The following is a 57,671-nucleotide window of genomic DNA, read 5'->3' as shown; positions in this document are numbered from 1 at the left end:
ATAAAAGACTGCGGAGAAAGCACAAACCTCAGCATTGTAAACACCGGCTCTGAAGATTCCGCAGGACGAAGCATAAAAACTGGCTCCATGATAGTTTATATACCTCCGATGACAGAACCGGATGAATTCACCGCATCGGATTCCTCAGGTACAGGCAGCGATACTGTGAAGGTAAAATTCAACCAGGATTTGGACGATGATATAGAAAACCAGTACGGGGACGATTTTGTATTTACCGACGTAACTTCAGGCAGGACGCTCACTCCGGTTTCAGCAGGTGTTGACGGAAAAACTGTTGTTTACAGCTTCAGTTCATCTTCTTTTAACGACGGCGATGTGATAAAGGTAACTGCAAATGACAGCAGTTCCACTATTGATATAAGAAGTGAGAAACACGGCAATTACGGCTATACAACTTATTCACCTTCAGGCGATGACCTGGATGGATACACGCTGACTGCAAAATGATCCTGCCGGGAGGTTTTGCCGGGTGTGACTGGGGTGCCTTGAATGTGCCGGTTACGCCGGTTACGCCGGTTATGCCGGGTGGACATGCAACCCCGGAAAATGCCGAGAACAGGCANGACTGCAAAATGATCCTGCCGGGAGGTTTTGCCGGGTGTGACTGGGGTGCCTTGAATGTGCCGGTTACGCCGGTTACGCCGGTTATGCCGGGTGGACATGCAACCCCGGAAAATGCCGAGAACAGGCAGGTGGACATGCAACCCCCGGGGGTCATGAATAAATTGTGAACAAATCCTTCAAACATTCAGCAACTTTTCAGGCCAGGCATCCTTTGCCAAATTGCACCTAAATTCAGGGATTGGCGCCATTTCAAATGCCCGCTGCAGTCCAAGCAAATCCATAAAGTATGAATAAACTGTAAATGGACAAGCGGCTTTTGCGCAATCCACCATCTGTTAAGCAGTTTGAGCAGACAAGCGGCTTTTATGCAATCCACCATCTGTTAAGCAGTTTGAACGGATGAGCAGCCTCTGCGGCCAGTCCACAGCTGTGAAAATTGTGAAAAAAACAAGGTATATATCCAAAGTTCAGAGTTCAGATATCTTTGATATTTGCTCTTTGAACTTTGTTCTTTGTTGATTAATGTTTGTGAATGAAATAATGGGAGACAAATATGTAATTACTAGAATACTAAAGCAATTCATGTTTAATACATAAAGCAGTATAATGTATATACAATATATATACAAAATTAAATAGTTGCTGTATAATATAATAAAAAAGAGGTGATATATATGGCTCAGAAAACACTTAACGTTCGTGTTGATGAAAAATTAAAAGAACAGGCAGAAAGTCTTTTTGAAGATTTTGGTATGAATACAACTACTGCAATTAATATTTTTCTGAAGGCAGTTGTGAGAGAAAGAAGAATACCTTTTGATATTGTTGCCAGTGAACCATTTTACAGTGAATCCAATATGAACCATTTAAAAAAATCTATAAATCAACTTAATGAAGGTAAAGGTAAAATGCACGATATTGTTAAGGTGCAAGATGAATAAACTATGGTCTGATGAAGCTTGGAAAGATTATATTTACTGGCAATTGCAAGATAAAAAAACATTAAAAAGGATAAATAAGCTTATTAAAGATATTGATCGAAATGAAAATCAGGGCATTGGGGATCCTGAACCTTTAAAATATGAACTACAGGGATTCTGGAGCAGAAGAATTGATGGAGTTAACCGTTTGGTATACCGTATTGAAAATAATCAAATTGAAATAGCCCAATGCAAGACACACTATGAAAAATAATATGCATCCTCTTTTTCCGTCTTGGTTGGACATGCAACTTCCAAAGTTTTGCTGTGATTTTGGCAGGTGGACATGCAACCCCGGAAAATGCCGAGAACAGCCGGGTGGACGAGCAACCCCCGGGGGTCATGAATAAATTGTGAATAAATCCTTCAAACATTCAGCAACTTTTCAGGCCAGGCATCCTTTGCCAAATCGCACCTAAGTTCAGGGATTGGCGTCATTTCAAATGCCCGCTGCAGTCCAAGCAAATCCGTAAAGTATGAATAAACTGTAAATGGACAAGCGGCTTTTGCGCAATCCACCATCTGTTAAGCAGTTTGAGCGGACAAGCGGCTTTTGCAATTAATCTATCTGTAGGAATCTTATCCCAGCTGCCGCAGCAATCCGTCAGCCATCAGAGTACTTACCAGTTTCTGAAAATAATTCAGTGAAAGAGCCATTAACAGCGATGGTTCTTTTTGTCGTTAAAATTAACAAATTGTAAAATTTGAGAAGGAAATATGAATTTTTTGTAGAATATTTTAGGAGCAAAAGAAATTTTGACTGCAGTACTATGATTTTACTGTTTTTGAGACTTCAAAAAGTCAAATCAATCTGGAGGGGGAACCTTGCAGCTGAAGCTGCTGAGTTTTTGCAGTAGATTTAAGAATAAATTATATAGGGGTGGTTGATGTGAAATTTTGCACTAAGTGCGGTACTAAATTGCAAAGTGGCAGCAGTGTTTGTCCAAATTGTGGATATGATTCTGTATCACGCAGGTACATAAAGTTGGATGATGGGACAGAGTCCGGGCAGTCTTTGAATAATTCAGACGGGACAGAGGCGGGGAATGATGCAGAAGATGATAGTATAGATGACACTTCTATTATAGATTCCCGTGAAATTAGCAATTCCATTGGCGATTTGAGGAAAAAGAAGATAGTGTTCTGGTCCGCTGTTGCAATTGTGTTGATATGTACATTTGTATTTGCCGGAAAATTTATGAGCAGCCCGGGGAGAACAGTTGCGGCCTTTGAAAATGCTGTCAATAAGAATGATCCGGGGGATTTAAGCAGAGTCATGTATACATATGACGGAAGAATAAAGATGACTTCAGATGCTGTGAAACCTCTTATTCAGTCATTCAAGACAACTCCGTCGGAATTTACGGATATTATAAACAACTTGAATAACCAGGTTCTAAATTTAAAAAACGGGGGAGCTGAAAATAGGACCAATAGCTTGTATATAACTGAGGCCGGCAGGACCATGTTCTTTTTTCCAAAATACAAAATAGCTTTTAACCCGGTGTTTTTAACTATAACATCAAGTGTAAAAGGAGCTGACATTCTGGTAAATGATGAAAAAGTTGCACAGGCTGACAGCGGCAGCTTTTCAAAACAATTTGGGCCGTACGTGCCGGGAATCTACAAGGTGGAGGGAAGAGCCAGCGGGGCTTTCGGAAAAATGGACAAGAGCACGAATGTGGATTTCATAAAAAGCAAGAAGCAAAAGGCCGCTGTAAGTGCCTTAAAGGGGATTTATCTTGATGTGAATTCCGATTATACTAATAATGAAGTTTATATAGACGGGAAAGACACCGGCAGATCTGTAAATTCCGGAGATAAAATGGGACCTGTTGCATCCGGTGCAAGCATTTATGCAATTGTTAATTATAATGGAGAACAGGTTAAAAGCTCCGTGTTTAATCTTTCCGACAATGATACTGCAGTTTATTTTGATTACTCGGGCAGCGGTGGAGATCCGGAGCAGCACAAGAACGACATAAACAATATGATAACGGGTTATGCTTCTTCGCTTGCAAATGCACTTACCTATGGCGATGTCTCTGCCCTGGTGGAGTACATGTATCCCGGAAGTAAAATTTACAAACAGCAGATGAACAATATAAATTCTTATTATAAAGGTAACAATAATTTTTATGAGCAGTACGATTCAGCTGTGGTAAATTCGTATAAGATGAATCCTGACGGCAAATCGGGTATAGTAGATGCAACAGAAATATATGACATAAATGATCACTATTCTGAAGGCGATTCACAGGCCAGCACCAGGACTTTTGAAAATATATATAAATTTAAATATAATGATACTGCCAAAACCTACCAGCTTATAGAAAGGACGAGTGCCGTGGAAAAATAGATCCTTATAATGTTGGAAAGTCCGTAAAAGTCCGTAGGATTGTCGGTGGTGAGCAGAAAGGAAATTTCATGAAAAAGAAAAAATTGATATTGATTTTAGGTACAGTAATTTTGATAGGAATGACAGCAGCGGGACTTAATTTCTGCAGGGTGAATCGGGAAGAAAAAATATCTGCTGCAGTAAACTTGGAAAAACCGCACAAGGTTCAGAATGTCCCCAAAAAGAAGCTTTCAGTTTCAAAACCTGCTGCTGGAATTGAAAAGGCAAGGCAGGAGGCTGAAAAGTATATAGGCTCGAAAGATGTGGGATTATATTGCATCGAGCTCAAAAGCGGTAAAAGTTTTGGAGTAAACCAGGATAAAATTTATTATGCTGCCAGTACTGGAAAACTGCCAGAAATACTGTACACCCAGAAAAAGCTTGACGAGGGATCCATAAGCATGGACACGAAATTTCCCTACCATGATTATGTGAATAATATATCCGGGGCCATGGTGAGGGGCGGTACGGGGGTGTTGAAGGACACTCTGTACGACGGCCAGCTTGTAAGTGTTGGACAGCTGCTTAAGTATGCCTGCAGCTACTCTGATAATCTGGCTTCAAATATGCTCGGCTATTATGTATGCGACAAAAATGACGGCGATTTTAAAGCTTATATATCCAGTGTGCTATCAAAAAATATCCCCGTATTTTCAAAAAATTTCTCGGCAAAAGATACGGCAGTGTTGATGCAGCACATATACGTCCAGGGCAGCCGCGGCGGCGGTCAGTCCATATTGTATCTTCAAAATACAAACTGGGATTCCGTTAAAATTCCAAAATATCTACCGGTAAAAACGGCACATAAAATAGGAATAAATGGATCCTACAATCATGATGTAGCAATTGTTTATTCGCACAATCCATATATTATATCCATCATGACAAATGGAGAAAGCGATGAATTTATTTCCCAACTGTCCAAAAAAATTTACGACGAGTTAAAATAATCTACAGCAAAGGAGAGAAAAATATTATGGCATATTGTTCTAAATGCGGCACCAAAATTGAAGAAGACGATATTTACTGTCCCAACTGCGGGACCAGGAGAATAGATATTGATGATGATTCGAAACCACACCGTCCCAATCCCAATGACCGCAGCGCAGACGCAGGCTTTAAGGAGGCAGCTGTTTTTTTCGTGAATATGTTCCTTAAACCAATTACGACAGCACAAAAATTCATAGGCGGCGGGAAAAAGAATACGGCGATTATACTGACAGTGTCCACTGCAGTAATGCAAGGTTTCCTGGAAATGTGGAAAATGGGACAGCTGGTTTCGAATATAAATAACATTGTGATGCAGCTGACAAATAGCATATTGAAAATCACACAGCTGATTTATCCTTCGGCTTCCCCTGACTCAATAAATGATGCGGACATAAATGAGGCAATGTCTGTAATCAATAGGATTAAATCAAACATAAAAGTACCATATGGCGATATTTTCCTGGAAAATTGTATTCTTGTTTTAGTTTCGATTTTGGCCTCCTTTGCAATAATTTGCCTGGCTAATACTTTATTCTCAAAAAGTAAGCCCCGGATTTTCAAATTCTATAAAACGGCACTTATAGCTGCTGTTCCAATTATATATTTTGAATTTCTCTCAATCCTATTTTCATATTTTTCTATCGGATTGGGAATGGCACTTATGCTGTTCGGATTTATAGATTCTGTAGTATGTTTTGCTGTGGCCACAAACAAATCTCTGGCGGCCTCCCAAAACTGCATTCTGTTTGTAACTTCATTTACGTCTGTTGCTGTTATCTTCATTACATTGGTATTTTTCCAGAGATTCATGCCTTCTATTTTGTCCACCATAGTTTCCTCAATTATGGATAACATAAAAAATTTAAATTTGCAATAGCCCAGCGGCAGACAGATCACTGTCGGGTGGACATGCCACCCCTGCCGGGTCCAGGCAGGTGCCGATTGGACAGGCATCTCTCGGGAACTTTGTCTGTTGGACATGCAGCCTCTGGTGATTTTGCCGGGTGGACATGCCACCCCCGGGGGTCATGAACAAATTGTGAACAAAACTTGCAAGCATTCAGCTGCTTTTCAAGCCAAACCGTAACCCCATAAACCGTTGATGTGGTGGCATTTATCCGAGCAGACATGAACTGAAAAAGGTCAAGTTACTGAGAATATTATGAATAAATCGTGAACTACAGGACAAGCAGCTTTTCCATTTCTACTGATTGACTGGATAGGCCAGACAAGCACCTTTCTCTCAGATGGACAACTCCGAACAAGTACTTTTCAATCTTTTTTCAACATGGGCAAGCAAATCCAGCAGGTTACGTTATGTTGAACGAGATCAATTTAGATACTATTTTTCAATACCAAGTTTAAATCTATGAAAAGGTGTCAAGGATAAACTATATGGGAAAGATCAAAAATATGAAATGAGGATAGAAAATTTATGACTAGCAGGGCAAGAAAATGGTACCCTAACTCAGTATATCACGTGACAGCCAGAGGTAATAGGAAAAGTAATATTTTTAAGGAAGAAGAAGATTTTCGAACATATTTGACTATATTGGAAGACGCAATTGAATATTTTAACGGGCAATATGAAATTATGTGCTATTGTCTTATGGATAATCATGTACATATTCTTTTGAAGACTAAAATAAAGCACATAAAATATTTCATCTCGAGGTTAAATAGTATCTATGCCAAGTTTTTCAACAATAAATATAATTATTTAGGGCACCTTTATCAAAAAAGATATTTTTCGGAGCTTATAAGATCTGATTTGCAGATGCTTGAAACCAGTAGATATATACATCTTAATCCGATAAAAGCCAATATGGTGAAAAAACCGGATGAGTATAAATGGAGTAGTTATTCGATGTATATAGGGAAAGAAAAAGAAAGACTTATAAATTCTCAAAAAATACTTGCTTATTTTAAGAAAGACAACCAACGGGAACTGTACAGAAAATTTGTTGAATCTAGAGTTGAGCAGATATGCAGTCACACAGGCAGTGAATCAAGTAATTCTTAGGTTTAGGTGAAGCTTGATTACTTTTTTCCACCCTGAACCTAACAGTATTCTTAGTGTCTTTAACACTTAGAATACGTTATCCTTTAGGGTAAGAACTTATCCAGGTGCGGAGCAGTGCTTATCTCCCAATTTGAGAAGCTGGGAGTATTAGCAATGGTAGCATTCGGATAAACTGTGAATGGAGTTTTCGAATGTTTAGCTGTTTTACGGCTTAGACGTTGAACCTCAAAGTCCAGAATTCAAATATATATGGTTGATTTCCGGATTTCATCCGGAAATCTTCATTTTTAACACAGATGATGATTAGCATGATAGTCAGTCAATTGGACATACAGCCTTGGTAATTTTGTCGGCTGGACATGCACCCCCCTAAAGTTTCGTTGAGAATTTTACTCAATGTACTGGGTATTAGGTGGACATGCAACCCCGAATTTTGCTGAAAGTTTTGCCGGGTGGACAAGCAACCCCCGGGGGTCATGAACAAATTGTGAACAAAACTTGCAAACATTCAGCTGCTTTTCAAGCCAAGCCATCTGCCAAGATATCCTTGATATCTTGGCAGATACAGGAATTTTCCTGAACTGAAAGGATCAGGCTGCTCTCAAATATAGTGAACAAAATGTAAACGAAAAACAGCACCGGACAAGCAATTTCCAGCCATCTCTAGCTGGACAAGCTATCCATACCATTTATGATCAGCCAGGCAGTAAAAAACAGTGCTGGACAAGCAATTTCTAAGCAATTTCCAAACCATCTCTAATTGACATAATGACTGAAAGTTATTTCTGTTGTATAATTTGAAGCGTATATGGAAATAAAAAAAGGTTTTGAGATAAGCTTTATACTATCGTCAATGGATTGGATGCAGTCCTTGATAGTGAAAGCTCTGGGGAAAATAATCAGTCTATATATTTTTCGAGACATATAGGAAGTTATCTTCATAAGAACTCACTGGCTTTTAGTAACGTGGAGTCTCAGCAATTGCCGGAAAAAGCATTTGTATATTTGAAATGCATGTATATTTTTTATATGGGATAAGTTATGTCCTCCTTACTGAAAATAGCTATCAATTAAACTTGGAATCTGTATTTTTTAGACTTTGACTTTCTTTGACCTTTATTGTATTATAATACTGTAATAAGGATTGCTGATACAGAAAGTAATCGCAGGTTATAAAATCAGGTGATTTTGAGGCTGCCGCAAAAGATTTTTTACATGGATAGAATTGCTGCGGACCAGGGAGTCATCTTGTACAGGTATGGCAGTGCCTGCCTTCCGTTTTAACAATCTGGGAGGGAATATTGATAGATGATAGCTGCTTGAATAAAATCGAATGAAATGTATAAGGAGGTATGTACCATGTTTGATATGGTTCCATTTGAAAGAGGTAATTTCTTAGATCAGGGCGATGCGTTTAAAAATTTCGCAGATTCATTTTTTAACAATGATTTCTTTGCACCAGCTGCAGGCAATTTTGGCAAGGGATTTAAAGTTGATCTTAAGGAAGATGCAGATTCCTATAAACTTGAGGCAGATCTTCCAGGAGTTAAAAAAGATGCTATAGATTTGAGCTTTGACAATAACTATCTGACCGTATCTGCGAAAAGAGGAGATCAGAAGGAAGACAAGGGCGAAGGTTATGTAAGACGTGAGAGAAATTATGGAGAATTAAAGAGAAGTTTTTATATAGATAATGTAGATGATAAGGGCATTACAGCTTCTTTCAACAATGGTGTTCTGGAAGTTGTCCTTCCAAAAATACAAAAAGGTGAGAATAAGAGAGGAAAAATTGACATCCAGTAAACTTCATGGGAAATTGCATTTCGTTTAACAGTGCGGAGTGCAATTTTTTTATTTTGGATAAAACCGTCTACGTTATTTTGATAATATGCGGGATAATGGGGAAATATAAAATGTAGAAAATTTTTATGCCAGGGGGCGATGAAAGTGAATGGGTGTTTTGTGAGAAATTCGACGGCACCTCTTAAGAAAGTGCTCATGTGTCCTCCCATTTATGCATATTTGAAGGAAAATGCAGGCAGAGGCGGTAACGAAACCAAAATAGATAATGAACTCTGCATGAGGGAACATGAGGAATTGGTCCGGGCATACAGGTCAAATGGAGTTGAAGTGGTTCTGATGACACCGGATTCCAGTCTGCATGACCAGGTGTTTGCGAGGGATTTTGGCGCTTGCGTAAGGGAAGGGTACATACTTGGAAATTTTAGAATACACTCCAGAAAAGGCGAGACGGAAGCCTATAGGAAAAAGATGGAGGAACTTGAAATTCCATGTGTTGCGAAATGCAGCAGGGGTCATTTTGAAGGCGGCGATTTTTGGATGCTGGATGACAGGACCATGGCCATAGGTATGCTGGAACGCACCGATGAGGCGGGGGTTGATGAGATAAGGCGGCAGGTGGCCAGGTACGGTTATGAAGTGATACCTGTCGGGTCCTCCGAAAGATGCCTCCACCTGGATATGTGCTTCAATATGGTTGCGGAGAAACTTGCTGTCATATGCAGTGAGGTTCTACCGGAAACTTTTTTGAATATGTTGAGAAGCAGAAAATTCAATCTAATAGAAGTGGGCAGGGAGCATTTGCTTGACTGCTTCTGCAACCTCCAGTCGCTTGGAAACGGCAAGGCGGTGTCTTTTAGAAAAAACACTGAAGTGAACAGTGCCCTCAGGGCTTGTGGAATTGAGGTAATAGAAACCGATATAAGTGAAATGTTTAAGCACGGCGGGGGAATACACTGCATGACTTTTCCCTTGAGCAGGTCCTAGTTTCGAATATAATTTTTTATTGAAATTCAATCATTTTTCAAATTTTCTAGAGGCTGTCATAAAAAACATTATAAATATAGTTTATAATTTAATATAATGCTTATACTAAAATATGTAGCCGTTACTGCCGATGACTTCTGTTTTCAGAATAAAGCTGTATTTTTTAGACTTTGACTTTCTTTGACCTTTTATTGTATTATGTTAACGTAATATGGATTACCGGATGGCAGAACAATTGAAGTATAGATTATAGTTTAGAAGGAGGTTGTGTTTTATGTTTGACATGGTTCCATTTAGAAGGGACAATTCCATGAGCAGGGGCGACGAATTTGAAAGATTTGTGAAATCCTTCTTCAATAACGATTTTTTCCCTGCTGGATTGAATGGCTTTGGTAAGAATTTCAGGGCCGACTTGAGAGAAAATGATGATTCATATATAGTTGAAGCAGATCTTCCGGGAGTAGATAAAAATTCCATAGATTTGAGTTTTGACAATAATTATTTGACTGTATCTGCAAAGAGAAACGATTCTAAGGAAGATAAAAAAGAGAACTTTGTAAGACGTGAAAGAAATTATGGAGAATTTAAAAGAAGTTTTTATATTGACAATGTAGATGATAAAAAGATCAGCGCCTCTTTTAAAGATGGAGTTTTGAAGGTTAATCTTCCCAAATCCGAGAAACGCAAAAACAGCGGCAGAAGAATTGACATCAACTAGGTTTATGGCACTGCGATTAATTTCACAGTGCCATTTTATGTTATAATTATGTACTATATAGTATAGAATTATAGTATATTTTAATTCGCAATTTGTTTTTGCAGCTTTTTATGAAGATATAGGGGGAAGGTTTTATGAGTCAGTGGGAAATGATAGCCAGGTTGATTATTTCAGGAGTTCTGGGAGGTCTTATAGGTTTTGAAAGAAGGAGCCATTTCAAGGAAGCAGGGCTTAGAACACATTTTGTTGTAGCGGTGGGCAGTGCACTTATAATGCTGGTGTCCAAGTATGGGTTTGGAGATATGATCTATGTAAATTCCGTTTCACTCGATCCGAGCAGAATAGCTGCCCAGGTGGTAAGTGGAATTGGATTTCTTGGGGCCGGTACTATAATAGTGGAACATCAATTTGTAAGGGGACTTACTACTGCGGCCGGATTGTGGGCTACCGCCGGAATTGGCATAGCAATTGGTGCAGGTATGTATATTCCCGGCATAAGTGCCACTGTACTCATTCTCGTGGGTCTTGAGATATTCAACAAATTCAAGAAGAATGTATCCTACTCTGTGGGCAAGGCGGATCTTTCTGCAGATGGGGTTAATGCCGCCCTTGACATTTTAAAGAATTCAAAGATAAAGATATCTGCTGTCCAGGTAAAAAGACACTTTGACAAGGAGGAAAATGAGGTGGAGGCGAGGCTTAACTTTAGAGTTTATACCAAGAATAAAAGTGAAATAAAAAAAATCATAGTGGATCTTTTGAAAATACCCTATGTAAAAAACGTGAATATAGAATAGTATAGTAGTAGAATAGAAAGAAAACAGTAATATTTATTAAAACCAGGTGTTGTCAGGTTATACACCGGTTAAACAAAGAAGGTGCGGATATATGATCATCAATTGTGATGAACTGCTGAAACAGCATAAGATGAAGAAGTCGAGAAAATCGGCAAAAAGAGTTAAATTCATAGGAATATTCAATAAAGATGTGTATAATATAACAGCTCCCTTTTTGAACAACGGGAAAGTTGTGGTGGCGGGAAGGGTTGAATCCAAGACAGGCCGGGATTCCATGGTATTGTTTTTTGAAAAATACAGGGATGCCTGGTGCCATATAGTGGAATCACCTGTCATGGAACTGGAAGATCCCTTTTTCACCAAGATAGACGATGAACTGGTAGTGGGAGGTGTGGAAGTGTTCAACAGCATAAACAACCCTTATAACCTCATATGGAGGACCATAATGTACAAGGGAAGGGACATTTTCCACCTCAAGCTTTTTTTTGTGGGACCAGACGGCATGAAGGATTTACGCATAGCCGAGCTTAAGGATGGAAGCATAGGCGTTCTAACCAGACCTCAGGGAGCCAAAGGCGGAAAGGGCAAGATAGGTTTCACGAAAATCAAGAGATTAAATGATTTGAGTATGGGTGTCATAGAGGATGCGCCGATTTTAAATGACTTTTTACATGACGATGAATGGGGCGGAATAAACAGCATATACCCTATTGACGAGAATAACATCGGTTTACTTGGACACATAGCTAAAATGGACGAGGATGGTATGAAACATTACTATTCTATGACTTTTGTGCTTAATATAAATTCTATGAAGTATGAAGATGTAAAGATTATTGCAGCCAGAGAGGATTTCCTTCCGGGGCCTAGTAAAGACGAAACCTTATATGATGTTGTGTTTGGAGGAGGCCTTGAATTCAAAGGCAAAAAGGCTGTCCTGTATGCCGGTATAAGTGATATTGAAGCCCAGACCCTTGAGATAGACAATCCTTTTTATGAGTACGAATATTCTGATAAAAAAGAGGAAGTGTGATGATGAATATAAAAAGGTATGAATTCAATCCCATTATAACCTGTGGGGATGTCAATCCTTCCAGCAGGGATTTTGAAGTTATTGGAACATTCAATCCGGGAGCGGCCAAGTATAAAGATGAAATAATACTTGCAATGAGAGTTGCGGAAAGATTCAAGGAAAATGACAGCGAGCGAATAAAGATTCCCGTTGTGGACGGCCAGAGCGCCTCTTTAAAGTCCGTGGATTTGGACAGGGGAGACGACAGATATGATTTTAGTGACTCCAGGGTGGTCAAGGAAAAGGGCAATCTCTATGAATTCCTGTACCTTACTTCTATGTCCCATGTGCGGCTTGCCAGAAGCAGTGACGGGGTTAACTTCAAAGTGGACGACAAACCTTTTATCTATCCTGAAAATGAATATGAAAGTTTTGGCGTCGAGGATCCCAGAATAACTGAAATAGATGGACGCTATTATATAACTTACAGTTCGGTATCTAAATATGGTGTCGTCACCAGCTTGGCCGTAACTTCTGATTTTAAAAGCTGCAAAAAGCTCGGCAATATTTTTAGCACGGAAAATAAAGATGTGGTGATTTTCCCGGAGAAGATAAACGGCAAGTATTTTGCCTTAAATAGGCCCGTATCCAAGAGCACGGGTGATCCTGTCATATGGATATCTGAATCCTACAATCTCCTGCACTGGGGAAATCACAAGGTTGTGGCACATACCAGAAAAGGTCACTGGGATTCCCAGAAGATAGGTGCCGGCGCACCTCCGATAAAGACAGACAGGGGCTGGCTGGAACTCTATCATGGAGTGGACGACGACGGCCATTACAGCATGGGGGCACTTCTGCTGGACATAGACTGTCCTTCGAAAATTATCGCCCGCAGCGAACAGCCGCTTCTTGCACCTCAAAAAGATTACGAAACTATGGGATTTTTTTCGAATGTGGTTTTTCCCTGCGGTGCTGTGGAGAAGCAGGGAGAATTGTATGTATATTATGGAATATCTGATAATTCCGTCGGACTTGCAACCGCAAACACTGAAGATATCCTGAAAAGTCTTGCATGATTGCTCGGCGGATTGCCCCGCGAACATGCAGCAGACAGACAATGGTGGGGTGGACATGCAGCGGACAAACGTGGACATGTGAAACAGCATAAAGTAGAAGCAAAACAGAAAACGGCGGGAACAGTCGGGTGGACATGCAACCCCCGGGGGTCATGAACAAATTGTGAACAAATCCATCTGAATATCTCAGACAGGCATTTCCCCATAAATCCTAGGCATATCAGTGCATTTACCGATTTTGTGGCAGCATGATTGTTAATAAATCATGAACGAAACGCCTGCCTATTGGTTGTCCATTTGTCCAATTTGTTCAAGCTGTTTCCCTTGTTTTCCCCGGTACTAGTGTGCCGAACAGCCGATTTGAGACAGCTGTGAATTGCAAAAAAATCGCCTAGAACGGCGATTTTTTATTTCTACAGCTCTGCTATGATGTTGCCTGTCTCTTTAAGATCATAGCCCCCTATTCCTGCCAATTCCTGTTTGAATTTTTCTGACTGCAGTATTTCAATTATCAAGTTGAAAGGGGGTTTATTCATGTCATCTCTTTTCAGAACAAGCTCATATCTTTCTTTTTGAATCGGTATGAAATCTATATTTTGAACCTGCAGACTGGTTTTTTCATTTCCAATGCCGACATCTGCCTCTCCTCTCGCTACAGTACTGGCTACCGCCAGGTGAGACAAACATTCTCTGTCGTAACCTGCAATATCCCGGTTTTTAATTTTAAGCAGCCTGAGATGCTCATCCAGAAGTATTCTGGTGCCGCAGCCTTTTTCCCTATTTATCATGTTTATATCCGGCCTTTTAAAATCTTCCCATCCGTGAATATTCTTTGGATTTCCCCTGGAAACATAAAAACCCTGCATACGGCAGGCCAGGTGGATTATAACTGTCGGGATGCCTGGAAGAAGTCTTCTTACAAAAGGTATGTTGTATTTGCCGGAGTCTCCGTCCCATAAGTGGGCAGTGGCCACCTGTACCTTTCCGGTGTAGAGTCCCAAAAGTCCGGTGTAACTTCCAACATAGGAGCGGAATATTCTGGTTCCGGGTGAACGCATGGATATATAACGTGACAGTATGTCTAAGATGGCATCCTGGCCGCAGATTACAAAATCGTCTTTCCTGCTATTTCCCGGGTAAAAAATGTCCGAAGATGAGAGAGCATTTTTCCTGCCGCGGACATTTTTCTTCCTGTTTTTGTATTCTTCCACATCCTTCACGTCTACTCTGATTTTTTTACCTACCTTGTAACCCTTTAACTCTCCTCTTTTTATCAATTCATATACTGTATTCTTGGCTATTTTCAGCATATCTGCAACTTCCTGTGGAGTTAAAGCAGTATTTCCTGTCATCATATTCTCCCTCCTAAATATTCTAATTATAATTTTAGTACATATTTTTTATAAACACAAATTGGGTGTAAAAACGCATCTGCTGTTTTACTGGGAATGAAAGCTGTGATAAAATGAATTATAAAAGTTTTGATTCTTGACGAATATTGTAAGGAGTGAAATGATATGAAAATAGGAATTATTTCTGATATACATGGAAATCTGGAAGCCCTTGAAGAGGCTTTTTCGAATATTAGTGAGCGAAATGTAGATACCATAGTATGCCTTGGAGATTTGACAGGCTATGGTCCGTATCCCAATGAAGTTGTAGAATTCATAAGGGAAAAACATATATTGAACATATTGGGCAATTACGATGCAGCTGTATTGGAAAAAAAGTTCAATTATATAAGAAACAACAAGGTCAACGAATTTTCAATGCCCTGGACGGCAGCCCAACTCAAAGAAGACAATCTGAACTATTTGAAATCACTGCCGCAAAAAATAAGCTTCCGTTTTAAAAATAGGGAAATCTGCTTTGTACACGGAAGTACCCGGCGCATAAATGAATACCTGTATAAAGGTTCCAGTGAAGCAAAAGAGGTCATGGAAGCATTTACGGGTGATGTACTTGTATGCGGTCACACACATATACCATATAAGGAAGAATATGGACCTAAAATACTCATAAACGATGGCAGCATCGGCAAACCCAAGATAGGCAGACCCAATGGAACTTATGTAATCATGAATGTGGATGATGATGAAGTACATGTAAAACTGGTAGAATTCACCTATGGCTATGAAAAAACAGCATCTGCCATGGAGAAAAAGGGAATAGTAAAACCCTGCATTGATACCATAAGGACAGGACTTTGAAAATACCGTCGAAATGGCGTGATGGACAAGGCAACCACGCCATTTGGCCGTGAATTTGTCGGATGAACAGACAAAACGAGCAGAAAATGACGGAGTAGACATGCAAAACAGCGGGGGGACAGTGGAAACAGCAGGATAGACATGTAAAACAGAAGAAAACGGCGTCATGGACATGCAACCCCCGGATTTTATTGGGAATTTTGCCGGATGGACATGCAACCCCCGGGGGTCATAAACAAAGTGTGAACAAATCTATCTAAACATCTCAGCCAATCAATTTCCCGAAAAACCTAGGTATATCAACACTTTTGCCGATTTCATGGCAGCATAATTGTTAATAAATTATGAACAACATGGCCGTTCACTGGCTGTCCATTTGGCTGTCCAAGTAGCTTCTCCTGTTCCCCCATCTCTATTGTAAACAAATGAAGCAGCTGTTCCTCCCTGTTTCCCCATTCCTATTGTAAACAAAATGAAGCAGTTTCCCCCAAACTCTATTCTCTGTTTTTCCAAGTTTACCCAATCTCCAGCATAGACCAAAAAAAGCCCCCATCCTTTTGGTGGATGAAGGCCTTTTTGTTGCCTGTCCCAGACTGTATTTACTCTTGATTTAAATTGTTCAAGGCATCTGTGAGCCTTATATATAAGTCATATATGCCACTGTCACCGTGCTGAATTGAAATATTGTTTATTTCCTGGCTTAAATCCTGTAGTTTCTGGGAGCCTGTCTCTATTTCTTCTTCATTCTTGGTGTTTATTCCGTCCTTGATGGAATTCAGTATGTCTATGCAGTCGTTTGTGTAATCTATAGATTGATTTACAGAGTTTATCTGGGTGGTTATGTTATCCAGATACTGGTTGTTTAAAACTTCCATGCCATCCGGTATGGATAAGCCTGATACCTCGTTTTTAAGTGTTGTCAGATTGTTCTTGTAGGTTGTGAGATAAGAGCTGCCGCTGCTCAGAACTTGTACCATCTGATCCAGGTACTGTAGCATTTCATCCACAGTACTGGCAGAATTGAGTTCTGACATCGTGCTCGAGGCATTGTCATAGGTTTGACTCAGTTCATCTGCGGTGTTGGAAGTCTCATTTTCGTAGTATTCACAGTAATTTTTCAGGCTGTTTACATAGTCCTTTTCGGACTGGGGTACCACTGATGAGTCCTTTAACAGGTATTCCACAGATAGATCTATGGAATTCAGCCCTCCGAGAAGGTATATATTTCTGTAATTTTTAGAGTCTATGAAATCTTTCTGGCTCGATATGTCGGTTCCATCTGTCAAAATTATTGGCGCATTCAATTTGGAAGCCAGTGCACTTCCTGAGAGCGCATCCGGGAAGTTTGTCCCGTTTGCAAGCACTGCTGAATTTGAATTTAAATTGAAGTTTTTACATACGCTCATGGACGTGTCATATCTTGTAGTTCCGCCCAGTCTCTGTATGTCGCTTTCATTTAAATACGGCAGCTGGGATTTCAGCTCGTTTACGGCAGAATCGGACACAGAAGCCTGTCCGCCTATTACGTATACCTTGGACGGTTTTATGGATGAAATTAAATCCTTTGTCTCTGAAGGCAGGCTGTCCGGTTTTATCATGAATATAGGGTAACCGTTTGAAGCGGCTACGCTGGATATACTCAGGGCATCTGCGAAGCCTTCCCCGTTGACTAGAACTATTGGAGTTCCGGTCTTGGCATCTAGAGAGTTGATTATAGATTTATTGGTGTCAAATCTGTTGGAGCCGCCCAGTCTTGTGAATTTGGCATTTCCATAGCCCATTTCCCTGATGTGGTCTAAAATGTCTTCACTTATGGATGAAGTTCCACCCAGGACATAGATGTTTCCGGAAGTGCTCAGATGACTTTTTATATAGTCAAAAGCATTTGAATCGTTGTTTACGTCACTGTCCAGCAGCAGTATGGGGGCATTGTATTTTCTGGATAAAACGCTGCCTCCAAGAGCATCGGGGAAATCTCTCCCGCTTGCAAGTATTATATTGTTCAAGTTTCCACTTTGAAAGCTAGCTGCAATTTTTGCTGATGTCTCGTACCTGTCGGAGCCCGCAAGCCTTGTTACATTATATGTAGTTTTAGCGTAAGCTGGAGCTGCGGTACAGAATAGCATAGTTAAACCTACAGCTAGTCCTACTAATTTTTTCATTATATGTACTTTCCCTCCTTTACTAGTATACATATATAAAGTTTAGCACAAATGTGGAAAAAACCATATAAGAAAAATATGAAATTTACAATCTGTATATATAAAATTGCATTTGAAGGTATGGAAATGTATATGTAGTTATGGTAAAATTAGCTTATCGATAAAGTATTTGACTGATTTGGAGAGATACCGTTAAATATATTAAACATATTGAAAAAAGTGGGATGCATTTTATATAATTCGCTACATTAATGTCCGAAAGGGGGAAAATATGAACAAATTAAAAATATTTGCGGCAACAGCTGTCATTTTATTTTCTGCAGCCGCTCCTGTCTTTGCAGAGGGCAGTACTCTCGACATTGACGCATCCATTGATACTGCAGTAAAGGAATCCTATGAGGTGAAAAGTGCCGGCATTTCAGTGAAACAGGCTCAAAATTCGTATGACCAGGCCGTGAAAAATGCCAGCAGCTATGCGGATCAGCTCGACGAAGGCGGGGACAATCTGGACAAGTATACTAAACTCACGCTTATGCAGGGCATAGCAAATCCTCCTGCAGAAGCTAAATTTTCCATCTATAAATACTCAAATCAGGGCAAGGTAGCTGAAAATCAGGTGAAATTGTCTGCCTATACCCAATATACAGCTCTTATGAATTCCAGGGACGATGTTGAACTTAAAAACCAGAAGTTTCAGAATGCCGGTGATAATTACAAGGCACTCCAGCTTAAATTGAAACTCGGGATGGCTTCTCCGGCAGATGTAAAAAATGCCGAAGTAAATTATTACAGTGAGAGCTCCAATCTGAACAGGGCCGAGAGGCAGTACAACATTGCAGTCATGAAGATGAATAAGATTCTGGGCAGAAATATATATACGAAATATGATGTGCTTCTAAGGGACAAACTTACTGAATCCCCTTATATAAGAAGTTACGATGATTATGTAGGCGATGCGCTGAAAAACAGGGCGGAGATTGCAAATGCTGCGGAGAATATAAATCTCAGGAAATTTGAATACGATGTTATAAGGGGAATATTTCCCTCAAAATATGATGGCATGAACCAGATGGGGCAGTACGAACTGAACCAGGCAAAAGATGCCCTGGATGCTGACAAAATAGACATATCTGTTGAAATAAACGGCCTTTACAATGACCTTCGGAATAAGTCTAAGATGCTTGACTCCAAAAAGGATGCATTTGCCCTGGCAAAGAGAAATTATGATGCCGCAGGGGTAAAATACAATGCGGGCGTGATAAGCAAGATGGATTTTGACAGTAAGGCAGTTGATTTGAAAGCCGCACAAAATGATCTGAAGGCTTTTCAAAGAGACATATGGATGGCGCAGATCAAATTGAATCTGGCCTGCGGCATTGGAGACGATGTATCGAAAATTAAATGAAAATTATTTTATACAGGGGGTAAAAAAGTTGAAAAAACAGTTGAGCGCTGCAATTGGAATTGTCCTGGTACTTGGCATGGGCGGAACTTGTTTTGCACAATCCGGCACGGCCGAAGCTGCTGCGGGTACTTCAGCTGTATCTGCCGGCACCATAGATACAGGCAGCACCAGGTCTCTCACTCTTGACGAGGTACTTGGCAGTATAGAAAAAAACAATAAGGAAATTCAGATGTATGATCAGAAAATACTCCTCTATCAGAGGCAGTTCGACAGGGATCATCAAAATGCAATGTTAAACAGCGACAAGGATCCTGTTAATTTTCCTCCGGGACAGTATGCATCGGTGAAAATTGCAATAGATGTAGTTCCAAAGCAGGACGAGCAGAATATAAAAAATGCCAAGCATGACAGGGAAGATGCACTTCAGGATCTGAAATTCTCCGCAGAGCAGCAGTATCTAAATGCCGTAAATGCAGAGGACCAGATAGCCAACATAAATGCCCAGATAGCAAATACAGATAAGAAAATTGCACAGACCAAAATCAAAATACAGTATGGACAGCTGACAAATGATGCACTGCAGTCTCTTGAAGTTCAAAAAAGCCAGCTCGAGGCATCTTTAAATACTCCTAAATCCCAGCTTCAGCAGTGCGAGCTCAATGTAAAGCAGATTATAAATATGGATTTAAATACAGGTATAAAACTGACTCTGCCTGCTTCAAAGCAGTTCGTGAAGTTTGATGACAGCAATATTCAGGCGGGAATCGACAATGCGGTGAACAATTCCTATGACATGGAAAAGATAATCCAGAATATAGCCGTATTAAATATCCAGGAGGGTATATACAAGCAGTACTCATACAATGATGCCACAGGGGAGGTAAACACCGGACTTTCCATAGAGGATCTCCGAAATAACCTCTATAATACGCAGCTTAATCTCAGGATCAATTTATGGGACAGCTATTATTCTCTCAAAAACAGCGAGGATCTGGTTAATACGGAAAATGTGAAAGTTCAAAATGCCCAGCTAAATTATGACAATACTTCGGCCAAGGTAAAGGCAGGTGCCCTTACCCAGCTTGATCTGGATTCCGCCGAACTTGCCCTTCAGAGCGAGAAGATAAATTTAAAAAATGCAGAGGACAATTACATGGTGGCTTCCGAAAAATTCCAATATGATCTCTCCAAGTAAATTTTTTATGAATAACTTTAAAGTACGGCTGTTAAATTTCAAAGTGTATGGTAGAATATAACCTGTGAACCAATTAGTTATATATAGGGAGAGATAATTTTATGAAAGGAAAGTTTAAATTACTGGGAATTACTGCAATTATCATGACGCTGATGCTGTCTTTTACAGCTTGTTCCTTTGGAAATAAGTCCGGAGAGCAGGGTGCCAAGACTTCCCAGACTACCAAGGCCCCCAAGATCACTGAAGATGCGGATAAGACCGCCCAGCTTAAAAAGGAAAAGCCTATACTGAATGGAAAGGTGTATGTACAGAACAACAGGGCCGTAGCAACCATGGTAATTAAAAATGGGACAAGTGATAAGGAAGCTAAGGATTTGGCACAGAAATATGCCAATGATTTGAAAAAGAAGTATAAAAACATGCAGGTCAATGTGATGGCAGTGAAAAATAACAAGAACATAGCCAATGTAACTGTGAAATAAAATATCTGTATAAACCGGGTGTAAAAAGGTGTATAATAGATAATTGATAGTATAATTGTAGATAAACGTGTTATTATTGAGATTTGGAGGGTTAATATGGCAAAAAAGACACAAAAGGGCAAGAAAGATAACAGAGGAGAATACGTTTCTACGGTACTTTCGCTTTTAGATGAGGAGGAAAATGTAGTTTCAGATGTCCAGAAGGAAATTTATATGGACGAGATAAGGGATCTACCGCCGATAAAAAAGGGCGAGCTCAATGTATCAGGCGTATATGCCTATGATTTGGGAGATAAGATTGAAGTCAAGGTCTATATAAGAAACGGGCTTTCCACCAATTTAAACCTGCAGAAGATACCCTTTCTTATTGTAAATTCCAAAGGGGAAACTCTGGCCTCCCAGACATTTAACCTTGCATCCCTGGGAAAACTTCCGCCACGCTCTGCAAGGCCCGTGAAACTGTATTTTGAGAAGAAAAATCTTAAAGTGGACAAGATACCTCAGGACGACTGGAAGATCGTTTTAAATGGTGAATTCAACATAACTTCCAAAGTGAGACCGAGGTACGAGGGACTGCCTAAGGGCATATCTGTTGAGGATAAGCTCGTTTTTGACAAATTTTTGGACGGCCTTCCTGAAATGGAAGAGGGAGAATTCAGCATATCCACTTTCAGCATAGGCCTCCAGAGAAACGGCAACATACTTGTGACCACGGTTATGAGAAATGCTACAAACAAGCCCATCACCATTAATAAAATGCCTATGACCGTACTTGACAAAAACAGGAGGGCAGTGAAGTCCAACAATTTTATCATGAAGGATTTTACCGTGAGTCCATACAGGGCCAAGCTGTGTAACTTTGCGTTTCCGACAGATGTTCACCCTGAAAATGACCAGCCCCTGGATGGTTGGTCGGTGATTTACAGGCAGGTTAGGATAAACGGCGGCAAAAACATAAAAAGAGTATAATTGCAGTATGTGCAGATTTGTGAAACTGTGAAATTGATTTATCTATAAAATAGGTCGATTTCACAGTTTTTTTTATAATTTGGGATAATGTCTAAAAAAATCTGAAATATAGACGAATAATAAATAGTAAAGGGACTTGCAAGGAGCTTGCTTGAAAAAAGGTGATCTGTATGCTATTGGAAAATACTAATTCTAATAGTATAATATAGATATGACAATTTGTTAACAATAGGGGATAAGTGAAGTAAGATGTTTGTCTTTTTTGAAACTTTATTAAATAAATATGAATGGAGGTAATACATATGCAAAAAAATAGTAAGAAAGTTTTGTCAGCTTGCAGTGTAGCGACTTTGCTGGTTGCAGGGACAACCCTTCCATCAACCGTGAAAGCTGATTCGTCCAGCCAGGTGACCAGAATTGGCGGACAGAACAGGTATGAAACAGCTGCAAAAGTTGCAGATTCAGGCTGGAGCTCCTCAAATTATGCCATAGTGGCAAATGGTGAAGGCTATGCAGATGCCCTTTGTGCAACACCCCTCGCCAAGGCTAAAGATGCACCTATACTTTTGACCACAGGCGACAGTTTAAATGAGAACGCACTGAAGGAACTCAACGATTTGAAAGTTCAGCACGTAATTGTAATAGGAGGCACCAAAGTTGTCCCTGAAAATGTCGAAAGCGAAATAAAGTCCAAGGTCTCAACTGTACAGGATGTTCAGAGATTAGGTGGACAAGACAGGTACGAAACTTCTGTAAAAATAGCCGATGCCCTTGGAACCAATCCTACAAAGGCAGTTGTGGCAAGCGGTGAAGGCTATGCAGATGCCCTGTCCGCAGGACCTGCAGCGGCTATAAATGGAATACCGATACTCCTGACAAGGCAAAACAGCCTTCCTGATGCAGAATCGAATTACTTGAAAACCAACTCGGATATAACTGCAACTTATGTAATAGGCGGAACTATGTCTGTAAGTGACTCCGTGGCAAGTTCCCTTCCATCTTCAGAAAGACTCGGTGGAACCGACAGGTATGCTACAAATGCAGCCGTACTTAACAAGTTCAAGTCCGACTTTAATTTTAATAATGTATATGCTGCCCTTGGCGACGGACCTGTAGGCAACGAATTTGCAGATGCCCTGACCGGCGGTGCACTGGCTGCCAAGAACAAGAACCCTCTTGTAATAACAGGTTATGAGCTCAGCTCATCCACAGAAGGTTTCCTCAAGGACAATGTACCGAAAAACAGCACACTCACAGTACTTGGCGGTACCCTGAACATATCCGACTCCCTGGCAGACACAATAACTGATGCCTTCGGCAAAGCATCTACCGGCGGCGGTGGCGGCGGTAGCACTGAAACTAACCTTGCTTCCACAATACAAAATAATGATTCTTATAAAGACGTTGTAAACAGTATAAATAATAGTGATTATTTTAAAATTCTGAAGAGTGGAGATGCTGGTTATGATGATAGTGTTGTAACTGTACAGATGAAGAAAGATAATATAAGTACTCCTGGTGGAATATCTACAGACGCTGGAACAAGATATAAAAATGAAGATGGCAGTTGGAAAGAACAGCAGATAAGAGATGACATTAATAAAATACAATCTAAATTGGATATAATAAACGAGAAAAATATTCTTATAAACAGTGTTCACTTAGATGATTTCTTAGCTGGATTGGGCTCAAGATATATTGATGATGCTGGTAAACTTGATGCAGATGCTATAGTGGATGAAGTAAAAACTAAAGGAGCTGGTTATGCTTATAGGGATTTTAGAAGCAATGTTATTGATAAAATAAAATATTACTTTGATAATAATAAGAGTGCTCCAAGTTCATTAGAACTTAAAGTTTTAGGTTCTAAAGTAAATAATATTAAAAAAGGAAATATAACTTTATTTGATTCTTCGCTACCAGCGGAACAGGCTGCAACTGATTTAGTAAGTAAAGTGTTATTGCCAGATGGAAATTATGATCTTACAGGAACTTATACAGTTAATATATCTGGCAATAGTTATGTCAATGTTACTATAAAAAAATAAGTTTAAACTGTAATTGTGATAATTGTAGAACTCAGGCCAATCCCCTGAATTCTATTGATAATTGCCATTGGAATATAATTTATGTTTTAGAATCTGGCAGCGTACGGCCATGTGGTGAAGTGGGCGGAAAAAGCAGAGTGGACAGGCAACCTTTGAAATTTAGCTGTGGTTCTGTCTAGTGGACAGGCGAGATGAGTGGGAAACAGTAGGTCGGATAGGCAAAACAGTGAGAAAAAGTGAATGGACAGGTAACCTCTGAAGTGTAGCCGAGGTTTTGTTGGGTGGACAGGCGAAACGGGTGAAAGACAGCCGAGTGGACAAGCAAAACAGCGGAAAACAGTCGGGTGGACATGCAACCCCCGGGGGTCATGAACAAATTGTTAATAAATTATGAATAAAATAACTGCCAATTTAGCTGTCCAAGCAGTTTTCCTTCCACTTGTTTTCCCGGCACTATTGTAGACAAAATGAGGCAGCTGTCCTCTCCTTGTCCAAGCATTGCTCTGGATATTTTAGCTGTCCAAGCAGTCCTGCTTGTTTCCCCCAGCACTATTGTACAGGCATTAGCCCGGATATGTAGCTTGTCCGACCGTAAATGTCCATGTATTGAGCCGAGTATGTAACTGTCCAAGTGTTAGCCCGAATACACAGCTGTAGCTGTTCAAGCAATGAGGATTTTCCTTAAACGAGGATTTCCCAGGCAAGCAAGATTTTCCCCCGGAAAATCCCCAATTTATATTTTCCAGGCACGGCAAAAGAAAATCCTCTACAACTGTGCACTGTCAATTGTAAACTGTAAATTGAAGAGAATCGCTAACTGCCAATTGTGAATTGAACGAAATTGTCCATTGTAAATTAATTAAAGGAGGTTGTTTTTATGATAAGAAAAAGCAAAATATTTTCTACACTGGTTCTGGGAATATTCCTGGCATCGTCGGCAGGTCTGGCACTTCCGGAAAAGGCTTCTGCTGAGGTACCGAGACTGGGCGGCCAGGACAGGTACCAGACTTCAGTCGAGGTGTCTAAGAGCGGGTGGGATACATCGGACTATGTAGTACTTGCCAGCGGGGAAAACTATCCCGACGCACTCTGTGCGGCGCCTCTTGCAAAGGAATATTCCGCCCCGATACTTTTGACTACAAGCAAAACTTTGGATCAGGACACTAAAAATGAGATAGTGAGGCTCAAGGCAAAACATGTCATAGAAATAGGCGGCACTGCGTCCATATCTGTGGACATAGAAAATGAACTTAGAGGAATGGGACTTGACCCCCAGAGGATAGGAGGTCAGGACAGATTTGAAACTTCTGTAAAAGTTGCATCAAAGCTGAAGTCTCCTGCAGGTGTGGTGGTCACTTCTGCCTATGGCTTTGCAGATGCCCTTTCAATAGCACCTGTTGCGGCAAGCCAGAATATGCCGATACTTTTGACGGCACCCGGATCTCTGCCGGATTCAGTTAAAAATTACATAGATGGGGAAAAATCATCCATAAAAAATTCCTATGTAATTGGCGGAACTTCTGTAATATCCGATAATGTAGTTTCACAGGTTTCTCCTGCTGCGGTTAGAATAAGCGGTCAGAACAGGTTTGATACAAATGTAAAGGTGCTTGATTATTTCAAGGGGAGCATAAAATTTGACAATGTTTATGTAGTGAGAGCCGACGGACTCCTGGGAAATGAATTTGCAGACGCTCTCTCGGCTTCAGCACTGGCTGCAAAGACTTCTTCTCCTTTGATACTTACCTATAATTCGGTAAATATTGATACGGAAAAGTTTTTAAAGGAAAATGCAAAGAATGGAAAAGTCACTGCCATAGGAGGTACAATTGCAGTACCTGAAAGTATTGTAAGCTCCCTGCAGGATATTTTAAACGGTAAGACACCGGGGATCTCGCAGTCCGATTATGAGTTTTTAACTTCTGCCCTGGGAAAACTCAAGACCATAGATACTTCATCTTTTAATTCAGCTCAAAAGGAGATATTATCCAAGACGGTAGCTTCCATTGAAAATTACCTGGCAAATCCAAGTTATGACTATAAAGAGGATGTGTCGGAAATAAAGGCACTTTACAATAGCCTTTCCAGCGGAGAAAAAAATGCTTTTGCCGATGCCGTGACGGGTTCAGGGATCAGCCTTTCGGATATAATTAACATTGCAAATAAAATTGGATTTAAAGATATATAGCTGCTGCTTCCACTATTAATTTTAAATAAATTTACATATAAGTTATCTAAAGATATGTTATAATAAATAATGTATTTTTGGATAACTTATAATTTTTAGGCTGAATTGATTTTAAATTTTGAGAAAAATAATGGGAGAAATAATATGAAAAGTTCAAAAAAAGGTAAAAAAATCGTGTTTTTAATTGTACTTCTTGCATTGATTGCAGCAGTGTCAGTTTTTGGAAAACTTGTTTTTTGGCAGTCATCTTACAGTGTCCCTAAATATAAATTTTCAGTGGGCCTGTTTGACAAGATAATAAAGGCGCAGGACAGCGGCGGAACTGCGGAGCTCACAGAAGATGAGGTAAACCAGGTAATATCACTTTATTCAAAGGAATACAAAAGCGGCAGCATTACGGTTAAGGCGGTGCAGGCGGGACTTGAAGGTGACAAAATAAAATTTTACATACCTTCATCTTACAAAAGTTTCAATGTGCTCCTCACTTCGGAAGGAAGTATTTCCAAGGAAAAGGATAAGATAAAATATACCCCGGATTATTTTAAGGTGGGAAAGATCACGCTTCCAAAATCCTATGTCATGGAAAAACTGTCAGGCAGATTAAAAGACAGGGCAGCTGTTGAGCAGGATTCCGTAGTATTTAGTACCAAGGGGATACCTGTGGGCATTACGGCACTTAGTGTCAAGGACGACAAACTTCTGGTCACACTGGAAAAAAGGCAGATTGACATCGAAAATATGTTGAAAGGACAATTTGATTCTCTAAAAGATATAGTAAAGGATCTGAATTTATTTACGAAAACTAATGGTGGAACCAGTGCCGGCAGTGAAACGGGAAAAACCGGCGGTGGCACCGGAAGTACTTCGAAGAATGAAACTTCTTCCGGAAATGACCAGCAGGACTTTTCCGGGGTAATAAAGGGGCTTAATGCAGCTTCAGGCTCTGTGAGCACTGGAGCCCAGAAATCTGTCATAGCCCAGATGATGTCCGTGGTGGGAAACATGAGCAATTCATCCTATAACCCTCGTTCGGCTGAAGGCAGCATAAGGGCTGCGTATGGAAAGCTTTCTCCGCAGGAAAAGTCACAGCTCAAGTCTGCGATACTTTCAAATGTCGATACATCCTCTGCAGAGATGCTGTACAATATGATGGGAAATTAACCTGAAAATCCACGGCAGACTAGCTAAATGGACGGACAGTTCCCGTTAGGGCAAGGATGGACAAGGCAGTCCCCGGAATTTAGCTGCGGCTTCACCTGGTGGACAGGCAAAGCAGCAGTGAAACAGCTTGGTGGACAGGCAGTCCCCGGGGGTTGTGAACAAATTGTGAACAAACGCTGCCCGGACAGGCCGTCAAAGTGGCAGATTGTGTGTAAGTACATGGGAAAAGAGGTGAAAATCCTGATTGTTGGACAGCAGGCAGGTGCGGAAATGACTGATGCCTGTAAAGCTGCCGCGTTATTGTCGGATAATGTAAAAATGTCAGTCAGGTGTGGATGTCTGACGTTTAAAAATCAGGTAACAGCTAAATGGAAGATGAAGAAACAACACTGGATATAAGAGATTTTTTTAATGTGCTGAAAAAGAGAAGAAAGCTTATAGTACTTGTGGTTTTGATATGTACTCTGGCATCTGCAGTGCTGAGTTTTTTTGTAATACAACCCACTTACGAGGCGGATACCACCATAATAATAGGGAAACTTGCGGAAAACGGTAAAAGCAACACGCAGTACAACGACGTGATGATGTACCAGAATCTCATAAAGACATATGCCCAGATTGCGGGATCCAATGTTGTTATGGAAGGTGCCTCAAGTAAATTAAATGGAGCTTTCAGCCCGGAAAAACTTAAAAAAGTGGTTTCCATAACACCGCAGCAGGGAACCCAGATTTTGCAGATAAAGGGCCAGAGCAAGGATCCTGCCGAAGCGGTGAAAATGGTGAATGCAGTAAGCAGTTCCTTTATAGCGGAATCTAAAAAGGTATTTCCCACCGGTGGAAATATAAACATAATGGACAGCCCGAGGTTTCCTGACAAACCTGTAAAACCCAAAAAGCTACTTAATGTAGCCATTGCATTTTTTATAGGACTTTTGGTTTCCGTAGGATTTTCCTTTATGCTCGAGTATATGGACAACACTATAAAGACCGAAGATGACATAAAAAAGCAGATTGGAATTCCGGTGCTCGGTATAATACCCAAAGAACAGAGTTAGACAATGAACAATTGTCAACTGCAAACTGTAAATTGTAAACTGAACAAAAGGTGGTGATATCATATGGTGGACATACACAGCCATATACTTCCGGGTATAGATGATGGTTCAAAATCCATGGAGCAGACTGTAAAAATGCTTAAATTAACAGAAGCGGACGGGGTGAAGACCATAGCGGCAACTTCCCATTTTTACAGGGGGTATTACGAGAACAGCTGCAGTGATATAAAAAAACTTGTGGAAAAGGTGAAAGCTGAAGCGGAAAGGGAAAATATAAATGTGGATATTGTTCCCGGTCAGGAAGTGATGCTCGATAGGTATAGTCTTGAATATTACAAGAGCGGCAGGATAGGCTGCATTGGAAATACGGATTACATGTTGGTTGAATTTCCGATGATAGATATGCCGGAGGATGCCATGGATATAATATACGAGCTTCAAATCCGAGGTGTGCACCCGATTTTAGCCCATCCTGAAAGGTACAGGTATATTATAGGCAATCCATCAAAGATTAATGAATTTTTGAATGAAGGATGTCTGCTTCAGGTAAATACGGGCAGTATAAAAGGTATATTCGGCAAAAAAGTAAAAAATACCGCCAGAATTTTGATAAAAAGTGGTATCAGCAGTTTTATAGCATCAGATGCACATTCCATGGGAGGAAGGCGTCCGGGTATCAGTACTGCCATTGAAATGGCTTCTGAAATCGACCGCGGCATATGCGGACGTGTGGAGAAAAATTGTGAAAAATTGTTGGAAAATCAGCTCATAGATCCGCCGGACAACCGGATAAAAGAGAAAAAGAGGATTTTTAGCTTTTTTAGAGCGTAGCAACAAGATTTGATATACAGATGGAGTGAAGTTAATGGATAAAATACATATTGTCACTGTAAGAAACCCCAGAGATCCTATTGCGGAAGCTTACAGGACTTTGAGAACAAATATTCAATTTTCTTCTTTTGATAAAAAAATACAGTCCATAATGATTACAAGTTCCGGACCCGGCGAGGGCAAATCCACTACTTCTGCCAATCTGGCGGTAGTCATGGCGGAAACGGGTGCCAGGACTATACTCATAGACTGCGACCAGAGGAAACCCAAATTGCACAAGATATTTTTGACTTCCAATGAAACAGGGCTTTCAAACCTGCTGGCGGATAAGGCCGGTTTTGAAGATGCAGTCAAGAAAAATGTAGTTAAAAACCTGGATCTACTCCCTTCCGGTATGAGACCGCCGAATCCGGCAGAACTTCTGGCCTCCAGGAAGATGGAAAACTTTTTGCAGGAACTCAAGGAAAAATATGAGTACATAATACTGGACACGCCTCCCGTGGTTGCAGTGACAGATGCCCAGCTGCTATCCCGTTATGTGGACGGGTGCCTCCTGGTTATAGCATCTTCCCAGGCGGAAAAAGAAGCAGTTGTAAAGGCCAGGGATCTACTGCTGAAGGTAGGTGCCAATATAATCGGAGCTGTTTTGAACAAGCTTGAGGTAAAGGAAAAGGGATATTACGGATATTACTACCAGTATTATTACGGAGAGGACGGCAAAAAGGTCAAGGAGAAGAAGAAAAGGAAAAGAATCGGAAGATAGATTTGAGAGGTATAAAGATTTTAAATTGGAAATTATCTTTATGCCTTTATTTTTTTTGCAAAAAACATGGCTATTTTTAAAAAACTGCATATGTATTATATGAAAGGAGGTGGTAAATATGTCCGCCGGATCGACACTTTTGCAGACCTCAATGATATTGAAGTACAAGGACGGGGTGGACAGCAGCGGTAGGGCAATAACCAAAAGACAGACTTTTTCAAATTTAAAGATAGATGCTGTCCCTCAGGATCTCTACGATGTTGCCAAGGAAATAGAAAATCTCCTGGGAAAAACTCTCAGCGAAATCATAAGACAGGACGAGAGCGGCATAACGAACTCTTAGACAATGGACAGTTGACAATGGACAATGAACAGTTGACAGTGTACAATTGACAATTTTCAATTGCCCACTGTCAATTGAAAAAAGGAGGTGCCTAGTATGTCTAAGTCGCTGGTTATGAATTTCCTGACCGAGGAAGGCAAAAAAGCTTCTATAAAGATCTCCAATGTAAAAGAGGATATAACGGATCAGGAAGTAAAAACCGCCATGGATGCAATTGTTGCAAAAAATATATTTGACACGAAAAATGGGGATTTGAAAGTTGTGGATTCAGCATATGTGCAGGACACTTCAATTGTAGAACTTGAAGTCAAATAGCAGTTAAGTTGTGGGGCAGAGGAGGGTCCGGGACAAAAATATACCTGTTCCAGGCCCTTTATTCAGGTAAAATATTACGCAAAGGCACAAAATATCGTATTTATAAATAAGATATTTAAGACAGTAAATATATATGGGTAAATTAAAAAATCGCAGGGAGAGAATGATATGAGATATAAATTCAAACCCGATTATATTATGGACAAGCATTCCGGAGAGACTGCAGGAGAAAATCACAGCCTGCTGAAAAAAATTGAGCTTGAAAATCTCCTTTCGAGAGCTAAAATCAGAGATAAAACTGCCTTGAATGAAATCTGCAGGAGATTTGACGGAATGGTCGTAAACCTGGCCAGTTCATTTTATATAGAAGGATATACGCTTGAGGACATGGTTCAGGAGGGAAGACTTTCCCTTATAAAAGCTGTTTATAAATATGACATGAATTCAAAATACCACTTTTCCACTTATGCCGCAGCTGCCGTCAAAAAGAACTTCTACTCCAAAATAAGAAACAGCATAAAGAGGAAATTCTGCTGCAGTTTGTACAGTATCACCGAAGATGGCATCAGGTTCATCGATACACTGAAGTCAGACGAAGATATTGAAGAATACCTCATATTAGGACAGCAGTATGACGAGCTGTGGAGAGCTGTGGGAGAACTTTCCGACAAGGAAAAAAGTGCGGTGGTCTGGTACTATATGTGGGAAGCGAGCTTGAAAGAATACGCACTGAGTCAGAAAATATCCTACAAGGCGGCAGCTGCCAGAAAAAGGAGAGCTGTAGCGAGGCTGAAGGATATCGTGAATTCTGCAGGGTAATATAATATATGGAATATTTAGCCAGCACGATAAATATACCGGTTGATCCCGGAAATATCGTACTGGCTAATTTTTATCCGAATGCTGCCATTGCTAATACTCCCAGCTTCTTAAAGTTGAAGATAAACGCTGCTGCACGCCTGGATAAGTTCTGCTAAGGTTCAGGTGGAGAAAATATTCTTTATTAGCAAACTCCACCTGAGCCTTAGAATAACTTGATAACGTCACCTGCTGACAGATCCTAAAAATGTAAAGGTAAAATTTATGGGGAAAAATGCAGTAATATTCTCTTGATTTATATTGAATAAATATAGAATTTTTAATCTATTTTAATATGGGTAAAATTATTACTTTAATATACGATAACATAAATGAACAGATAAAATTGTGTAAATAGTCAGGCTTTTGCGGTTGTTTGGCAATTATTGCAGTGTTATAATATTAATTGTAAGATTTATATAAATTTTGTTAGTATGGGGGAAAGCATGGTGACAGAATTGGAGAATTTGGAGGATAAAACTGTAGACGTATCGGCACAAGTATCGGCACAAAGGGAAAGAAAAGCGGAAGCGGTCGATGAGTACGGTAAGACTGCTGGTTATTATTTTTTAAAGAGGACAATGGATATAGTGTTTTCACTGGCTGGGAGTATTCTACTGTCTCCTGTTATGATTATAGTTGCCGCGGCAATCAAACTCGATTCAAAGGGCCCTGCAATTTTTTCACAGGTCAGGATTGGATTGAACGGTAAACCATTTAGAATGTATAAGTTTCGTTCTATGGTAAGTGGTGCAGAAGAGCTTTTGGACAAGCTAAAGGACAGAAATGAAATGACTGGTCCTGTGTTTAAGATAAGGCAGGATCCACGTGTTACAAAAGTAGGCAGGTTTATAAGAAAGACAAGCCTTGACGAACTTCCTCAGCTTTTTAATGTAATTAAAGGCGAAATGTCACTTGTGGGTCCAAGACCTAATCTTCCAAGAGAAGTTGTAAAGTTTACAAAACGCCAGCGAATGAAACTGCTTGTTAAGCCAGGGCTTACCTGTTACTGGCAGGTAATGGGTCGAAGTAATATTGACTTTGATGGCTGGATGAAACTGGACTTGAAATACATAAGAGATAGAAGCACATTATTGGACTTAAAACTTATATTCAAGACTTTTAGAGTATTTTTTGGCGATGACGGGGCTGAATGATGGATATTAAAGGGTTTGTAAATAAGAATGCATATTGACATGTTATTTGGAAGGGTGGTTAAAACGTGCTTTGTGCACTCATAATGGCGGGCGGAAAAGGTGAGAGGTTTTGGCCTCTTTCTACGGATAAAAAGCCAAAGCAATTTTTAAAACTTTTAGGTAAAAAAACTATGATTCAGATGACTGTAGAAAGGCTCCTCCCTCTTATATCTGCAGACAGGATATTTATAGTAACCGGGAAAAGATATGTGCATCTTGTGAAAAAACAGCTTCCTGATTTATCGGAAAACAATATAATAGTAGAGCCTGTAGGAAGAAATACGGCACCTTGTATAGCACTTTCAGCATTTTACATAAGAAGGCACTGTAAAGACAATGCGACTATTTTAGTGATTCCTTCAGATCATCTTGTAGTGGACGAAAATAGGTTTAGAAATACAATAGCTTATGGGGCTGATTTCATACAAAATAACGAATCTTCAATAGTTACCTTGGGAATAAAACCTGATAGACCTGAAACAGGTTATGGATATATTCAGTTTGATTCACAGGGTGCAGTTAATGAAGCTGCAATTACAAGCAGTGAAGGCAGCAACAATTTTCATGTATATAGAGTTGAGAAATTTGTTGAGAAACCTGATGCCGATACTGCAGGGAAATATATTGAAAAGGGGAATTTTCTCTGGAACGGCGGAATGTTCATATGGAAATGCAGTACTATATTGGAACTTACAAAAAGATATTTAAACAATACATATAAGATTCTGGAGAGCATATTTAAAGAAGAAAATGAAAAATTCAGCAGTTCGCTTGAAAAAGAATATCCGCAGGTGGACAGTATTTCAGTGGATTACGGTATAATGGAGAAAACTGAAAATATATATGTTATTCCCTCGAATTTTGGATGGGATGATATAGGAACCTGGCATGCGGTTGAGCGTTACAGGGAAAAGGACAATGACAACAATGTGTGTATGGGTGACATAAGGAGCCTCAGAAGCAGTAACAATATTGTATATTCTGAGAATAAGCCAATTGTTATTGTTGGGCTTGAGGATGTATTTGTAGTGGAAAGCGACGATATTATTTTTGTTGGGAAAAAAGAGGATATTGAGAGAATTAAAGAAATAAAGGGAAAGATAAATAAACATTAGCGGGATGAAACCTATGAAGAAAATTAGAATATTACATATAGCTCAGTCAAACGGCGGGGTTTTAGAATATTTGAAGATGCTTATTAAATACATGGATAGAGGGAAATTTGAATTTTATTTATTGGCATCTAAGGAATATGAAGAAGAAAGAAAAAATTTTGAAGAGATTGGATGTAAATTAGATACAATTGTCATGGTAAGAGAAATTTCCCCTAATTTGGATTTAAAGTCTATTATAACAATAAGAAGATACATAAAAAAAATCAATCCGGATATTATTCATTTACATAGTAGTAAAGCAGGAGCATTGGGAAGAATAGCATCTATGTTTTTAAGTATACCTGTTGTATATAATGCACATGGTTGGGCCTTTGATATGGATGTGGATAATAGAAAAAAATTGATGTATGTGTATGTGGAAAAAATTTTGGCAAATTTTACAGATGTAATAATTAATATATCTAATCATGAAAAAAATAGTCAATTAAAATATAATATAAAACCGAAAAAATATACCAAAGTTATATATAATGGTATAGATTTAGAAAGATATAAAATTAATTTTGATGTAGAAAATATAAAGGAAAAGTTAAATATTCCGTATGAAAATTTTGTTGTTGGAATGGTTGCTAGAATATCTGAAGCTAAGTCTCCTGAAAGTTTTGTTGAGATAGCAAAAAGACTTAAAAAAAAATTAGGTTGCTGTTATTTTGTATTAGTCGGAGATGGAGAATTAAGAGATAAAATTGAAAAGCTAATTGACAAATACAAATTAAGGAATGATTTTTTGATAACCGGTTGGACCAATGAGGTACCTAAATATATATCTTTATTTGATGTTGGTATATTAACATCAAAATGGGAAGGATTTGGACTTGCTTTGGCAGAATACATGGCATCTAAAAAACCAGTGGTAGCTTTTAATTCTGGTGGAATTCATGATGTAGTAAAGAACAATTATAATGGGTTATTAGTTGATTATGGAGATATAGATGGATTTTGTGACGCTATTATTGAAATTAAAAATAATGATAAACTTAGGAAATATTTAGTGAGTAATGGATATAAAAGTGTAAATGAAAAATTTAATGCTGAAAGAGTTGCTAGAGAACATGAAGAGTTATACTTAAATTTAATGGATATGTAAAACAGATGGTAGCTATATTAATTAAAAATAGAAATTTTATAAATAATTAATAGAACTGGAAGGTATTATAAATGAAACAGGTAGTATTTAATGCACTTCAAACTTCGTTAAGTGGAGGAATAGGAAGGTATTGTTATGAATTATCGAAAGCTGTATATAAACGACATGAAGTTGATTTTAAGATTGTCATAAGAGAAGAGGATAAAGATTTATTTGATTTTGCTAGTAATAAAGATTTAATAATTATTTATGGAATAAAAAATAGTATGCAGAGAAATTATTATGAGCAATTTAAACTTCCTAAACTGATTTATAAAAAATATCCTGATGCAATTATTCATTATCCTGATACTATGGCACCGTTATGTTCTAAAAATAAAATTATTATCACAATTCATGATTTAGCATTTAAAAGTTTTAAAAACGCTTTTACATGGAAGACAACTATATGGAAAAATTTTATAACTGCTTTATCTATAAAAAAAGTTAGCAAGATAATAGCAATAACTAATTTTGCTAGAAGTGAAATATTAAAGTATTATCCTGATGTTAAAAACAAAGTCAAAGTTGTTTATAATGGATTTAATGATTTTTCCAAAGAGCTTATTGATATTAACAATGTTAATAAAAGCATTTTAAATTTAAAAGGTAATAAATATATTCTTACAGTTAGCACAATATCGCCAAGAAAAAATGTTGATGGACTTATAAAAGCTTTTGATTTAATTAAGAATCAAATTAATGATTATAAGCTGGTTATTGTTGGTAAGAACGGTTGGATGTATCAGGGAGTTTACGATTTGGTGGATACTTTAAAATTGAACAATAGAATATTATTTACTGGTGAAGTAAATGATGATGAGTTAAAATTTTTATATAAAAATGCCGTGGTATTTGTTTATCCATCGTTTTATGAAGGATTTGGATTACCACCGCTTGAAGCTATGAGTTATGGGATACCATGTGTGGTGTCTAATAAAACTTCTATTCCTGAAGTTGTGGGAGAAGCTGCAATAAAAATTGATCCTTATGATTTAAATGGAATAGGTGATATGATTATAAAAGTAGTTCAAGATAAAAAAATATGTGATGATTTAATTTTAAAATCTAGGAATAGATTAAAGTGTTTTTCATGGGAAAAATGTTGTAATGCTGTAATTGATATTTATTTAAGAAATTGAAGATTTATTTATATTTTTTAATTTAAATACATAGAAGGGGAAAATTTTATGGAAATAGTAAAAAATAATTTAAGTGGTTTGGATATAATTGAAAGCTTAGATGAAAACATAGATGAAAATGATATTAATAAAAAGGTATGTATATTTGGACAGGGATTTGTGGGTTTGCCCCTTACCCTTAGCTTTGCATTGAGAGGATGTGAAACCATAGGTGTGGATGTAGATGATTTGCTTGTGGCAAATACTAATAAGGGACTGACTAATCATACTGAGAAATTTTATAAAGTAAGTATACGAGAAATATTGAACATGCAGATAAAAAAAGGTAAATATAAAGCTACGGTAGATGGTGAGGCAGCAGTAAGAAAATGTAATAATATAATTGTAACTGTAGGTATACCGATAAAAAATGGTGAGTATATAATGGATTATCTGAAGAATGCATGTGTAACCATAGGGAAAAATTTAAAAAAAGGTGATCTAGTTGTTATAAGGAGTACTGTGATTCCGGGAACGACAGAAGAATTTATAATGCCCATACTTGAAAGAGAATCAAATATGAAAGCGGGAACTGATTTTTATCTTGCCTATGCTTCAGAGAGAATTGCAGAGGGAAAGGCCTTTGAAGAATTTGCAAATATGCCCACACTTGTAGGGGCAGTAAATAAGAGAAGCTTGGAAAGGGCGGCATCACTTTTGGTAGTGGTTTGTAAAGCTCGAATAGTAAAGGCTTCCTGTATAAAGGCAGTGGAAACTTCGAAGGTATTTGAAAATGTCCAGAGAGATGTAAATATTGCCATGTCTCAGGAATTTGCCAGATTTGCAGAAGCTCTGGGTATAGATATTTTTGAGGTAATAAAACTTGCAAATACACATAAGAGAGTAAATCTTTTAACGCCGGGTCCTGGTGTTGGTGGATACTGCATTCCAAATGCATATCATTATATAGCTCCAAGAGCGGAGAAAATGAATGTATCTATGGATATATTAAAGCTTGCACGGAAAAAAAATGCTTTAATTCCGCAATTTATAGTTGATAAACTTCGAGAACTTTTAAAGAGCAGAAATAAAAATATTAAAGATTGTAAGATAGCTGTTTTGGGGCTAGCTATGAAAGATTATTCCAATGATGACAGGATAAGCCCTTCTATAGATATATGCAAGCTTCTTGTAAAAGTTGGGGCGAAAGTGAGAGCCTTTGATCCCATAGTACCTACAAGATATGATTTCAAGGTTGAAAATGAAAAAGAAGCTTTGAAAAAAGCAGATGCAGTATTGATTCTAACGAAACAAAATGATATGAATTATGATGACTGTGAACATATGGCCAAGCTTATGAATAAAAATCCTGTATGCATAGATACCAAAGCAGTGGTTAATGCTGTAGAAGCTAGGAAATATGGTTTTTTATATTGGAGAATATAATAGATATTTTATAGAGTGAGGATAGAAATGAAAAAAATTGTTATGGCGGAATACTTAGAGTATAATAGCGATTTTAAAGTTGGTAATCATCATTATGCAATGATGTTTTCAAAAAATGGGTATGAAGTTCTATGGCTGTCACCGGTTTATAATCATATAACGAAAATTATTAATAGTAGTATCTATAATCAAAGAAGGAATTTAAACAAAAAATTTTTTAAAAAATTGGATAAAAATATATTTGGATATTCGCCCTATTCTTTGATTTTATATGGAAGATTACCAGTATTAAATACAAAGTTTGCTAATAAATTAAGTATTAAATTAACTATACCTAATTTGAAAAATAGTTTTGAGCGAAATAATTTTAATAATGTTGATATATTATGGCTTACTAATCCTAAATATTATTACTTAACCAAAATAATTAAATATAGAAAATTAATTTATAGATGTGCTGATGATTTAACAGGTTTTAGTCAAGCGTGTAGAACAATGTCCTATTTTGAAAAAAGAATAATTAGGAAAGCTGATCTAGTCTTTGTTACTGCACATAGTTTAATTGAAAAAAAACAATGCTTGAGAAAAGATTTGATTTATTTGCCTAATGGAGTTGAGTTAGACAACTTTATTAGAAAAAAATATATTTTCCCAAGAAAATTTCAAAGTAATAAAAGAAAAAGTTGTATTTATATAGGTGCAATCGATAATTGGTTTGATCTGAATTTATTAAAGTACTGTATAGAAAAATTGAATAAAATAGATTTTTGTTTAATTGGTCCATGTAAAATAAATTTATCTTTACTAAAATTATATAAAAATGTTCATATATTAGGTAAGATAGATTACAAACAAATACCTAATTATTTGTACTATAGTGATGTTGGAATTATACCATTCAAAGTAAATAAGTTAACAGATTCAATAACTCCAATAAAACTATACGAGTATATGAGTGTAGGGCTAAATGTTGTTTCTACTAATTTCAAAGAAATGGAATATATAAATAGCCCAGCTTATGTTGCTAAAAGTTATGATGAATTTTGTGAAGATATAGTAAAAGCAATTGATAATAAAGATAAAGATAGGAAAAATAATATTGAATTTGCAAAAGAAAATACATGGGAAAAAAGATTTGAAGAAATACAAAAATATTTATAGATAATTAAAAGTTTTATTGTTAAGGGCAATTAGATAAAATAGTATGAGATGGTGGCAATAGTATGTTGATAATAGCAGGATTTATTATTTTATTATTTTATAGAATTTCAAAGATAAAATATAAACATAGAATGATGATAATCAAATATATAATAATAAGTTTAGTTATTTCATTAGTTTCATTATGGTTTTTGCAGAAAGAAATTTTTTTACATAACGGGCTAGATGGCACTATAGGGACCGATGCTTATAGGTATTGGGTTATATTAAAATATGCAGTAACGTATAAATTGTCAATAAAAGAATTTAATGATTACATTATATTCTTAGGATATCCAAATATCAAATTCTTTTTTATATTTGAATATTTAGTTTTAATTACGAGTGTAATAAAAACACCAGTAATTTTAAAAATATGTAATATTGTATTGGTACAAAATATAATAGTGTTAGTTTATTTATATATAAGATCTATTGATATCAATTTGAATAAAAAATACATAAAGTTTATTTTACTACTAATTTGTACAAATGGAGGATTAATTTTAACTTCTATTAGAGTTTTTAAAGATATAATTTTACTTTATATATTATTTGAAAGCTTATATAGTCTACAAATTTTTTTTAAAAAAAGAAGTGTTATAGCTTTAATTACATATTTTATTTTAGCTTATTTTAGTAATTATATAAGGCCTAAATCTATTTACATCTATTTGTTTATATTTTTAGTTCAAATAATTATAATAAAGTTTAGTATTATGAAATCAAAAAAGTTAAAACAAAAATTAGTAGGTATTTTATTTATTATACTAATTAGTTGTATTGCACTTTATCGTATTCCATTTATTAGTGAACTTTTAAATAAAACTCAAGAAATAGCGATAAATGATGCAACAAATGAAATTTCTGAGGGCTATGGAGGTTATTTATCGGAAAATACGTATATTTTAAACAATAATAATATATTTTTTAGATTTGGGATAGGTACATTGAGGACAATATTTTTTCCAACTCCATTTAAAACTTTATTTACACCTGTAGGGTATAATGTTTCATTTTTTGAGGGGATAACTGGTAGAGTTTTAGAATTGATGTGGCAATTTGTATATCCAGTCTCACTAATTATTTTTATATATTATATATTATTTTATTTTAGTGAGAATGATTATAAATATATACCATATATTTTATTTTGTTTGATACAAGTACTTACTTATTCTTTTATGTATTTTGGTGGGGCTCAATTGAGGTGGAAATTGCCGTATATTATATTATTTATAATATTTTGGGGTAAATGTAATCAATATTTTAATAGAAAAGATAAAATTCTAATTTTTATGATAAATATTGTGTATTTCTTAGGTACATATTTATGGGGAGTTAGCTATTTGTTATAATCATTAAAATTGTTAACTGCATATAGTTTAAGGTTAAAAAAGAAAGGGTTGAATATGGATAAATATGATATTGCACAAATAGGCATATATCCTCCACCATATGGAGGAATATCGATACATATAAAAAGATTGAAACAATATCTAGATAAAGATAAGGTTACTTATATTATATATACAAATAACGGTAATGATTATAAAAAAAATGATAGAATTTTTAATGTAAGGAACCAGTATGTATTTTATTTTACGTTTTATATTATAAATAAATGTAAAATAGTTCATTATCATGATTTGAATTGGAAAAAAAGATTTTTACTTTCATTTCTTAAACCTAAAAAGATAAAGCTAATATTTACTTTCCATAGTTTTAGAGATGATATTTATAATATTAATTATATTTATAAATATATGCATAGAGTGGTTTATAAGAAAGCAAATGTTATAATCGCTGTATCTCAAAGTATAAAAGAAAAGCTGATTCAAGATGGGTGTGATGAAAATAAGATAAAAGTAGTACCTGCTATAATATTTCCATTAAAAATTCAAGATGTTAAAAAGGATGAGCATTTTAAAAGTATAAAAAAATTTCAATCACTTCATAATATTATATTCATAGCTAATTCATCTAATAATAATCATTTTAATGGTGAAGATTTGTATGGAATAGATATGTGTATTGAACTTGTCAATAAATTTCACCAAAAAAATATTAATGTTGGATTTTTATTTTTTATATCTAATATAAGTGACAGGGGTTATTTTGATAAATTAAATAAGTTAATATGTAGATATACTATTAATGACAATTTTATGTTTATAAATTCAAAAGTAGAACTTATTGCCTATATAAAGGAGATATCTGATAATTCTAAGGATATTTTTTTAAGACCAACTAATACAGATGGTGATGCTATTTCCATAAGGGAGGCGTTATATCTTAAGATACCTGTTATTGCAAGTGATGTGGTTCAAAGACCTGAAGGTACTATTTTATTTAAAACAAGGGATATTGAAAATTTGTATAATAAAACTGTTCATGTTATAGAAAATTATGATTTGTATAAGGAAAAATTGGGAGATATAAAGATAGAAGATAATTCAGAAAAAATACTGGATATTTATAAAAAATTGATGAATTCATAGAAATTGGGAGTGAAGTTTGTGAAGGTTTTAGTTACAGGTGGAGCCGGGTTTATAGGATCACATATTGTAGATATGCTTATTGATAATGATTATGAAGTTTGTATTGTAGATAATATGTCTCATGGTGAGAAGCAGAATATAAATAGTAAAGCTAAAGTATATAAAGTGGATATTAGAAGTCCTAAGCTTAAGGAAGTATTTCAAATAGAAAAACCTGATTATGTTATTCATGAAGCTGCGCAAATATGTGTAAATAATTCTCTGATAAATCCATTGGAGGATGCTGATATCAATATAATGGGGACAATTAATATTTTGGAAAGTTGCAAAACTGTCAACGTAAAAAAAATAATTTATCCGGCGTCAGCAGCTATATTTGGGAATCCTAAATATTTACCCATAGATGAGAAACATCCGCTGGATATGATATCTCCATACGGAGTATCAAAGCATACTGTTGAACATTATTTAAATGTATATAAATATCTTTATGGAATAGATTATATATGCTTGAGGTATTCAAATGTATATGGACCAAGGCAAGATTCTTCAGGCGAAGGGGGAGTTGTGTCAATATTTTTTGATAGATTAAAAAAAGGTAAAACTCCTGTGATATATGGTAATGGGAAACAAATAAGGGATTTTGTATATGTAGAAGATGTAGCAAGAGCTAATATGATGTCTTTAGAATCCCATAAATCGGGAATGTACAATGTTTGTACTAATGTGAAGACTACAGTCAATAAACTGCTGGAATGTATAGAAAAAATTCTTAATGTGAATGTACAGCCAATTCATTTGGAATCCAGAAAAGGGGATATAAGGGATAGTTATATGAGTTATGATAAAATATATGAAGAATTGGGTTGGAAACCAAAATATAAATTGGATATGGGAATAAGAAAAATAGAAAATTATACTTGTAATTTCAATTAACATAGTAGTTAATAAATTAGGGGGATGATTAAAAGATGGTAGGCTTTTTTTTAGTGATAAATCCTGATGAAATAGATTTCAATTTACCAATTATAAATAAAGATGATAAACTTGTATTTAATTATACTAAACATAAAAATTTTTACTTAGGTAGAAATTGTAATAGTAAATTTTTGAATGATAAATTATTTTATGAAGATGATAAATATTTAGTTGTTACAGATGGTGTTATATTTAATAGTAAAGATATTATTTGTAAATATGGTGGTAAAAATTTAGTTGAATCTATGATTTGTATGTATAATGATAAGGGAAATGAATTCTGTAATTCATTTAGAGGAAGTTTTTCAGGTATTCTTTATGATAAAGTCAAGAATAAGTGGTTAATATTTACGGATCATGTAGGTGATAAGAAAATATTCTATAGTAAGTATAAAAAAATTATAGTAATTTCATCAAAAATTATAAATATAGTTAATTTTTATAAAAAAAATAAAATACCATATTCGTTTGATAAAAATGGTGCATATTGCTTATTAACACAAGGATTTATGATACAAGATTATACATTAATAAAAGAGGTAAAGAAGTTATTGCCAGGGAGTTATATAAAATTGCATAATGATAAATTTGAAGTGAAAATGTATCATAAATATTCAAATACGCAAAATTATAAACAAAGTGAAAATGAAATAATTGAAAATATTGATAAGCTCTTTAAAAATGCAGTTAAACGTCAATTTGATAAGGACGATGAATATGGATATAAACATATAGCTTCTTTAAGTGGAGGATTGGATTCTAGAATGACAACTTGGGTTGCGAATACATTAGGGTATAATAATATTTTAAATTATTGTTTTTCACAATCAAATTATTATGATGAAAAAATATCAAAACATATAGCCACAGATCTTAATAATGAATATATTTTTAAGACATTGGATGATGCAAAATTTCTTTTTTATTTAGATGACGCTGTTAAGATAAATAGTGGTATAAGTATTTATTAGATAGCTTAAATTTAAACGAATATGGTTTAATACACACGGGACAAATTGGAGATGTGGTTTTAGGAACATTTTTGCATAATAATTATAACCAAAAAGCTACAAAAGTTGCAGGGGCTTATTCTTCAAAGTTAAAAGAAAAATTACAGTATGTGAATGTGAATTTATACGATAATTTAGAAATATTTTTATTGTATACAAGAGGATTTAATGGAGCTTTAAGTGGAAATTTAGCATTTCAGGAATCAACGGAATCATATTCACCATTTTATGATGTAGATTTTTTTGAATACTGTTTGTCTATACCTATAAAATATAGGGTTGATCACAAAATATATTTTAAGTGGATTAAAAGTAAATATCCTGAAGCTGCTAAATATTATTATGAAAAACTTCATGGAAAAATAAATACCCCACTATTTATTACTAAAAATAGGTGGTTTATAATTAGGTGTATAAATAAATTCCTAAAAATTATTGGATTAAATGGGTTATATGGTACATTTACTAAAAATGCAATGAATCCTTTTGATTATTGGTATGAAAATAATAAAGAATTACAAAAATTTATAAATTCACAATATAATGATAATATAGAGTTATTAGATTTTGATAAAGATGTTAAAGAAGCATGTATATATTTATTTAATAATGGAATAATGACGGAAAAATTTCAGGTATTAACGTTATTATCGGTGACTAAATTGTTATTTTAATTTTATAAAATATAATTTTAAAACTTAGTTTATATGGATAAATTATTAGAATTTCGAAAAGGAGATAAAATGGACTCAGAGGATATTACGGTTAGCGTTGCGATGATTACATATAATCATGAAAAGTATTTGAGAAAAGCATTGGATAGTATATTAATGCAAAAAGTTGATTTTAAATATGAAGTGATTGTGGGAGAAGATTGTTCTCCAGACAACAGTAGAGAAATATTAAAAGAATATAAAAGAAAATATCCAGATATTTTTAGAATGATTTATAGAGACAAAAATATTGGCGCAACTAAAAATAGTTATGATGTTTTTACTAAATGTAAAGGTAAATACATTGCGATTTTAGAAGGTGATGATTTTTGGACAGATGAATTTAAGTTAAAAACTCAGGTGAAATTTTTAAAAAATAATGAAGAATATTCAGGTGTATATCATAAAGTAACTGTTTCAGATGAGTTTGGTACTATAATTAAGAATATGCCTAGTGATAAATTTATTATTCAAAATAATATTCATGAAATTGGATCACCAAAGCGATTTATAGAATTGTGTTATGAAACTATGGGACAGGTATTTCACGTTCAGTCATTGATCTTTAAAAATATATTTTTAAAGTATAATAATTATGGAAAAATTAAAAATTTACTTACTACAGCAGATTATATTTGTGATACTCAACTAAAACTTTTAGTTTTGGAAAGAGGAAAGATTAAATTAATTAATAAGGTTATGGGTAACTATAGATACATAAGAAAACGAAATGAAACTTCCTTTTCTTCACAAAATATTTTGGTACATTACAGCAATATAAAAAATGTTTGGAAGGCTGTAGATCAATATTTTGATTATAAATATGGATACTTAATAAAAAAATTGATAATTAAAGAAAAATATATGGTTATATTTGATAGATTTAAGAATAAGGATATGAAAAATGTATTTATATTATTTATTAATGAGTTGAATTTCAAGGGTAAAATTGGGTTTATAAATTATTTTAATAAAAGATTGATTACTAAAATAAAAAAATGCTAAATTGTACTTAAATTCAATGGTATATATGAGAACTAGATATAAATTGTAAAATGGGGAAAAAGGCATTATGAAAATTCAAACTACAAAATCAAAAGTTATTTCCTCTCTGTTTTGGAAACTCATGGAGAGAGGCGGAACACAGGGAATACAATTCATAGTTCAAATAATATTGGCTAGATTACTTGTACCAAATGATTATGGGATAGTTGCACTTATATCAATATTTATTATCATAGCTAATGTATTTGTACAAAGTGGATTTAACACTGCACTTATTCAGAAAAAAGATGCTGATGAAGTTGACTTTTCATCAATATTCTATTTAAGTTTATTAGTGGCTAGCTTGTTATATATAGTTCTTTTTTTCACAGCACCGCTTGTAGCTGATTTTTATAATATTCATCAAATTACATTAGTACTTAGAATATTATCTATTACACTATTTTTTGGAGCATTTAATTCCATCCAAAATGCTGTAGTGTCTAGGAATATGCAATTTAAATTGCTCTTTTATAGTAGTTTAGGAGCAATATTGATGTCAGGAATAGTTGGAATAGTATTGGCATATATGGGTTTAGGAGTGTGGGCACTTGTGGTACAGCAGTTAACCAATCAATTTATGATTACTGTAATTATGTGGTTTACAGTAAAATGGAGACCTAAGCTGATATTTTCTTTCAAAAGAGTAAAGGGACTATTTTCATATGGATGGAAGTTGCTGGTTTCTTCATTGATTGATAATCTCTATATGAATTTGCAGAGTTTGATTATAGGCAAAATATACAACCCTTCTATGTTAGGATTTTATAATAGGGGAGATCAATTTCCTAAAGTTATTGTTTCAAATATTAATGGTTCGATACAGTCGGTTATGCTGCCTGCTTTGGCTTCGGAGCAGGATAATAGAAAAAGAATTAAAGATATGGTTAGACGTTCAATTGTTACAAGTTCCTTTGTACTTTTTCCCATGATGTGTGGACTAGCTGTTACTGCAGAACCTTTAGTTAAAATCTTATTGACGGATAAATGGCTGCCTTGTGTTCCTTTTTTGCAGATTTTCTGTGCTTCATATGCTTTATGGCCTATACATACTGCAAATTTACAAGCAATTAATGCCTTAGGACGCAGTGACATTTTTTTAAAATTGGAGGTCATAAAAAAGATTATAGGACTTACAATATTGGTGATATCTATCCACTTTGGTATTTATGCTATTGCTATAGGAACATTGGTTAGTGGAATAATTTCCACATTTGTAAATGCTTATCCAAATTTAAAATTGCTTAATTATAGTTATAAAGAACAACTGAAAGATATAATGTCTTCATTATTATTGTCTTTGATAATGGGTGCTGTTGTTTATAATCTTAAATGGCTTCATATGATGCCATTAGTGACTTTGGTAATTCAAGTATCTTTGGGGATCATTATATATATAATACTGGCAAAGGTATTTAAGCTTGAATGTTATACATATTTATTAAAAACATTTAAAGACATCTATAAAAAAAAGAGAGATAGTAAGTTGAAAATATAGATGGAATAATTATATTGTTGGTTTAACAGATATAAGATAATTTATTAAAATGGAGGTATTAAAAAATTTGAATAGTTTTTATACTTTTGATGAATTAAATAAATTGGGTTTGGCTAGTATTGGAACCAATGTTTTAATCAGCCGTAAAGTAAGTATTTATGGTTCAGAAAAAATAAACATTGAGAATAATGTTAGAATAGATGATTTTTGTATACTTAGTGGAAAGATTACTATTGGCAATTATGTACATATAGCAGCTTATACTGCTTTATATGGTGGTGATAAAGGAATTAATATACATAATTTTGCAAATATTTCATCGAGAGTATCAATATATTCAATAAATGATGATTATTCAGGAGATACTATGACGAATCCTATGATACCTGATAAGTTTAAAAATATTCAAAGTGAAAAAGTTGTTATTGAAAAACATGTTATAATTGGTTCTGGATGTGTAGTGTTACCTGGAGTTGTGCTGAAAGAGGGTGCTGCATTTGGCTCTATGACTTTTATTAATAGGAGTTCAGAACCATGGAGTATAAATGTTGGAGTTCCATTTAAAAAAATAAAAGATAGAAGTAAAAAGCTTTTAAAGTTAGAAAAAGAATTTAGAAAAGAGGCTTTAAATTAAGATGAATCCAATTCAAGTAACTCGTTCTTCAATGCCGGGTTTTGAAGAGTATGTTGAGGAAATTAAAGATTTGTGGAAAAACCACTGGCTGACTAACATGGGTGTAAAACACAAGCAGTTGGAAAAAGAATTGCTGAAGTATTTAGATGTTTCTAATATTGCTCTTTTTGTAAATGGACATCTTGCATTGGAAAACATAATTGCAGCATTTAACCTTACAGGGGAAGTCATAACTACACCTTTTACTTTTGCTTCTACCACTCATGCAATTGTGAGAAATGGATTAAAACCGGTGTTTTGTGATATTAACCCTGAAGATTATACTATAGATGTGGACAAGCTAGAAAATCTGATAAATGAAAAAACATCTGCTATTGTTCCAGTACATGTTTATGGAAATGTTTGTAATGTGGAGAAAATCGGAAAATTGGCGAAAGAGCATAATTTAAAGGTTATATATGATGCTGCTCATGCTTTTGGTGTAACAGTTAATGGTGTAAGTATTGCTAATTTTGGTGATGCAGCTATGTTTAGCTTTCATGCTACAAAAGTTTTTAATACTATTGAAGGCGGGGCTGTAATTTTTCATGATGAAAAATTATATAAGAAATTGAATCAGTTAAAAAATTTTGGAATTACCAGTCGTGAATCTGTTGGGTACATAGGTGGCAATGCAAAGATGAATGAGTTTCAAGCGGCTATGGGTATTTGCAATCTTCGTCATGTTGATAGTGAAATTGCAAAGAGAAAATCCGTAGTAGAAAGATATACTGAAAGATTGAGTGATATTAAAGGAATTAAGCTGTGTAAACCTCAAAGGGGGGTAAAAAGAAATTATGCATATTTTCCTGTAATATTTGATGGGTATAAATTAAATCGTAATGAAGTATTTGAAAAGTTAAAAACACAGAAAATATTTGCACGTAAATATTTTTATCCACTTACCAACAGATTTGAATGCTATAGAGATAGATTTGATATTGGGGAAACGCCCGTAGCAAAATACATATCAGATAGAGTACTTGCACTGCCTCTTTATGCTGATCTTAGTTTAGAGGATGTTGATAGAATCTGTGATATTATTTTGGATAAATAATTTATTTTAAAGATTGTTAATAGTTTTATTGTAGATTGGAGGATATGAAAATGAAGGGGATAATTTTGGCAGGGGGGAAGGGGACACGTTTATATCCAATGACACATGCTGTTTCAAAACAACTTCTGCCAGTATATGATAAGCCACTTATTTATTATCCGTTATCTGTTCTTATGCTGGCAAGTATCAGAGATATACTTATTATATCAACTCCACAGGATACACCTATTTATAAAAAACTTCTTGGTGATGGTTCAATACTTGGGATTAAACTTACATATAAAGTTCAGGAAAAGCCTAGGGGACTTGCCGATGCGTTTATTATTGGAGAGGAATTTATTGGTGATGATAATGTATGTTTGATACTTGGTGATAATGTATTTTACGGGCAAAATTTAACGAGGATACTTAACCGTGCTAAAAAATTAGATACCGGGGCAGAAGTATTTGGGTATCCAGTTAAAGATCCACGTTCTTTCGGTGTAGTTGAGTTTGATAAAAATAATAAAGTAATTTCTATTGAGGAAAAACCTAATAAACCAAAGTCAAATTATGCGGTACCGGGTCTTTATTTTTATGATAATAATGTTGTAGAAATAGCCAAAAATATTGGGCCTTCTTCTCGTGGAGAATTAGAAATTACTGATATTAATAATGTGTATTTGAAGAAAGGTGAACTCAGTGTAATATTACTGGGACGTGGTATGGCATGGCTGGATACTGGTACACCTGAAGGAATGTTAAAAGCCGCGGAGTATGTTGAAGCAGTCCAATCGAGGCAGGGTTTTTATATAGCATGTTTAGAAGAGATTGCATGGCGGAGAGGATTTATTAATAGAAATCAGTTAAAAGCTATTGGTGAAAGTTTAAAGATGACTGATTATGGACAATATATTTTATCTTTGTTAAATGAGTAAATGTTTATTAATATGGGAAGGGAATATAAAATGAAAACTATTTTAGTTACAGGTGGAGCTGGTTTTATAGGAAGCAATTTTATAAGATTTATGCTTGATAAATATCCTTATTATAGAATTATAAATATAGACATGTTAACTTATGCAGGAAATTTAAATAATTTAAAGGATGTTTCAGATAATCCAAATTATGTTTTTGTAAAGGCTGATATAAGGGACAGAGCAAAAATCGATGAAATATTTTCATCATACGATATAGATAATGTTGTGAATTTTGCAGCGGAGTCTCATGTAGATAGAAGTATTGTTGAACCTGAAATATTTTTAACAACCAATATACTTGGGACTCAAGTTATGCTTGATACAGCTAAAAAATATTGGAGTGTTAATTCTTGTGATAAATATAATAAGGAATATAAACCAGAAGCTAAATTTTTACAGGTATCTACAGATGAAGTATATGGTACATTGGGATCAAAAGGAATGTTTACAGAAGCAACCCCACTTATGCCTAACAGCCCCTATTCGGCATCAAAAGCAGGTGCTGATATGATGGTTCGGGCTTATTATAAAACTTTTGGCATGCCGGTTAATATCACACGCTGCAGTAATAATTATGGTCCATACCAGTTTCCTGAAAAATTAATACCACTAATGATAAATAACTGTTTTAGAGGAAAGGACCTGCCTGTTTATGGTGATGGAATGCAGATAAGGGATTGGCTTCATGTATCAGATCATTGCTCTGCCATTGACACGGTTTTACATAAAGGTGCAGTTGGACAAGTTTATAATGTAGGTGGGAATAATGAAAGAACTAATATAGATATAATTAAATTAATTATAGAAACCATTGGAAAGTCGGAGAAATTGATTAAATATGTAAAAGATAGACCGGGTCATGACAGAAGGTATGCCATCGACAGTAGTAAAATAAGGACCCAGCTGGGTTGGAAACCAAAATACACTTTTGAACAGGGAATGGAAGAAACAATTAGTTGGTATTTAAAGAATACTAAATGGGTTGAAAATATAGTGTCTGGAAATTATAAGAAGTATTATAAAAAGATGTATTCAAACTTTGATAGTAATGCAGAAGACATTAAGGAAGTTAAAGAAAAGTAAAATTTGAATAGGGGGAAGATGTATGGAACATATTTTGATAACTTATAGCATAGAATGTGCGGAGAAAGGGCATGTGGATCCTGATTTTACTCAGCTTGTGTATGGTAATAGCGGGAAAAATGGAGATATAATAAAAAGGCATATTGTTCCGGGATCTTATATATTCTTTAATGCTAATATTGAGCAAAAAAGATTTATTACGGCTTATTTTGAAATAGAAAAAGTACTTGTTAAAGGGCAGCAGGATAGTGAAATTAATGCTCTTAAGTGTGATGCAAGGTCAGATGAAGTTGTGGTAATTGGCGATAGAAATCGTTCAAAGGTATTAACAGCACCGTTATTATTCGATAGGAAATTAATTGGAAAATTAACAACATATAAGGCGGATGACACTTACTTTGATGGAAAACTTGCATCAGGATGCTCTGAGTTGGAGGCAATCAAGGATAAGACTTTAAATCCAAAGGTAATTAGTGAACAAGAAAAGGAACTGCTAATCAGTCTGTGCAGGAACAGAGGTTAAACAGGTGCAGCAATAAAAAAAGGAGATATGAAGATGTTGGATAAGGGCAGTACGTATTCTTTTGATGGAGATGAGGGTTTTATAGAATACCTAAGATCACTGGGTACTCTAAGTGAAAAGTCCATAAAAGATGACATGTCCAGAATTAATTCCATGAAATCCCGGGGAATAGACTATATACTAGCGGAGAAAAATATGCTAGAGATTATCTGGAAGAAAGTGATTTGTCGGATTCAACGGTGAAAAGTTGTCTGAGACTTTGTAGAAGGTATGAAGAGTATATAAAATCGTGGGGACTGACCCCATAACATTTTTTGGAAATAAGCTATAATAAGTATTGTTTTAATGTAAGGATAAATTATGGTTTAGGTCTGAATATTTCAAGGTGGCGGGCCGCATGTTTCTTTTCAGAGAGCCACCTATTCTTTATGGAGAGCCAGTAAGTGATATTATGGTGCAATGAAACCGTATGACCGGACAAAGAGGAAACATATATTATTTGTTATTCACTTATCGATTTATCCAAGCCATATACTTTCTGCATAGATAAATCCTTTGATGAATCTACCGGTTCGATATTGATTTTATATAATTATGGGTAAAAATAATAGAGGTGTGTTTTTATGTATATATCGCATATACAAATTAGTAATTTTAGATCATTTGGTGAAAATATAAATATTGACTTTAATGAAGGAATAAATGTTATTATTGGACATAATAATGCAGGTAAATCAAATCTTTTAAAGGCACTAGGATTAGTATTCGATTGTAATAGTCATAAGAAATTGGAAACTGATGATTTTAATAAATATATAGGAATTGAAAAATTAAGGGAAAAACCTCCGAAAATAGAAATATCTATAACTATTAAAGAGTCAGAGAATGAAGATAAATATTCTGATGATCTTGCAACAATAGGAGAATGTCTTACTAAAATAGACAGCCCGTATGAAGCAAAGCTTACATATGAATTTTTTTTACCTGAAAAGGAAATAGAAAATTATAAGAGAATTATGTTAATGTTATCTGGTAAAGATGTTAATTTTTATTGGAAAGCTATAGAAGACAATTTTATAAGAAAATATATTTATAAAATTTACTGCGGTGATCCAGAATATAAAACTGAAGTTGACAGTGAAGTACTTAGAAAATTTGATTTTCAGTTTCTTGATGCAATAAGAGATGTAGAAAGAGATTTATGTACAGGCAAAAATGCACTTCTAAAAGAAATATTGGATTTCTTTATAGATTATGATATAAAAAATGATTCTCAAAAGGATAAAAATGAAAAAATTAATGAAATAAATTCTAAAAAGAAACAATTTTCCAGTGATGCAGGTGGTTTAATAAAACAACTTCAAGGCAGAATGAAATCTGGAAAAGATGAAATGTTGAAATATGCTAATAAAACGGGTGCCAGTTTTGATAAATCAATTCTGGATTTTGATGGGAATGTTTTAGACACTCAATTGTATTCAGCATTACAATTAATAGTTAAATATGAGTCAGATATAAAAATTCCTGTTTGTAACAATGGATTAGGATATAATAATTTGATTTTTATATCACTTCTATTGGCAAAAATGCAAAAAGATGCATCAGGTGAGTATTTGGGCAGTAATTCAAAGGTATTTCCTATTTTAGCTATAGAAGAGCCGGAAGCTCATTTACATCCAGCTATGCAGTATAAGTTTTTGAAGTTCTTAAGAGAAAATAATCATGAAAATGCAAGACAAATATTTATAACCACACATTCACCTAATATTACAGCAGCAGTTGAATTAGATGAGATTATAGTGTTGAGTTCAAATAATCATAAATTAGATATAGGATATCCTGGTAAAGTTTTTAATATTTCAAATCAAGATGATAGAAAGTCTAAGTCATATATAAGAAGATTCTTGGATGTTACAAAATCAGACATGCTTTTTGCTAAGGGAATTATTCTTGTAGAAGGAATTGCAGAACAGCTTCTTATACCTGTATTTGCAAAATGTCTTAAGATAAATCTAGAAGATTGTCACATATCTGTTATTAATGTTGGAGGAAGGTATTTTCAACATTATTTAAAGTTATTTAATACTAAACGTGAAGGGGCAATTGACAAAAAGGTTGCCTGTATAACTGATTTAGATCCCGAACGTAAATGTAAAACTGAAAAGAATGCTAAGTTTAAAAAATGCTATCCTTTTGAACTTAATGTAGATACCGATAAATATGATTACAAAGCATGTTCTAATAATTTTATAACAGAATTTGAAGATAAAATAAAAAATGGTCATATTTCTGATAATATAAAATATTTCACACAAATTATAGGAGAGGGAAAGACTCTTGAATATGAGATAATATTGTCTAATCCTAATTGTAAAGATTTAATTACTAATAGTATAAGCAATGCAGAAAAATTAGAAAAATTGTCTGAATATTTTAATGAAGATAAAGATCTATCTTGTATGTTGGACGAGCTTAGTAATAGCGGTGAAGATAGAAGAATAAAAGATAGTATAATTAATTCATCATGGGATGATGATAAAAAAAAGAGAAAACATTTAATAGCGGCTAAATATTTAAATTCAGTAGGGAAAGGTGAAAATGCTATGGAGTTATCTGATATATTAGAGAATAATTTAAAAAATAAAAAATTTGACTTTAAACCTCCTGAATATATAAAGAAGGCTATAGAATGGATAATAAAGTAAATCAAAAATTTGAATATATAAGTTCGGATTCTCTTATAGATATAGAATCAAATTTTAAGGTAGAGGCAGGGCCTGGTGCCGGTAAAACAACGTGGCTTGTTAATCATATAAAAAATGTATTAAATAAATCTGCTAGATTGAAAAAATCCAGGAAAATTGCATGTATTACATATACTAAGGTAGGAGTTAAATCCATAATTAATAAACTTAAGGATACAGGAGATCAAGTTGAAGTAGGCACTATACATAGTTTTCTTTATAAGCATATAATTAAACCTTATATACATTTAATAAAAGATGATTATGATCTAAACATAGAAGAATTGAGTGTAAATGATGAAAATGTTTTTAGTTATAGAAAGATGATTGCGTGGATAAAAGACGGTGGGCATAAACTACACTATCTTTTGGCCGATTGTAAATTAACTCAGCAAAATTTGGTTAATTTATATTGGAAATTGGAAGGTGATAAATGTGTTTTGAAAGTTAGAAAGCATGCAAATTATAATAAAAAATATTATATTAAAGAGAAAGAAATGTATTTTATTCGCGATTATTCAAGACATCAAAAAGATTATTTGAAATATAAAAAACAGTACTGGAAAGATGGAATGCTCACTTATGATGACGTTTTATTTTTTAGCTATGAATTAATAAAAAAACATCCCGAAATATTGAGAATTTTAAGATCAAAATTTCCATATTTTTTTATTGATGAATTTCAAGATACAAATCCTATACAAACTGAAATTATAAAATTATTAGGCAAAGAGGAAACAATAGTTGGAATAATAGGAGATTGGGCTCAGTCAATATATGGATTTCAAGGTGCAGATGTAACTCAATTCCAAAAATTTTCATTAGGAGATATGAAATACTGTGAAATTAAGGATAATAGAAGAAGTACACGGCAAATCATAAATATTTTAAATATTATAAGAGGTGATTTGAATCAAAAAAGTCCTGAAAATAAAATAGGAGACGAACCTTATATAATAATAGGAAATCAGTTAAACTCTTATAAGAAAGCCAAGAAGATATTAAATGATAAAAGTAAAAATTTATATTCTCTAAGTTATGCTGATATTACTTCAAATGAAATGAAGCTAAATAGTAAAGAAATTAAAGTAGATGAGAGTGTCTTAAAGAATGATATTGTAGATGAAATTATTAATGAAGAATCAGGAAATAGGCCTAAACAAATTGTAAGAGTTATAAAAGCTATTGAATATGCAAGACAGAATAATTTTAAGGAATCTATAAAAAATATGACCAGAGTTTATGGGACGGAGAAAGATAAAGAAAACATAAAAAAAGCTTTGATTGCATTAAATAATTTATTAAGTACTTATGATAAATTTAAAAATAGCAGTATAACAGAATTTTATAATAAGTTAAAAAATAATATCAAACTCGATATAAAAAAGATCTCAAAGGGGAGAATAAAGACATTTTATGACTCTATTAAATATACAGATGTTGTATTATGGATAAAAATAAATGAAGATAACAGCCTTCATAGAACAATTCATAAAGCTAAAGGTGATGAATTTGATAATGTCATGGTAATTGTTAAAAGCAAAATTGATGAAGAGTTTAATGAAGATAAGGATTTAGCATTTTTATTGAATCCTGACTTAAGTCAAGAAAATCAGAGAGTGTACTATGTAGCTGTAAGTAGGGCAAAGAAAAATTTATTTATTAATGTCCCTGAACTTTCTAGTGAAAATGCGAAGAAATTAAAAAACTGTGGATTTAATGTTGTATATGTATAAAATAATCGACAATTACTAAATAATATATATGATAATATGGGTCCCACATCTTGGTGGGGATCTATTATACCAATATATCAAGATAAAATTAAAGTTTTAAGTGAATATAAAAATTCTAATAAAATAAATTTGCGTAATTGGGCAAAAGAAGGCATAGATAAAATAGGTAAAGCTGTAAGTATAGAAAAAGTGAGAGAAGAGGAACAATCTAAGGGTATATATTAACTGAATTAGAGGATTTATAAAAGTTTTGATGTAATTTTGAATATGTAAACTACTGAATTTAATAAAATTGATTCAAATTGTATTTTTAGTAATTCAAATGTGTGTTATAAATTAAAATGTAATAACTAGACTTGTTCAGTAAATAGATTCCAGTAAAGATAAAATTCTTACTGGAATTTTTATGTTAAGTTTCTGTATTGCATAAATTTTTGCTGTGGTCAAAATAGAAATTATGATATAATTAAATCATTAGTGAACGGTGAAGCTGTGGGTGTAAACAACAATTAACTAAGCTATGAAGATGTGAAAGATTTGTCATGGATACATGATTTTGATGCACATGGGAGACCATTATATAATAAAATAAAATCGGGGCGAAGTGGATAGGATTGGCAGATGAAATGACCATAACACTTACTTCCAGCAAATATCCCAGAAAACTGATTGATTATCTCAGGGATGAATTGAAAGTCAGGGTAGAAGCAGCCAGAAGCGGCATATACTATGTGAAAGGTACGGACATAGATACTCAGATTTTAGTGTCAAAACAGCTGGATGACAGAGAGACAGGATATTTAAAATTACTTCAGACCTATAGATTTGATGGAAAATTGGATGTCGGAATACATAAAAAATATAAAGAATCCGTTGTATGCAGTGATAATGGATGTATTGGTGAGAGTAAATCCCAATGAAGTAATGGAGGTGTATAAGAATAAATATGGGGAAAATAGAATTGAATGAAGACAACAGGGGATTGCCAAAGAACTATGAAAACAAAATAAAATCCCTCTCTGATGATAAAATTAAAGCCATTGGTGTGGATATATTTGATATAAGGAAGATAGGGGATTTGGAAAAATATTTCTAGTTGAATTCAGTTTAGAGTTAATAGTAGAGGAAGATTTTCTGTGTCCACCGAAAATCTTCCTCTATTTCTATTCTTAATTCTCAAATTTCTACTATATTAATGAAAGTGCTCAAAATAAGTGAAAGAAATAAGGAATTTTTATTTTGATATGATAAAAAAATTTGAATTGGGCAAGAAACTTAATATGATGAATCATTAGACAGCATGGAGAATATGATAAAGTATTCAAAAGATAAGGATTTTTGAAGTATATTTATGGTAAGCTAAATATGGACAAATTGTTACTAAATTGTTACAATATAATTATAATATATTTATGGGGAGGAAATTATATTGGGGAACAATAAGATGACTAAATGTAAGGCTTGTGGTGCTGATATTGCAAAGGGGGTAAAAAAATGTCCTCATTGTGGTAAAGATCAGAGGAATTTCTTTATGAGGCATAAAATAATAACTTTTATATTGGCAATTATAGTGATAGGTGGTATCGGTTCTGCTTTAGGCGGAGGTGGAGATGACAAAACTGCCACTACAAATTCTGCAAGTCAAAATACTGAAAGTAGTACATCAAAACCAACTGGTGCGTCAAGTGATGCAAAAACTAATTCTACAAAAAAGGAACCGACTGTTGAACAAAGGCAAATTGCGGGGAAAGCTGTTGATTTGGGAGCAGGTACATTTTTGGGTGGAAAAGATGTACAAGCTGGTTTATATGATGTCACTCCTGTTGAGGGACAGGGCAATTTTACAATAAACGGGAATGATGGAGATCTGAAAATAAATGAAATATTAGGAACAGCAGAAGGTATGGGAGTACCGAAAGTAAGAGCTAAAGTAGCAGATAATGACAAAATACAGCTTCAAGGTATAAATAAAGTTCATTTTGAACCTGTAACATCATCTTTTGTAACTGAGGTAAAACCGTTATCTCTATATAGTGGTGTTTGGAAAACTGGTGAAGATATAGCTGTAGGAAGATATAAAGCCGCTCCGGCTAGCGGAAGTGGAAATTTTATAGTATATGACAAGACAGGTATGCCAAAAGTGAATGAAGTTCTAGGTGGAGATGCTGGCGGAGTTAAAGAAGTAACTTTTGATGTAAGTAAGGGAGATGTAATTAATATAGCAAATTTGAGTCAAGTTAATATTACACCTGCTAATTAAATAGGAATTCCTAAAATTTTTAAATGAAGTTATGTTTTTATGTTACAGTAAAAACGGTGATCAATATGTCTAATAGTTAAATATTAGTAGAATATATTTTTATAAGTAGTTTGATTAATTTTGTGATGTTGACCCTCAATAGAGTAAAAATTGCCGTGGGTCGACAATTTTTATATCTACAGTTAATTGGCGGTCTAAGATTGATTTTTGAAATTTTCCTAAAGATTTTCTTAGTGTAAAATTACTGTAGGGTTATTTAAGATAAGAAATGGAA

At 35.0% G+C, this 57,671-nt stretch carries 61 protein-coding genes (1 of these 61 running past the window's edge); 55 read left to right on the top strand and 6 right to left on the bottom strand.

Annotation, left to right across the window (positions count from 1 at the left end):
• On the top strand, positions 1-468 hold the 3' end of the coding sequence (locus AB8S09_RS12205) for a cell wall-binding repeat-containing protein (protein WP_369869241.1). It extends 2,856 nt beyond the left edge of the window; only the last 468 of its 3,324 coding nucleotides appear in the window; its start codon lies off the left edge, out of view; the stop codon is at positions 466-468.
• Between the two features lie 293 nt (positions 469-761).
• Here the strand turns inward: AB8S09_RS12205 and AB8S09_RS12200 are convergent, their stop codons facing one another.
• Positions 762-917, bottom strand: a complete 156-nt coding sequence (locus tag AB8S09_RS12200) for a hypothetical protein (RefSeq protein WP_294184116.1) — start codon at positions 915-917, stop codon at positions 762-764.
• A gap of 342 nt (positions 918-1,259) precedes the next feature.
• On the opposite strand from AB8S09_RS12200, the gene AB8S09_RS12195 reads away from it, so the two are divergent.
• On the top strand, positions 1,260-1,526 hold the full coding sequence (locus AB8S09_RS12195) for a type II toxin-antitoxin system RelB/DinJ family antitoxin (protein WP_294184118.1): 267 nt from the start codon (positions 1,260-1,262) through the stop codon (positions 1,524-1,526).
• Positions 1,519-1,779: a Txe/YoeB family addiction module toxin gene (locus tag AB8S09_RS12190; protein ID WP_369869240.1), complete on the top strand. Its 261-nt coding sequence runs from the start codon at positions 1,519-1,521 to the stop codon at positions 1,777-1,779. Before AB8S09_RS12195 ends, AB8S09_RS12190 begins: the two co-directional genes overlap by 8 nt.
• A 152-nt stretch (positions 1,780-1,931) precedes the next feature.
• Here AB8S09_RS12190 and AB8S09_RS12185 read toward each other — a convergent pair whose 3' ends face one another.
• Positions 1,932-2,087: a hypothetical protein gene (locus AB8S09_RS12185; protein ID WP_369869239.1), complete on the bottom strand. Its 156-nt coding sequence runs from the start codon at positions 2,085-2,087 to the stop codon at positions 1,932-1,934.
• A gap of 182 nt (positions 2,088-2,269) precedes the next feature.
• Between AB8S09_RS12185 and AB8S09_RS12180 the strand changes: the two genes are divergently transcribed.
• From AB8S09_RS12180 to AB8S09_RS12130, 11 genes are all read left to right on the top strand, one after another.
• Positions 2,270-2,422, top strand: coding sequence for a hypothetical protein (locus tag AB8S09_RS12180; protein ID WP_369869238.1), 153 nt, complete (start codon positions 2,270-2,272; stop codon positions 2,420-2,422).
• A 32-nt stretch (positions 2,423-2,454) separates the two neighbouring features.
• Positions 2,455-3,924, top strand: coding sequence for a zinc ribbon domain-containing protein (locus tag AB8S09_RS12175; RefSeq protein ID WP_369869237.1), 1,470 nt, complete (start codon positions 2,455-2,457; stop codon positions 3,922-3,924).
• A gap of 68 nt (positions 3,925-3,992) precedes the next feature.
• Positions 3,993-4,913: a serine hydrolase gene (locus tag AB8S09_RS12170; RefSeq protein ID WP_369869236.1), complete on the top strand. Its 921-nt coding sequence runs from the start codon at positions 3,993-3,995 to the stop codon at positions 4,911-4,913.
• A 26-nt stretch (positions 4,914-4,939) separates the two neighbouring features.
• Positions 4,940-5,830: a zinc ribbon domain-containing protein gene (locus AB8S09_RS12165; RefSeq protein WP_294184124.1), complete on the top strand. Its 891-nt coding sequence runs from the start codon at positions 4,940-4,942 to the stop codon at positions 5,828-5,830.
• Between the two features lie 603 nt (positions 5,831-6,433).
• On the top strand, positions 6,434-6,976 hold the full coding sequence (locus AB8S09_RS12160; RefSeq protein ID WP_378056349.1) for a transposase: 543 nt from the start codon (positions 6,434-6,436) through the stop codon (positions 6,974-6,976).
• 1,359 nt (positions 6,977-8,335) lie between these two features.
• Complete coding sequence (gene hsp18 / locus AB8S09_RS12155) at positions 8,336-8,779, top strand: heat shock protein Hsp18 (protein ID WP_294184128.1); 444 nt, start codon at positions 8,336-8,338, stop codon at positions 8,777-8,779.
• A 144-nt stretch (positions 8,780-8,923) separates the two neighbouring features.
• Positions 8,924-9,763 (top strand): dimethylarginine dimethylaminohydrolase family protein, encoded by an 840-nt coding sequence (locus tag AB8S09_RS12150; RefSeq protein WP_369869235.1) that lies wholly within the window; start codon positions 8,924-8,926, stop codon positions 9,761-9,763.
• A gap of 274 nt (positions 9,764-10,037) precedes the next feature.
• Positions 10,038-10,481: a heat shock protein Hsp18 gene (gene hsp18, locus AB8S09_RS12145; RefSeq protein ID WP_369869234.1), complete on the top strand. Its 444-nt coding sequence runs from the start codon at positions 10,038-10,040 to the stop codon at positions 10,479-10,481.
• Positions 10,482-10,615: 134 nt separating this feature from the next.
• The gene (locus AB8S09_RS12140; protein ID WP_369869233.1) at positions 10,616-11,278 is read left to right on the top strand and encodes an MgtC/SapB family protein; all 663 of its coding nucleotides are present in this window, start codon (positions 10,616-10,618) and stop codon (positions 11,276-11,278) included.
• Between the two features lie 91 nt (positions 11,279-11,369).
• A complete protein-coding gene (locus AB8S09_RS12135; RefSeq protein ID WP_294184138.1) occupies positions 11,370-12,311 on the top strand; it encodes a DUF1861 family protein in 942 nt (313 codons plus the stop codon).
• Positions 12,311-13,369: a glycoside hydrolase family 130 protein gene (locus AB8S09_RS12130; protein WP_369869232.1), complete on the top strand. Its 1,059-nt coding sequence runs from the start codon at positions 12,311-12,313 to the stop codon at positions 13,367-13,369. The genes AB8S09_RS12135 and AB8S09_RS12130 overlap by 1 nt, the downstream gene beginning before the upstream one ends.
• 413 nt (positions 13,370-13,782) lie before the next feature.
• On the opposite strand, the gene AB8S09_RS12125 is transcribed toward AB8S09_RS12130, so the two are convergent.
• Positions 13,783-14,721 (bottom strand): substrate-binding domain-containing protein, encoded by a 939-nt coding sequence (locus AB8S09_RS12125; RefSeq protein WP_369869242.1) that lies wholly within the window; start codon positions 14,719-14,721, stop codon positions 13,783-13,785.
• 165 nt (positions 14,722-14,886) lie between these two features.
• Here AB8S09_RS12125 and AB8S09_RS12120 point away from each other — a divergent pair, with 165 nt between their 5' ends.
• Complete coding sequence (locus AB8S09_RS12120; RefSeq protein ID WP_294184143.1) at positions 14,887-15,579, top strand: metallophosphoesterase family protein; 693 nt, start codon at positions 14,887-14,889, stop codon at positions 15,577-15,579.
• A gap of 342 nt (positions 15,580-15,921) precedes the next feature.
• Here AB8S09_RS12120 and AB8S09_RS12115 read toward each other — a convergent pair whose 3' ends face one another.
• Positions 15,922-16,119, bottom strand: a complete 198-nt coding sequence (locus tag AB8S09_RS12115; protein ID WP_369869231.1) for a hypothetical protein — start codon at positions 16,117-16,119, stop codon at positions 15,922-15,924.
• A 59-nt stretch (positions 16,120-16,178) separates the two neighbouring features.
• Positions 16,179-17,741, bottom strand: a complete 1,563-nt coding sequence (locus tag AB8S09_RS12110; RefSeq protein WP_369869230.1) for a cell wall-binding repeat-containing protein — start codon at positions 17,739-17,741, stop codon at positions 16,179-16,181.
• Between the two features lie 271 nt (positions 17,742-18,012).
• On the opposite strand from AB8S09_RS12110, the gene AB8S09_RS12105 reads away from it, so the two are divergent.
• From AB8S09_RS12105 to AB8S09_RS12085, 5 genes are all read left to right on the top strand, one after another.
• The gene (locus AB8S09_RS12105; RefSeq protein ID WP_369869229.1) at positions 18,013-19,146 is read left to right on the top strand and encodes a TolC family protein; all 1,134 of its coding nucleotides are present in this window, start codon (positions 18,013-18,015) and stop codon (positions 19,144-19,146) included.
• 28 nt (positions 19,147-19,174) lie between these two features.
• A complete protein-coding gene (locus tag AB8S09_RS12100) occupies positions 19,175-20,341 on the top strand; it encodes a TolC family protein (RefSeq protein WP_294184149.1) in 1,167 nt (388 codons plus the stop codon).
• 101 nt (positions 20,342-20,442) lie between these two features.
• Positions 20,443-20,823: a hypothetical protein gene (locus AB8S09_RS12095; protein ID WP_369869228.1), complete on the top strand. Its 381-nt coding sequence runs from the start codon at positions 20,443-20,445 to the stop codon at positions 20,821-20,823.
• Positions 20,824-20,919: 96 nt separating this feature from the next.
• The gene (locus tag AB8S09_RS12090; protein WP_369869227.1) at positions 20,920-21,792 is read left to right on the top strand and encodes an SLAP domain-containing protein; all 873 of its coding nucleotides are present in this window, start codon (positions 20,920-20,922) and stop codon (positions 21,790-21,792) included.
• Between the two features lie 302 nt (positions 21,793-22,094).
• A complete protein-coding gene (locus AB8S09_RS12085; protein WP_369869226.1) occupies positions 22,095-23,840 on the top strand; it encodes a cell wall-binding repeat-containing protein in 1,746 nt (581 codons plus the stop codon).
• 388 nt (positions 23,841-24,228) lie between these two features.
• On the opposite strand, the gene AB8S09_RS12080 is transcribed toward AB8S09_RS12085, so the two are convergent.
• Entirely contained in the window at positions 24,229-24,471 is a 243-nt protein-coding gene (locus AB8S09_RS12080) for a hypothetical protein (RefSeq protein ID WP_369869225.1), read from the bottom strand.
• A gap of 246 nt (positions 24,472-24,717) precedes the next feature.
• Here AB8S09_RS12080 and AB8S09_RS12075 point away from each other — a divergent pair, with 246 nt between their 5' ends.
• From AB8S09_RS12075 to AB8S09_RS11905, 35 genes are all read left to right on the top strand, one after another.
• A complete protein-coding gene (locus AB8S09_RS12075; protein ID WP_369869224.1) occupies positions 24,718-26,028 on the top strand; it encodes a cell wall-binding repeat-containing protein in 1,311 nt (436 codons plus the stop codon).
• 144 nt (positions 26,029-26,172) lie between these two features.
• The gene (locus tag AB8S09_RS12070) at positions 26,173-27,189 is read left to right on the top strand and encodes a DUF2140 domain-containing protein (protein ID WP_369869223.1); all 1,017 of its coding nucleotides are present in this window, start codon (positions 26,173-26,175) and stop codon (positions 27,187-27,189) included.
• A gap of 27 nt (positions 27,190-27,216) precedes the next feature.
• Positions 27,217-27,588, top strand: coding sequence for a hypothetical protein (locus AB8S09_RS12065; RefSeq protein ID WP_369869222.1), 372 nt, complete (start codon positions 27,217-27,219; stop codon positions 27,586-27,588).
• Positions 27,558-28,244 carry a YveK family protein gene (locus AB8S09_RS12060; RefSeq protein WP_369869221.1) on the top strand — a complete coding sequence of 229 codons (687 nt, stop codon included), beginning with the start codon at positions 27,558-27,560 and terminating at the stop codon, positions 28,242-28,244. Before AB8S09_RS12065 ends, AB8S09_RS12060 begins: the two co-directional genes overlap by 31 nt.
• A gap of 63 nt (positions 28,245-28,307) precedes the next feature.
• A complete protein-coding gene (locus tag AB8S09_RS12055) occupies positions 28,308-29,075 on the top strand; it encodes a tyrosine-protein phosphatase (protein ID WP_294184166.1) in 768 nt (255 codons plus the stop codon).
• A 34-nt stretch (positions 29,076-29,109) separates the two neighbouring features.
• Positions 29,110-29,838 (top strand): CpsD/CapB family tyrosine-protein kinase, encoded by a 729-nt coding sequence (locus AB8S09_RS12050; protein WP_294184168.1) that lies wholly within the window; start codon positions 29,110-29,112, stop codon positions 29,836-29,838.
• A gap of 118 nt (positions 29,839-29,956) precedes the next feature.
• Positions 29,957-30,181, top strand: coding sequence for a DUF1659 domain-containing protein (locus tag AB8S09_RS12045; protein ID WP_294184169.1), 225 nt, complete (start codon positions 29,957-29,959; stop codon positions 30,179-30,181).
• 96 nt (positions 30,182-30,277) lie between these two features.
• A complete protein-coding gene (locus AB8S09_RS12040; RefSeq protein ID WP_294184171.1) occupies positions 30,278-30,496 on the top strand; it encodes a DUF2922 domain-containing protein in 219 nt (72 codons plus the stop codon).
• Between the two features lie 168 nt (positions 30,497-30,664).
• Entirely contained in the window at positions 30,665-31,315 is a 651-nt protein-coding gene (locus AB8S09_RS12035; RefSeq protein ID WP_369869220.1) for a sigma-70 family RNA polymerase sigma factor, read from the top strand.
• Between the two features lie 8 nt (positions 31,316-31,323).
• Positions 31,324-31,473: a hypothetical protein gene (locus tag AB8S09_RS12030; RefSeq protein ID WP_294184173.1), complete on the top strand. Its 150-nt coding sequence runs from the start codon at positions 31,324-31,326 to the stop codon at positions 31,471-31,473.
• A gap of 327 nt (positions 31,474-31,800) precedes the next feature.
• Positions 31,801-32,511 (top strand): sugar transferase, encoded by a 711-nt coding sequence (locus AB8S09_RS12025; RefSeq protein WP_369869219.1) that lies wholly within the window; start codon positions 31,801-31,803, stop codon positions 32,509-32,511.
• A gap of 65 nt (positions 32,512-32,576) precedes the next feature.
• Positions 32,577-33,665 (top strand): mannose-1-phosphate guanylyltransferase, encoded by a 1,089-nt coding sequence (locus tag AB8S09_RS12020; RefSeq protein ID WP_369869218.1) that lies wholly within the window; start codon positions 32,577-32,579, stop codon positions 33,663-33,665.
• A gap of 13 nt (positions 33,666-33,678) precedes the next feature.
• Positions 33,679-34,812, top strand: coding sequence for a glycosyltransferase family 4 protein (locus AB8S09_RS12015; protein WP_369869217.1), 1,134 nt, complete (start codon positions 33,679-33,681; stop codon positions 34,810-34,812).
• A gap of 71 nt (positions 34,813-34,883) precedes the next feature.
• Positions 34,884-35,993: a glycosyltransferase family 4 protein gene (locus tag AB8S09_RS12010; protein ID WP_369869216.1), complete on the top strand. Its 1,110-nt coding sequence runs from the start codon at positions 34,884-34,886 to the stop codon at positions 35,991-35,993.
• Positions 35,994-36,041: 48 nt separating this feature from the next.
• Positions 36,042-37,418, top strand: a complete 1,377-nt coding sequence (locus AB8S09_RS12005; protein WP_369869215.1) for a nucleotide sugar dehydrogenase — start codon at positions 36,042-36,044, stop codon at positions 37,416-37,418.
• A gap of 27 nt (positions 37,419-37,445) precedes the next feature.
• Positions 37,446-38,579 carry a glycosyltransferase gene (locus tag AB8S09_RS12000; RefSeq protein WP_369869214.1) on the top strand — a complete coding sequence of 378 codons (1,134 nt, stop codon included), beginning with the start codon at positions 37,446-37,448 and terminating at the stop codon, positions 38,577-38,579.
• Positions 38,580-38,641: 62 nt separating this feature from the next.
• Entirely contained in the window at positions 38,642-39,976 is a 1,335-nt protein-coding gene (locus AB8S09_RS11995) for a hypothetical protein (protein ID WP_369869213.1), read from the top strand.
• A 54-nt stretch (positions 39,977-40,030) separates the two neighbouring features.
• Positions 40,031-41,119: a glycosyltransferase family 4 protein gene (locus AB8S09_RS11990; protein WP_369869212.1), complete on the top strand. Its 1,089-nt coding sequence runs from the start codon at positions 40,031-40,033 to the stop codon at positions 41,117-41,119.
• A gap of 18 nt (positions 41,120-41,137) precedes the next feature.
• Positions 41,138-42,055, top strand: a complete 918-nt coding sequence (locus AB8S09_RS11985; protein ID WP_369869211.1) for an NAD-dependent epimerase/dehydratase family protein — start codon at positions 41,138-41,140, stop codon at positions 42,053-42,055.
• Between the two features lie 35 nt (positions 42,056-42,090).
• Positions 42,091-43,068 carry an asparagine synthetase B family protein gene (locus AB8S09_RS11980; protein WP_369869210.1) on the top strand — a complete coding sequence of 326 codons (978 nt, stop codon included), beginning with the start codon at positions 42,091-42,093 and terminating at the stop codon, positions 43,066-43,068.
• A 53-nt stretch (positions 43,069-43,121) separates the two neighbouring features.
• Positions 43,122-43,781 (top strand): hypothetical protein, encoded by a 660-nt coding sequence (locus tag AB8S09_RS11975; RefSeq protein WP_369869209.1) that lies wholly within the window; start codon positions 43,122-43,124, stop codon positions 43,779-43,781.
• A gap of 69 nt (positions 43,782-43,850) precedes the next feature.
• Positions 43,851-44,825 (top strand): glycosyltransferase, encoded by a 975-nt coding sequence (locus AB8S09_RS11970; protein ID WP_369869208.1) that lies wholly within the window; start codon positions 43,851-43,853, stop codon positions 44,823-44,825.
• Positions 44,826-44,892: 67 nt separating this feature from the next.
• Positions 44,893-46,362 carry a lipopolysaccharide biosynthesis protein gene (locus AB8S09_RS11965; RefSeq protein ID WP_369869207.1) on the top strand — a complete coding sequence of 490 codons (1,470 nt, stop codon included), beginning with the start codon at positions 44,893-44,895 and terminating at the stop codon, positions 46,360-46,362.
• 67 nt (positions 46,363-46,429) lie between these two features.
• Positions 46,430-46,996 carry an acyltransferase gene (locus tag AB8S09_RS11960; protein ID WP_369869206.1) on the top strand — a complete coding sequence of 189 codons (567 nt, stop codon included), beginning with the start codon at positions 46,430-46,432 and terminating at the stop codon, positions 46,994-46,996.
• Between the two features lies 1 nt (position 46,997).
• Complete coding sequence (locus AB8S09_RS11955) at positions 46,998-48,092, top strand: DegT/DnrJ/EryC1/StrS family aminotransferase (RefSeq protein ID WP_369869205.1); 1,095 nt, start codon at positions 46,998-47,000, stop codon at positions 48,090-48,092.
• A 50-nt stretch (positions 48,093-48,142) separates the two neighbouring features.
• Complete coding sequence (gene rfbA, locus AB8S09_RS11950) at positions 48,143-49,009, top strand: glucose-1-phosphate thymidylyltransferase RfbA (protein WP_369869204.1); 867 nt, start codon at positions 48,143-48,145, stop codon at positions 49,007-49,009.
• 30 nt (positions 49,010-49,039) lie between these two features.
• A complete protein-coding gene (gene rfbB, locus AB8S09_RS11945) occupies positions 49,040-50,134 on the top strand; it encodes a dTDP-glucose 4,6-dehydratase (RefSeq protein ID WP_369869203.1) in 1,095 nt (364 codons plus the stop codon).
• A gap of 22 nt (positions 50,135-50,156) precedes the next feature.
• Complete coding sequence (locus tag AB8S09_RS11940) at positions 50,157-50,657, top strand: hypothetical protein (RefSeq protein WP_369869202.1); 501 nt, start codon at positions 50,157-50,159, stop codon at positions 50,655-50,657.
• A 33-nt stretch (positions 50,658-50,690) separates the two neighbouring features.
• Complete coding sequence (locus AB8S09_RS11935; RefSeq protein ID WP_369869201.1) at positions 50,691-50,900, top strand: hypothetical protein; 210 nt, start codon at positions 50,691-50,693, stop codon at positions 50,898-50,900.
• A 380-nt stretch (positions 50,901-51,280) separates the two neighbouring features.
• Positions 51,281-53,362 (top strand): ATP-dependent nuclease, encoded by a 2,082-nt coding sequence (locus tag AB8S09_RS11930; RefSeq protein WP_369869200.1) that lies wholly within the window; start codon positions 51,281-51,283, stop codon positions 53,360-53,362.
• Positions 53,347-55,137: a UvrD-helicase domain-containing protein gene (locus AB8S09_RS11925; RefSeq protein ID WP_369869199.1), complete on the top strand. Its 1,791-nt coding sequence runs from the start codon at positions 53,347-53,349 to the stop codon at positions 55,135-55,137. Before AB8S09_RS11930 ends, AB8S09_RS11925 begins: the two co-directional genes overlap by 16 nt.
• Positions 55,138-55,173: 36 nt before the next feature.
• Complete coding sequence (locus AB8S09_RS11920) at positions 55,174-55,362, top strand: hypothetical protein (protein WP_369869198.1); 189 nt, start codon at positions 55,174-55,176, stop codon at positions 55,360-55,362.
• Between the two features lie 389 nt (positions 55,363-55,751).
• Positions 55,752-56,057 (top strand): hypothetical protein, encoded by a 306-nt coding sequence (locus AB8S09_RS11915; RefSeq protein WP_369869197.1) that lies wholly within the window; start codon positions 55,752-55,754, stop codon positions 56,055-56,057.
• Between the two features lie 26 nt (positions 56,058-56,083).
• Positions 56,084-56,233, top strand: a complete 150-nt coding sequence (locus tag AB8S09_RS11910) for a DUF4351 domain-containing protein (RefSeq protein WP_294184193.1) — start codon at positions 56,084-56,086, stop codon at positions 56,231-56,233.
• A gap of 333 nt (positions 56,234-56,566) precedes the next feature.
• Complete coding sequence (locus AB8S09_RS11905; protein WP_294184195.1) at positions 56,567-57,397, top strand: zinc ribbon domain-containing protein; 831 nt, start codon at positions 56,567-56,569, stop codon at positions 57,395-57,397.
• Positions 57,398-57,671: the final 274 nt, after the last annotated feature.

The organism is Clostridium lapidicellarium (assembly GCF_041224415.1).
Classification (GTDB): domain Bacteria; phylum Bacillota; class Clostridia; order Clostridiales; family Clostridiaceae; genus Clostridium_B; species Clostridium_B lapidicellarium.
This window is presented reverse-complemented; position numbering and strand designations above follow the sequence as displayed.

What these genes read in the sequence shown, in the direction of transcription:
- AB8S09_RS12065 (WP_369869222.1), top strand. Translation starts at nt 27,217, where the DNA reads ATGGACGGACAGTTCCCGTTAGGGCAAGGATGGACAAGGCAGTCCCCG.
- AB8S09_RS12125 (WP_369869242.1), bottom strand. Translation starts at nt 14,721, where the DNA reads ATGACAGGAAATACTGCTTTAACTCCACAGGAAGTTGCAGATATGCTG.
- AB8S09_RS12120 (WP_294184143.1), top strand. Translation starts at nt 14,887, where the DNA reads ATGAAAATAGGAATTATTTCTGATATACATGGAAATCTGGAAGCCCTT.
- AB8S09_RS11990 (WP_369869212.1), top strand. Translation starts at nt 40,031, where the DNA reads ATGGATAAATATGATATTGCACAAATAGGCATATATCCTCCACCATAT.
- AB8S09_RS12040 (WP_294184171.1), top strand. Translation starts at nt 30,278, where the DNA reads ATGTCTAAGTCGCTGGTTATGAATTTCCTGACCGAGGAAGGCAAAAAA.
- AB8S09_RS12010 (WP_369869216.1), top strand. Translation starts at nt 34,884, where the DNA reads ATGAAACAGGTAGTATTTAATGCACTTCAAACTTCGTTAAGTGGAGGA.
- AB8S09_RS12075 (WP_369869224.1), top strand. Translation starts at nt 24,718, where the DNA reads ATGATAAGAAAAAGCAAAATATTTTCTACACTGGTTCTGGGAATATTC.
- AB8S09_RS12105 (WP_369869229.1), top strand. Translation starts at nt 18,013, where the DNA reads ATGAACAAATTAAAAATATTTGCGGCAACAGCTGTCATTTTATTTTCT.
- AB8S09_RS12200 (WP_294184116.1), bottom strand. Translation starts at nt 917, where the DNA reads ATGGTGGATTGCGCAAAAGCCGCTTGTCCATTTACAGTTTATTCATAC.
- AB8S09_RS12000 (WP_369869214.1), top strand. Translation starts at nt 37,446, where the DNA reads ATGAAAAAAATTGTTATGGCGGAATACTTAGAGTATAATAGCGATTTT.
- hsp18 (WP_294184128.1), top strand. Translation starts at nt 8,336, where the DNA reads ATGTTTGATATGGTTCCATTTGAAAGAGGTAATTTCTTAGATCAGGGC.
- AB8S09_RS12085 (WP_369869226.1), top strand. Translation starts at nt 22,095, where the DNA reads ATGCAAAAAAATAGTAAGAAAGTTTTGTCAGCTTGCAGTGTAGCGACT.
- AB8S09_RS11980 (WP_369869210.1), top strand. Translation starts at nt 42,091, where the DNA reads ATGGTAGGCTTTTTTTTAGTGATAAATCCTGATGAAATAGATTTCAAT.
- AB8S09_RS11955 (WP_369869205.1), top strand. Translation starts at nt 46,998, where the DNA reads ATGAATCCAATTCAAGTAACTCGTTCTTCAATGCCGGGTTTTGAAGAG.
- AB8S09_RS12090 (WP_369869227.1), top strand. Translation starts at nt 20,920, where the DNA reads ATGGCAAAAAAGACACAAAAGGGCAAGAAAGATAACAGAGGAGAATAC.
- AB8S09_RS12070 (WP_369869223.1), top strand. Translation starts at nt 26,173, where the DNA reads ATGAAAAGTTCAAAAAAAGGTAAAAAAATCGTGTTTTTAATTGTACTT.
- AB8S09_RS12005 (WP_369869215.1), top strand. Translation starts at nt 36,042, where the DNA reads ATGGAAATAGTAAAAAATAATTTAAGTGGTTTGGATATAATTGAAAGC.
- AB8S09_RS12140 (WP_369869233.1), top strand. Translation starts at nt 10,616, where the DNA reads ATGAGTCAGTGGGAAATGATAGCCAGGTTGATTATTTCAGGAGTTCTG.
- AB8S09_RS11935 (WP_369869201.1), top strand. Translation starts at nt 50,691, where the DNA reads ATGTTGGATAAGGGCAGTACGTATTCTTTTGATGGAGATGAGGGTTTT.
- AB8S09_RS12095 (WP_369869228.1), top strand. Translation starts at nt 20,443, where the DNA reads ATGAAAGGAAAGTTTAAATTACTGGGAATTACTGCAATTATCATGACG.
- AB8S09_RS11995 (WP_369869213.1), top strand. Translation starts at nt 38,642, where the DNA reads ATGTTGATAATAGCAGGATTTATTATTTTATTATTTTATAGAATTTCA.
- AB8S09_RS12015 (WP_369869217.1), top strand. Translation starts at nt 33,679, where the DNA reads ATGAAGAAAATTAGAATATTACATATAGCTCAGTCAAACGGCGGGGTT.
- AB8S09_RS11930 (WP_369869200.1), top strand. Translation starts at nt 51,281, where the DNA reads ATGTATATATCGCATATACAAATTAGTAATTTTAGATCATTTGGTGAA.
- AB8S09_RS12190 (WP_369869240.1), top strand. Translation starts at nt 1,519, where the DNA reads ATGAATAAACTATGGTCTGATGAAGCTTGGAAAGATTATATTTACTGG.
- rfbB (WP_369869203.1), top strand. Translation starts at nt 49,040, where the DNA reads ATGAAAACTATTTTAGTTACAGGTGGAGCTGGTTTTATAGGAAGCAAT.
- AB8S09_RS12185 (WP_369869239.1), bottom strand. Translation starts at nt 2,087, where the DNA reads ATGGTGGATTGCGCAAAAGCCGCTTGTCCATTTACAGTTTATTCATAC.
- AB8S09_RS11920 (WP_369869198.1), top strand. Translation starts at nt 55,174, where the DNA reads ATGGGTCCCACATCTTGGTGGGGATCTATTATACCAATATATCAAGAT.
- AB8S09_RS12110 (WP_369869230.1), bottom strand. Translation starts at nt 17,741, where the DNA reads ATGAAAAAATTAGTAGGACTAGCTGTAGGTTTAACTATGCTATTCTGT.
- AB8S09_RS12170 (WP_369869236.1), top strand. Translation starts at nt 3,993, where the DNA reads ATGAAAAAGAAAAAATTGATATTGATTTTAGGTACAGTAATTTTGATA.
- AB8S09_RS12025 (WP_369869219.1), top strand. Translation starts at nt 31,801, where the DNA reads ATGGTGACAGAATTGGAGAATTTGGAGGATAAAACTGTAGACGTATCG.
- AB8S09_RS12050 (WP_294184168.1), top strand. Translation starts at nt 29,110, where the DNA reads ATGGATAAAATACATATTGTCACTGTAAGAAACCCCAGAGATCCTATT.
- AB8S09_RS12195 (WP_294184118.1), top strand. Translation starts at nt 1,260, where the DNA reads ATGGCTCAGAAAACACTTAACGTTCGTGTTGATGAAAAATTAAAAGAA.
- AB8S09_RS12030 (WP_294184173.1), top strand. Translation starts at nt 31,324, where the DNA reads ATGGAATATTTAGCCAGCACGATAAATATACCGGTTGATCCCGGAAAT.
- AB8S09_RS11910 (WP_294184193.1), top strand. Translation starts at nt 56,084, where the DNA reads ATGGGGAAAATAGAATTGAATGAAGACAACAGGGGATTGCCAAAGAAC.
- AB8S09_RS11940 (WP_369869202.1), top strand. Translation starts at nt 50,157, where the DNA reads ATGGAACATATTTTGATAACTTATAGCATAGAATGTGCGGAGAAAGGG.
- AB8S09_RS11970 (WP_369869208.1), top strand. Translation starts at nt 43,851, where the DNA reads ATGGACTCAGAGGATATTACGGTTAGCGTTGCGATGATTACATATAAT.
- hsp18 (WP_369869234.1), top strand. Translation starts at nt 10,038, where the DNA reads ATGTTTGACATGGTTCCATTTAGAAGGGACAATTCCATGAGCAGGGGC.
- AB8S09_RS12055 (WP_294184166.1), top strand. Translation starts at nt 28,308, where the DNA reads ATGGTGGACATACACAGCCATATACTTCCGGGTATAGATGATGGTTCA.
- AB8S09_RS12035 (WP_369869220.1), top strand. Translation starts at nt 30,665, where the DNA reads ATGAGATATAAATTCAAACCCGATTATATTATGGACAAGCATTCCGGA.
- AB8S09_RS12045 (WP_294184169.1), top strand. Translation starts at nt 29,957, where the DNA reads ATGTCCGCCGGATCGACACTTTTGCAGACCTCAATGATATTGAAGTAC.
- AB8S09_RS11925 (WP_369869199.1), top strand. Translation starts at nt 53,347, where the DNA reads ATGGATAATAAAGTAAATCAAAAATTTGAATATATAAGTTCGGATTCT.
- AB8S09_RS12130 (WP_369869232.1), top strand. Translation starts at nt 12,311, where the DNA reads ATGATGAATATAAAAAGGTATGAATTCAATCCCATTATAACCTGTGGG.
- AB8S09_RS11965 (WP_369869207.1), top strand. Translation starts at nt 44,893, where the DNA reads ATGAAAATTCAAACTACAAAATCAAAAGTTATTTCCTCTCTGTTTTGG.
- AB8S09_RS12165 (WP_294184124.1), top strand. Translation starts at nt 4,940, where the DNA reads ATGGCATATTGTTCTAAATGCGGCACCAAAATTGAAGAAGACGATATT.
- rfbA (WP_369869204.1), top strand. Translation starts at nt 48,143, where the DNA reads ATGAAGGGGATAATTTTGGCAGGGGGGAAGGGGACACGTTTATATCCA.
- AB8S09_RS12060 (WP_369869221.1), top strand. Translation starts at nt 27,558, where the DNA reads ATGGAAGATGAAGAAACAACACTGGATATAAGAGATTTTTTTAATGTG.
- AB8S09_RS12135 (WP_294184138.1), top strand. Translation starts at nt 11,370, where the DNA reads ATGATCATCAATTGTGATGAACTGCTGAAACAGCATAAGATGAAGAAG.